The sequence below is a fragment of the Parabacteroides distasonis genome (assembly GCF_004793765.1).
Classification (GTDB): Bacteria; Bacteroidota; Bacteroidia; order Bacteroidales; family Tannerellaceae; genus Parabacteroides; species Parabacteroides distasonis_A.
Genome location: NZ_SRYM01000025.1, coordinates 1 through 52,464 on the forward strand (window position 1 = coordinate 1; position 52,464 = coordinate 52,464).

The following is a 52,464-nucleotide window of genomic DNA, read 5'->3' on the forward strand; positions in this document are numbered from 1 at the left end:
AAGTACCTTAGAAAATAACAGTAAAATCTGTGAAGTAAATTTAGGCATAGTCAACATTTTCAATGCGCCGACATAAAAGTACGACTTATTTCGTGAATGAAGTACATATCCTATGACACATGCAGTATATGTCCTATAGTATTCGAAGTATATCTTCGTAAAGAGGAGTTTCAGGTCAAAAATAAAAAAGGCGAGGATATTAACCCTCGCCTTCTATTTGTAGATATAGAAATCCTATTTTATCCGCCGAAATCGTCGAAATGTAACATCTCACGAGGTACACCCAAGTTATCCAGCATATTTTCCACGGCCTTTGACATCGGGCCCGGACCACACATGTAGTATTCAATATCTTCCGGAGCCTCGTGATCCTTTAAGTAAGTATCATGAATTACTTGATGAACAAAACCAGCCGTATATTTAACACCCGCAGCATCAGCGGCAGGATCAGGACGGTCAAGCGCCAAGTGGAACGTAAAGTTCGGGAACTCTTTCTCGATTTCCAAGAAATCTTCCAAATAGAACACCTCGTTCAAGGCACGTGCACCATAGAAGTAAGACATCTTACGATCCGTTGTCTTCAACGTCTTCGTCATGTGCATGATTTGGGCACGCAACGGAGCCATACCTGCACCACCACCAATCCACATCATTTCTCTCTTAGAATCGAAAATTGGGTGGAAATCACCATAAGGGCCACTCATAGTCACTTTATCACCCGGTTTCAATGTAAAGATATAAGAAGAAGCGATACCCGGCATCACATCCATGAAACCTACTTGTGGTTTCGGTTTGAACGGAGGCGTAGCGATACGTACGGTCAACATGATACGGTCACCCTCAGCAGGATAGTTAGCCATAGAATAAGCGCGGATAGACGGTGAGTCGTTCTTACACTTCAAATCGAATAAACCAAATTTCTCCCAAGCTGGCAAATACTCAGAACCAATCAAACTCTTATCGATATCCTTGTTATAATCCATTGAGTATGTAGGGATCTTGATTTGGGCGTAAGAACCCGGAATAAAGTCCATGTGCTCACCTTTAGGCAACGCAACGATAAACTCCTTGATAAAGGTAGCGACGTTCTTGTTACTGATAACCTCGCACTCCCATTCCTTAACGCCAAATACCTCGTCCGGTACCTGAACGACCATATCCTCTTTCACCTTGCATTGGCAAGCCAAACGCCAATGATCTTTCACTTGTTTACGAGAGAAGAAACCTTTCTCAGTAGGTAGGATCTCGCCACCGCCATCAATAACTTGAGCACGGCACTGACCGCATTTACCACCACCACCACAGGCTGAAGACAAGAAGATGCCACCACTCTGTAACGCACCTAACAAAGTTCCACCAATCGGAGTCTCAATATTTTTCTCTCCATTAACCTTCAAGCTTACATTGCCCGAAGGAACCAATTTTGCTTTGGCGAACAAAAGCAAACCGACCAAGATTAGCGTGATCAGCAAGAACACCACCGCACTGGCACAGATCGTAAGTCCGCTCGACATTAATAAAGTCATCTTTATATTTTGTTTAATGCGTTAATACTTAAATCTTCAGACCTGAGAAACACATGAATGCCATACCCATCAAACCCGTGATGATGAAAGTGATACCCAAACCTTTCAATGGTTTGGGGACATTTGAATATGCCAATTTCTCACGGATAGCCGCCATTCCTACGATAGCTAGCAACCAACCGATACCAGATCCTAAACCATAAACAGTAGCGACACCCACATTAGGGAACGCTTTTTGTTGCATAAACAGAGAACCACCCAAGATAGCACAGTTTACAGCGATCAGCGGCAAAAAGATACCAAGGGAAGCATACAAAGACGGAGAGAATTTCTCGACTACCATCTCGACCAACTGCACGAAAGAAGCGATAACGGCGATAAAGATAATAAACGCCAAGAAACTAAGATTCACCTCAGTATATTCCGGACCTAACCAGCTTAATGCACCTTCTTTCAATACATAATTCTCAAGCATATAGTTAATCGGCAGTGTACAGAAAAGTACGAATGTCACTGCTATACCTAATCCTAAAGCGGTCTTCACGTTCTTTGAGACAGCCACGAAAGAGCACATACCCAAATAGTATGCGAAGATCATGTTGTCAACGAAGATCGAGCGGACGAATGTGCTTAATAATTGTTCCATTCTATTATTCGTTTAATCGTTAACATTAATTTTCTTGAAGTTCCTTGTTCTTAGCACGATGAACCCAAATAATAACAGCGATCACGATCAACGCCATCGGAGGCAAGATCATCAAACCATTGTTCACGTAACCCAGATCATAGAAAGCCTGCGGAATCACTTGGAAACCCAATAAGGTACCAGAACCCAGCAATTCTCGGAAGAAACCTACGATAATAAGAATAATCGCATATCCCAAACCGTTACCTACACCATCCAAGAACGATTCCCATGGGCCATTACCCAAGGCGAACGCTTCTAGACGTCCCATCAAGATACAGTTCGTAATGATCAAACCGACAAATACGGAAAGCTGTTTGTTTACGTCATAAGCAAAAGCTTTCAATACCTCACTAACGATTGTCACCAAAGCGGCAACTACCACTAATTGAACAATAATACGGATACGGTTCGGAATCGTATTACGCATCAATGAAATGATCACGTTAGCGAAAGCTACAACAGCCGTCACCGAAATACCCATCACGATTGCCGGCTCAAGTTTTGATGTTACAGCCAACGCAGAGCAAATACCCAGCATCTGTACGACAACCGGGTTGTTAGCGCTCAACGGGCCTAACAGAACTTCTCTATTCTTTTCAGATAATAATCCCATCTTCTACTTAATTTTGTGAGGTCAAATATTTAACATAACCGCTCAAGCTATCAAAAAGCATAGCACTAACACCTTGACTTGTAATCGTACCACCAGAGATACCATCCACATAGTCTTGTCCGGCAACGCTTTTACCCGGCTTAACAACAGCGACTGACTTGAATTCTCCACTCATGAAAATCTTCTTACCTTTAAATTTGTTGCTGAACGCTGGTTTAGAGATCTCAGCTCCCAAACCCGGGGTTTCACCTTGGTGGCTGAAGTCTGCACCATAAATAGTATTCTTATCACTATCTACAGAGATGTAACCCCATAACGGACCCCAAAGACCTGCTCCATGCAAAGCCATGATATATTTCGGTTGACCATCTACATTTGCGATGAAAACCGGATATTGATGCTCAGCGGCAGCCTTAACTACATCCGTAGCGAAAGCGTCGCCTTCAACCTTCTCACCACTCTCGTTCACCAAGAAAGCATCCTTGATCAACTCGTTGTACTTAGCCTCAGCCTCAGAAGAAGAAACATTTACATTGATAGAACGCAGAATTTGCTGTCTCTTATCGTTGTCCTCGTTCTGTTTCTGGAAACTTCTCAATGACTGTGAAGTAAACGCCAATACGACAGCTACTAGCACAACCATCACAGCCGCATAAACAACCGTATAAACATTGCTATCCCGGTTTATGCCTTTCTTAGCGGTACCCTCCTCCTTGATTTCCTCAAATTCGGAAGCAGGAGCGGAACATACCGGACAAGTGTCAGGAGCCTTATTTCCCTCGTGGACATAGCCACATACCTTACATTTATATTTAGCCATATTCCTTCTTACTTTATTTTATTACACGTTTCAATCTGCGAGAGACGTTAGCTTCCACAACATAATAGTCGATCAGCGGAGCGAACACGTTCATCAACAGGATAGCGAGCATCATACCCTCTGGATAACCCGGGTTCAACGCACGAATAATAATGGCCATAGCACCTACAAGGAAACCATAGATATATTTACCTGTCTCCGTACGAGCGGAAGTCACAGGGTCTGTAGCCATGAACACGGCACCAAAAGCGAAACCACCTAAGAACAAGTGATCCAGAGGAGATACACACATGGCGACCGTAGTACCGATCATATTAAAGATCAATGACATGAAAGCACCACCTACAAACACAGAAACCATTGTCTTCCAACTTGCGATACCTGTAACCAACAAGATTACTGCACCGATCAAGATAGCCAGTACAGAAGTCTCACCAATAGAGCCTGGGATCAAACCAAGAAATGCGTCCCAAGTAGAGATCGGGTTGCCTAATACGTCAACGGCTTGGAAAGAACCGATCATCTCCTTACCAGCGATAGCGACTTGTCCCAACGGAGTAGCTCCGGAAAAGCCGTCAACCACTTGGCCAGCCCCAATACCAAACGTATCAGCCGTACGAACGAACACTTGATCACCAGACATTGCTGCCGGGTAAGCGAAGAATAAAAACGCACGTGTAACCAATGCTACATTAAATATATTATATCCCGTACCACCAAATACCTCTTTTGCGAAAACAACCGCAAAAGCAGTGGCTACAGCGATCATCCATAACGGAGTATCGACCGGTACGATCATCGGAATCAAGATACCGGAAACCAAGAATCCTTCTTGAATCTCTTCCTTCTTCACTTGGGCAACAGCGAACTCTATACCCAAACCTACCACATACGAAACAATGATCTTAGGCAATACCGCCAAAAATCCAAAAATAAAAGTCATCAAAAATCCCGGATCAGCCCCTACAGCTAAATTGTGCTGATAACCGACATTATACATACCAAAAAGCAAAGCAGGCAACAAAGCGATGATAACCACGGTCATGGCACGCTTTGAATCAATACAGTCATGAATATGTACGCCCGTTTTAGAGGTCTCGTTCGGAACAAATAAGAATGTTTCGAAACCGTCAAAAACAGAACGGAACATCGCCAGCTTTCCGCCTTCCTCAAAGTTAGGCTTAATCTTGTCGAGATAATTCCTTAACGCTTTCAATGTATTATAAGTTTTTTATGTTATTAATTCATTTCCTTATACAACAGATTCAATCCATCGCGAACGATCTTTTGCAGCTCGATCTTGGAAGTGTCCACGAACTCGCAAAGAGCGAAATCCTCAGGAGCCACCTCATAGATACCTAAATTCTCCATCTTGTCGATATCGAACGCAATAATCGCTTTCAACAAATATTCCGGATAGATATCCATCGGGAACACTTTATCGTATTCATTAGACATGATCATGGCACGTTTACCACCTTTGATACGGGCATCAATCACATACTCCTTGCTAGTACCTAACCAGCTAAAGTAACTATGGCTAGCGCTGAACTGGTTAAAACGAGGCATAGCGAAACCTAAAAACTCATGCGTCTCATCGCCTTCTGGAATCACGGTGATCTGGTTATCATAAGCACCTAGGTAACCATCTATATTTACCTTGGTACCTGTCAAAACATTACCGCTGATAATACGGATATGTTCCTGTCCTAACACTTTACCGTTAACCAAGCTCTTAATCGTACAACCTGAAATCGTTTTAACGTAGCCTCTCTCGGTAGTCTCGGAACCGGTAATAGCAACCATACGGCTGAAATCAGCCACACCCTTGTTGAACAAGCGTCCGATAACAATCACGTCCGCCGGATTAACCGTCCAAACGACCTCACCCTTGTTAACGGGCTTGATATGATTGATCTGCACACCAACGTTCGCTGCGGGATGCGGACCTTCTACTTCCACGATCTCCACACCTTTCATTCCGCTCACGACAGAACCACTTCTTACACCCACATACACTTTTCCATTCGTTAATTTAGCTAGAGCGTTTAATCCAGTCTGGAAATCAGCCTCCTGACCTTTTACGATAAAATCGAAGTTTGGAGCCAACGGAGCGGAGTAAAAAGCCGAAACGAAGATATCACGCGGAGTATCCAATGGAGCGGCGATGATATCGTATGGGCGTTGCTTGATAAACGGCCACATACCAGCGTTCAGAAGCGCCTCTTTCACCTCTGCTCCCTGTAGGGATGCCACGTTCTTCTTACCAAACTCCTCATACTCGATCTGCGCATCCGGCTTCACAACGATGCTTAGCACCTTACGCTTCTCTCCTCGGTTTACGGCAGTTACCTCGCCACTGACCGGCGAAACAAACTTGATCTCGGGGCGGTTCTTGTCAATCATCAGTACAGAACCGGCTTTGACTTTTTCTCCTACTTTCGCAACAACTTTGGGGAGAATACCGTTATAATAATCGGGGACGATCGCGTAAGACTCGCTCTTGCCGCCGTTTAACAGTACATCCGAAGCTTTGCCCTTCAGATTAATGTCTAAACCCTTTTTAATCTTAATCACATTTGCCATGATACAACTAAAATTGTTTATATGTAATTTTCCTGCAAAAGTAAACATTTTTTCATGCTTTAGAGCAGGGAAAGGCAAATAAATAGAGAAATAATTCCATAATTTTGCGTCGTTAAAGAAAGTAATAAGAAAATGAAAGTTTTTAAAATTCTATTCCTACTGCTTATCACGGTTTTAGTGCCGTTGAACGCTCAAGTGACTTACTTCACCAACGTTAGCGATAAGCAAATAAAGACCCTCCAAGTGAAGGTTGCCGGCGAGATGTTCTCCGATCCTTTCATCGAATTGGGCGGAGAGAATCGTATCGAGGTTAATTTCGATGCATTTAATCCGGGCTTCGAGCGATACGCCTATAATTTGGTCCACTGCAATGCGGATTGGACGCAATCGAATCTTTCCCCAATCGAGTATATGAATGGTTTCCAAGGGAGCACGATCGAGGATTTCGCCAATGCGATGGGTACTACGGTGCAATACACCAACTACCGATTACTTTTCCCAAACAATGACGTTCAACCGAAGGTCTCGGGGAATTATGCCTTGCAAGTATATAACGAGGATGATCCCTCCCAGATAGTATTTACCGCTTGCTTTTCTATTTTCGAGCCGATGGTTAGTGTCGCCGCTACGGTGAGCGGAAATACGGATATCGATACCAATCAGTCACACCAACAAGTCAGCTTTGCGATCAATAACAAGAATTTCCCCATCACCTATCCTCAGACCGACTTGAAAATCTGGGTTTATCAGAATAACCGCAGGGATAATGCCGTAACAGGTCTTCAGCCTATGACTATATTAGAGAACCAGATCTCCTATACGAACAATCAGAACTTAATCTTTCCCGCAGGAAACGAATATCGCCGTATGGAATTTTTGAGCAACAAATACAATGGCATGCACGTAGAAAGTATCTCGTTCCATAATCCATACTACCATGTAGAGTTGATGACGGACTATCGGCGTGACCAATTATCGTATCAATACGATCAAGACCAAGACGGGCGTTTCTTCATCCGTTGCAGCAATTGTAACGACCCGGATACGGAAGCGGACTATTACATTGTTCACTTTACCCTCGCCATGGACTTAATTCCCGATGGAAACGTGTATTTGAACGGCGAATTATCTAATAATGTGTTGGACGAAAAAAGTAAGATGGGCTATAATCCGGAGACGCATCAATACGAGAAATCCGTTTTACTGAAACAAGGCAGTTACAACTATCAGTACCTCTTTGTCCCTAACGGACAGACCGTAGGACAGACCGGCCCTATCGAGGGTAATTTCTTCCAGACGGAGAACGAATATAGCATTTACGTTTATTATTGCCCGATGGGAGCACGGTATGATCGTTTAATCGGTGTAACAAGTATCAGAAATACAATGCCTTTGCTATAATTATTTGCGTAAAAGGCATACTTTTACGCATAAAATAATTGAGCATGAAAACGAGACGTACTGTTATCATTACCGTGTTGTTAGTCGGGGGACTTCTCTCGACCGTTCAAGTCATGCCTAAAAATCCATTGTTAATAGGCGAAAGGTTATTTCCGCACGGAGGATGGATACAGGTGATACTTGCCATGCTGTACGGTGGTTGGCTTTGCTATAAGATGCAAGATCGGCAAGAACGCCCTAAATGGAGAAAACGAGCGTGGTTGTTATTCTCGATCGTTTTTTTCGGGCAACTTGCTCTAGGGATTTTTGCCGATCCTATTTTCCTTATGACCGGAAAACTGCATTTACCGATCCCTGCGGTAATCTTGGCCGGACCGCTTTATCGCTTCGAGGGATTATTCATGCCCATACTTTTTATCAGCACCTTATTACTATCCGGTCCCGCTTGGTGTAGCCAGCTTTGTTACTTCGGGGCATTCGACGCATGGAGTGCCCGGGGAAAATTGGAGCGAAAAAGGTTCCCCTATCACAAGCAAATGCGATACAGCATATTATTTCTGGTTATGTTGGGGGCCATCCTACTCCGAATATTCGGAGCGAGCGGCAGGATAGCCACCGCTTTTGGAATAGCGGTCGGAGTTATCGGCCTACTTGTCATGCTATTGTTTTCCAGAAAGAGACGGAAGATGGTGCATTGCAGTAGTTATTGTCCGATCGGGACTTTAGTGTCTTTCCTCAAATACCTCTCTCCTTTCCGGGTACGACTGACCACGGATTGTTGCCATTGCATGGCTTGCACAAACGCTTGCCGTTATGATGCCCTACATAAAGAAGAGATCGAGAAGGGAAAGATCGGCTATACCTGTACCTATTGCGGAGATTGCCTCTCCGCTTGCAAGCACGGGGCTATAGAATATCATTTCCTGGGATTGCGCCCGACTACTGCCGAGCGCCTATGGATCGTCGTAACGGTCGTATTACATACTTGCTTCTTGATGATCGCACGAATCTGAGCCGTATACTTGCTTGCCCATTATATAAGTACATACCGTATTCCGGTCATCGCCGAGGGTTTGCAGGCCAAACAGCTTATTCTCAATCGTCCATTTATCTCTCGAACGAAGATACTCCATACGCAATTTCTGGACAGAGGTAGCGGCATAATCCACGACTATGAAATCCGCTTCACGGCCAGGGAGGAAACTTCCGATTCGGTCGTCCAACGATAAGGCCCGTGCAGAGCCTAGCGTACATTTATAGATAGCCTCCAAAGCTGTCATCGGATAACCGTTCAACTGTTGTACCTTATAGGCCTCTCCCATCGTACGCCACATAGAGAAAGATGTACCCGCACCGACATCTGTCGCCAAGGTAGTACGTACGCCGTAACGGTTCGCTTCCTTCATATCGAATAATCCGCTTCCTAGGAAAAGGTTTGAGGTCGGACAATGGGCAATAATGCCTCCCGTTTCCCCCAACCGCTTATATTCCCGATCGGTTAGATGGACACAATGCCCGAATATCGAACGATCGGTCAGCAACCCAGCACGCTCATAGACCTCCAGATAGTCCGCATGACCGGGACTGAGCGATAAGACAGATTCAATCTCTCCCAGATTCTCCGAAAGATGTGTCTGTATATAGGTATTGGGATATTCGGTATGTAAATGACCGGCAGACTTTAATTGATCCGGCGTACTGGTTATGGCGAAACGGGGCGTGATCACATAGTGATTCCGTCCTTTTCCGTCCCAATCCTCGATTAAGCTACGGCAGGCCAACTCACCCTGATGCGTGGTATCCATCAGATAATCCGGAGCATTCCGGTTCATCATCACCTTTCCTGCCAAGATACACATATTATACTCCGTAGCCACGGAAAATAATGCGGTTACGGAAGCAGGATGAACCGTGGCATAAGCGGCACAAGTCGTAGTTCCGTTCTTCACCAGTTCCTTCACGAAAAAACGAGCGATATCTTGTGCGTATTCCACGGAAGAAAAAGCGTCCTCGGTGGGAAACGTATATTCATCCAGCCAATCCAGAAGTTGCTTGCCATACATTCCCAGTATCTCCGACTGGGAGAAATGGATATGGGAATCAATAAAGCCGGGTGTAATCAATTTACCGGAATAGTCTGTCACCGGGAAATCCGGATAACGGGAACGCATCTCCTCGAACGGCCCCGCCTCTACAATCTTTCCATCAACAACAGCCAATCCCCCATCCTCAAAATAGCGGTAAGCCTCCACATGATCCAGCGGGGAAGCGATCAAATAGAACACTTCTCCCCTATATAAGTTCTTCATCATGGTCAAATAACAATTCGTTTATTTAATTGGTTCCACGTGCAAAGCGATGTGCGTAGCCTCACCGAACTTATCACGCAGATTCTGTTCGATCTCTTTCGTCAAGTCATGGGCACGAGTCACGGTTATCTGTCCGTCCACCCGTATATGCGCCTCGATAGCAAAATTATTACCGATGCGGCGGGTACGTAGATTATGCGGGCTCTTTACCTCGGGAACCTTACTAATGATCGCCAAGATCTCATCCTCCACCTCCTTCGGCAAAGATTTCTCCAATAAGTCATTGATTGCGGGGATCACCAGCTGCAAGGCTACTTTTACGATAAACAAACTGACAATCACAGCCGCTAACGGATCCAACACACGCCAATTATCCCCCAACAAAATCGCCCCTCCGATACCTAAAGCCGTACCGATCGAGGAAAAGGCATCCGAACGATGATGCCAAGCGTTAGCGATAACGACTTGACTATTCTGCTTCCTTCCTACCCAAACCGTAATATGATACAGTAATTCCTTGATCACAATGGAGATAAGAGCGGCAACTAAAGCGATCATTCCCGGACTTTCCAACGGAATCCCCTTGAAATAAAAGTCATAAATCTTGTTCGCTCCCTCCCAGAAAAGGCCAAAACCTACACAAAGCAAGACGATACCGACAATTGAAGTCGCCAAAGTCTCGTATTTACCATGCCCGTAATCATGGCTCTCGTCCTTCGGCTTGGAAGATATATTGACAAAAAGAAGTACAACTATATCCGTTACGAAATCAGATAACGAATGCACCGCATCAGCGATCATAGCGCTACTATGCCCCCAGATACCCGCCACGAACTTGAATACCAATAAAACAAAATTAGCGAATGACCCTAAAAGTGTCACTCGCATAATCTCTTTTTTCCTCGCCTTTGGTGCCTCCTCCATAAAATCCTATTAACAAGATTTACCGGTCATGATATCTAGCACCAGACGGTCCGTCGCCTCCATTCCTTTAGAACCGATAGCGGTCAAGTTGGCGATCGATTTATCCACATCCTCATCGATGATACCTTCCACGGAAGTCACCACCTTATCCTCCATTGCCATCAAAGCGGAAAGCATCGCCGTAGATACGCCACTAGATACTTTCATCGCACAGCTTGGCTTAGCTCCATCACAGATCATTCCAGTAATATTACCGATCATATTCTTGATCGCATAAGAAATCTGCATCTTATTCCCTCCCATCAAATAGGTGATAGCGCAGCTTGCTCCCGTAGCGGCAACCACACAACCGCAAAGGGCGGACAGACGTCCCAGACTTTGCTTGATATAGATTACCATCAAATGGCTTAACATCAACGCACGGATCAGTTGCTCTTCCGAACATTGGATATCCTCAGCAAAAGAAAGAACCGGAAGTGTAGCGGCGATTCCTTGGTTACCGCTTCCCGAATTACTCATCACCGGGATCATAGCGCCGTCCATACGAGCGTCGCAAGCGGCGGAAGTCATGATCAACATATGTGTATAAGCAGAATCTCCCATGAACTTACGGCCGAAAACACCCGAGACCGTCTTACTTACCGTATGTCCGTAATTGCCTTTCATAGAAGCTTGGGCGGCTTTCTTATTCAACTCGGCCGTCTCTAAAATAAAACGAATCTCATCTAATGGCATTTCCATGGCAAACTCATAGACCATAGAGAAGGAAAGACGTAAATCCTTATTTTCACATACTTCCTCGCCAGAGACGTTTGCTGTACGCAAATCAGTCAACACCTCCCCATTTTTCTCTACATATATTATATGGGTATGCTCATGGCAAATGATCACCCTTGAACGATCCTCCCCTGCGGAACTTATAATCTCGATATAAAGTTTATCCACATTCTCTTTCAGGTCTATACCGATACATTTCTTGCAGACCATTTCCTTACCTTCTTCCAATCCCTCCGGAGTCAGGTCTTTCAGCACCTCTAGCCCATAAGCAGACTTACCGATGATAGTCCCCAAGGCGATAGCGATAGGTAATCCCACCATGCCAGTCCCCGGGATTCCTACTCCCATCGCATTCTTTAAGATATTAGCACTCAGATAAACTTCTATTTTCTCAGGCTTACGTCCCAGCACTTCGGCCGCTTTTGCGGCTGCCAAAGCCACGGCAATAGGTTCCGTACATCCGATAGCGGGGATTACCTCCCTGTGAATCAGATCTATAATTTGAGTTTTTAGGATAGTATCCATACTGATAGACTTTATTTAGAATTAGAATTGTTATTAATACACATTAGATTAAGAGCGAAACTCAACAACGATATCTCGCACGGCATCGTATTGTTTTCCCAATGCATCTTTATACCGCAACGCTTCTTCCAGACTCTCTTCTCTCAACAGCGATAATATATTATTCATCACTATTCATAAAACGATTTAAGATATTCTCTTTATCCCAAGCAGCCACATCTATTAATGTGTTATAATTAGCATCGTTCTCATTCATTGTTTTTATGATATTAGTTTTCGTACAAAATTAGGAATTTTATAGACACTACCAACGTTAAATGAAAATATTCAACCTAGTAAACTTGTCAGCAACTCTTTTATGCGAGCTACCTGATAGAGTACTTACTAATCTAAGTCAGTATATATCCTTTGCCACATGCTATATTCTATGGGCTAGTAAGTACTACTGCCTTTTTCCGGTTATAGTTAACTACCCTACAACTTGTTCCATTTTATCAAGCAAGACACAACATGTAATCATTTCTCCACCCTTATTGTAAGTCACGATCACTGATGCTATGCGATCTAAGATGGAGATAACGTGACAACATACCTCCAACAGGCATTGCCGGGTTCGCTATTTTTCCGTAAGTTTGCGCCCTCATGAACAAAAAAGTCGATCTAGAATGGCAAAGACGATTTTATCCCCAATAACGGATTTGCTCCGACAGCAGGAGCTGCTTAAGAAGGAATATGAATATGAGAAGGAAACATACCGACAGCAATCCGAGCGTACGGGTTTGCGAAAACGAGTGACGCAAGGCCTTTGTTGGTATCCGGTCGCTCCGGGACGCAGTTATTACAATTCCTTAAACCAATTGGTGATCGAGATCGAAAGGACAGGAGACCGGGAGATTGAGCATAATTTCGAATACGGGCGACCGGTTTGCTTCTTCACGGCAGACAGCAGTGGTAAATTTAAGTATCTGGATTTCTCCGCCACGATCAGCTACGTGCAAGACGACCAGATGATGGTAGTTCTCCCCACTCTTTCCGCCTTGATGGATATACAAGGAAAAAGTTATGATCTCGGCGTGCAACTCTACTTCGACGAGACCAGCTATAAAACGATGTTTTCCGCTCTCTCCGACGTGATCCGGGCAAAAAACAACCAACTCTCCCATCTAAGGGACATATTACTGGGACAGGAAAAACCGGAACAGCGGGAATTATTCCCGATCCGCTTCCCTTGGCTGAATCGCTCGCAGGAAGAAGCTGTAAACAAGGTATTAGGAGCGAAACAAGTATCTATCGTACACGGCCCTCCCGGAACCGGGAAAACAACCACCTTGGTGGAAGCCATTTACGAGACCCTTCACCGGGAGAATCAAGTGATCGTTTGCGCTCAAAGCAATACCGCCGTAGACTGCATCTCGGAGAAGCTGGTAGATAGAGGTATTAAAGTACTGCGCATAGGGAACCCCACTCGTATCAACGACAAGATGCTCTCTTTCACTTACGAACGTCGTTTTGAGTCGCATCCGGATTATCCCGAGTTATGGAGTATCCGAAAAGCGATACGGGATATACAATCCAATATGCGAAAGAAAAGCAGGGAGGAACGGGATACGATCCGGAACCGCCTCTCCCGGTTAAAATTCCGAGCGACCGAACTGGAAGTCAAGATCGATATGGAACTGTTCGACGAGGCTCGTGTTGTCGCTTGCACCCTGGTCGGTTCCGCAAACCGGGTTATGATGAACCGGCACTTCACCACCTTGTTTATCGACGAGGCCGCCCAAGCCTTGGAAGCCGCTTGCTGGATAGCGATCGGCAAGGCGGAACGGGTCATACTAGCGGGCGATCATCACCAATTGCCCCCTACTATTAAATGTATAGAAGCAGAACGGAAAGGTCTAGGACGTACCTTAATGCAAAAGATAGCCCATGCAAAACCGGAAACGGTCTCTCTCCTGAAGATCCAATATCGTATGCACGAGGATATCATGCGCTTCTCCTCCCAATGGTTCTATCATAACGAACTCGAATCCACTCCCGAGGTAAGTGGGCGAGGAATCTTGCGATTGGATACTCCCATCGTATGGTTCGATACGTCCGAGTGCGATTTCACGGAAAATACGAGAGAGGAGACCATGAGCCGTGTCAACAAGCAAGAGGCGGAATTGCTCGTAGAACAATTACGCTTCTATATACAGAAAATATCCAAAGAGAGAGTACTGGAGGAGAATATCGACTTCGGATTGATCTCCCCTTATAAGGCGCAGGTACAATACATCCGTAAATTAATCAAACAAGACGCTTTCTTCAAGCCTTTACGCAGACTGATCACCGTACATACCGTTGACGGTTTTCAAGGGCAAGAACGCGATGTCATCTTGATCAGTTTGGTAAGGGCCAACGAGAATGGAAAGATCGGTTTCTTGAACGACTTGCGGCGCATGAACGTAGCGATCACCCGTGCCCGTATGAAACTGATGATCATGGGAGACGCTTCCACCCTTACCCGGCACGCATTTTATAAAGAACTCTATAATTATATCTCCCAAAGAGGTAAAATAATCACGATCAACACAAAACAAAAGCATGAACTATAAATTATTGGTACTGGATTTAGACGGTACACTGACAAACAGTAAAAAAGAGATCACCCCATTTACGAGGGAAACCCTTCTACAAGCGCAGGAAAAAGGATTGCATCTGGTCTTAGCCTCCGGCCGGCCCACCTACGGTATCATGCCTTTAGCCGAGGAACTGAACATGAAGCAGTATGGAGGCTTTATCCTTTCCTTCAACGGCGGTAAGGTGATCGACTTGATGACAAACAAGATACTGTTCGAACAGGCTTTGCCTCCCGATATCGTACCTGTTTTATACAACCGCTCTAAAGAAGCGGGACTGGCTGTCCTTTCCTACAACGGTAAATATATTTTAAGCGAGTACCCGGAAAATAAATATGTACAATACGAATCATTCTTAACAAAGATGAAGATCAAGGCTACCAACGATTTCCTGCGGGATTTACACCAACCTGTCGATAAATGCTTGGTGGTAGGCGAACCGGAGATGTTGGTACCGTTGGAAGAGAAGCTCCGCCAAGAATTAGGGAAACGTATCAACGTATATCGTTCCGAGGCATTCTATCTGGAGCTTGTCCCCAAAGGCATCGACAAAGCTGCCTCATTATCCCGCTTACTAGAGCGAACCCGGATAAAACAAGAGGAAGTGATCGCTATCGGCGACGGCTTCAACGACGTATCCATGATCCGTTTTGCCGGATTGGGAGTCGCTATGGCCAACGCCCAACCCCCTGTCAAGGCCAATGCCGACCGCATCACCCAATACACGAACGATGAGGACGGAGTGGCTCGTTTCATCCAAGAAATACTTTGAAAAAAACACCGGTATAGGCACAGGCCAATGCCTATACCGACATACGCCTACACCAGTAGTGCCGTAGGGCTACGCCAGTATAGGCGTGAGCTTGCGCCGATATACGTAAATTCCTTTCATGGAAATGTCTTCTAACTATTCAACTATTTTGCGTATATTTGTGTCGTAAACCATAAAAATAAGACGCCATGAAGTACAAATTATTAGTCTTAGACGTAGATGGGACGTTGCTTAACGACAAGAAAGAGATAACTTCCCGGACCCATGCCGCCTTGTTAAAGGCTCAGCAGATGGGAATTCATGTTGTATTGGCATCCGGCCGACCCACCAACGGAGTTCAACCCTTGGCGGAGGCCCTTGAATTGAATCATTACGGTGGTTTCATATTATCTTATAACGGAGGTCAGATCATCAATGCCCAGACCGGAGAATTGATGTTTGAGAAACGAATCGATCCGGCCATGATTCCTTATTTAAACCGGAAGGCGAAGGAAAATGGTTTCGCTATCTTCACGTATCACAAGGACTATATCCTGACCGATAGCCCGGAAAACAAACATGTCCAAGAAGAGGCCGAGCTCAATAAAATGCGTATCATCGGCGTAGAGAATTTTCCGGAAGCGGTGGATTTCGCACCCTGTAAATGTATCCTTACCAGCGACGATGAGAACAATCTGGTGGGTTTGGAAAATCATTGGAAGAAACGTCTAGACGGTGTACTGGAAGCTTTCCGCTCCGAGGACTATTTCTTGGAGGTAGCCCCTCATTTCATCAATAAGGGAAATACGTTGGCGGTATTGATGGAGATGTTGAACATCACGACTGAAGAGGTTGTCGCTATCGGTGATGGCGTAGCCGATGTATCCATGCTTCAATTGGCCGGTACCGGCGTGGCGATGGGTAACGCACGCGACTCCGTAAAGGCTTGCGCTGATTTCACGACCTTATCTAATAATATGGAAGGCGTGGCAACGGCAATCGAGAAAGTGATCCTTGCCACGATCAAGCCCACGGAGGTTCCGCTAGATCAGCTAAACGCACGAGCCAAACATGCCTTAATGGGTAATCTAGGCATCCAATATACCTATGCGTCCGAGAATCGTGTGGAAGCGACCATGCCTGTAGACGAACGGACTCGCCAGCCTTTCGGAATCTTGCACGGAGGCGCTACGTTGGCTTTGGCGGAGACCGTGGCCGGGCTAGGTTCCATAATTCTGGCGAAACCAGATGAGATGGTAGTCGGCATGCAAGTTAGTGGCAGCCATGTTTCGTCCGCTCACGAGGGAGACACGGTACGTGCCGTTGGGACGATTATCCACAAGGGGCGTTCATCCCATGTGTGGAACGTAGACATATTCACCTCTACCGACAAACTGGTTTCCTCGGTACGGGTAATCAATAGCATACTAAAGAAGAAATGATTCCAAAAGATTCTTACGAAATAATAGACACGTTAATCAAGCAAGGTCGGAGTTTCGCTATTTGGCGTATTCCTAGTGAGGATAGGCTCCATTTCAGGATGCAAAGCGCCGGCTCTCCTTGCCTATTATACGACATAAAAGACTTAAATGAACGGAGCGGTTTTGTAATCGCTCCGTTTCAGGTGACAGCGGAACGACCTATCGTATTAATCCAACCGGATTGCTTTGAAATCCCCTCCGAATCCGATTGGGATTTCTCTCGAGAGAAAAACGAATTCCCTTCGAATGAAATCGAAATCCCGTCCGAATCCGAGGAGAAGGAACGATACGCTTACCATTTCTCCCTGTTTACCAACCCTTTGCTAAAAGGAAGCCAAGATAAACTAGTCCTATCCCGTAGCAAAACGATCTGGAAAGATCCCTCTTTCTCACCCGGCAAGGCATTCTTCGCCGCGGAAGAACGATATATCCGCTCCTATGTCTACCTTTGCCATACCCCGGAAACCGGAACTTGGATGGGTGGGACACCGGAAATCTTGTTATCCGGCGAGAAAGGTGACTGGCAAACGGTAGCTTTGGCCGGAACCCAATCCTTACGAGACGGGAAATTACCGAAAAGCTGGGACCATAAGAATTGGAGAGAACAGCAATTAGTCGCCTCCTATATACGCCGCCAGCTGTCCACCTTGGGTATTACTCCCGAGGAGAAGGGGCCTTATTCAGCCCGGGCCGGAGAGGTTTCTCATTTGAAAAGCGATTTCTTCTTCTCCTTGCCCAATCCCGAGAAGCTGGGTGATGTCCTTCAACTATTACACCCTACTCCAGCCGTCTGCGGTCTTCCCAAGGAGGAGGCTTATCATTTCATCATCGAAAATGAGGGGTACGATCGTAGCTATTACTCCGGTTTCATCGGTTGGCTGGATCCCAAAGGCAAAACAGATCTGTACGTAAACCTCCGTTGCATGAATATCCTCCCCCAAACCTTTACGCTGTATGCCGGAGGCGGTCTGTTGGCGGCCTCGCAGCTAGAGGATGAGTGGCAGGAGACAGAGGATAAATTAGATACAATGCGGAGAATAGTGGGTAATTTATAATTTTATATCATATAATGTATAGCGATAAAAAGAACATCCTTCAATTGGTAGCCTTGCTGATAGAGCACGGCGTAAGTAATATCGTGCTATGTCCGGGAAGCCGGAACTCTCCGATTGTTCATACATTGGCAAACCATTCATTCTTCAACTGCCATTCCGTGATGGATGAGCGAAGCGCAGGATTCTTTGCCGTAGGGCTAGCGTTGCACGGAGGTAAGCCGGCGGCTGTTTGCTGTACCTCGGGCACGGCCCTACTGAATATACATCCGGCAGTAGCGGAGGCTTTCTATCAGAAAGTTCCGCTTGTCGTGATATCTGCCGACCGTCCCACCGCATGGATCGGGCAAATGGATGGACAGACCTTGCCACAACCCGGGGTGTTCGGCTCGCTGGTAAAGAAGTCGGTGCAGCTACCGGAAATACATACGGATCAAGATGAATGGTATTGCAATCGATTGATCAACGAGGCGTTGTTGGAACTGAACCATCACGGCAAAGGACCGGTGCATATCAACGTTCCGATCTCCGAGCCTTTATTTCAGTTCACGACACCCGAATTGCCGAAGGTACGGGTAATCACCCGTTATCAAGGCTTGAACGTGTACGACCGGAAATATGATGACCTGATCGAGCGCTTGAACAAATATAGCAAGCGGATGATGATAGCGGGACAAATGAGCTTGATCTATCTCTTCGAGAAGAAAATATGCAAGTTACTATACAAGCATTTCACTTGGCTCTCCGAGCACATCGGCAACCGTATCGTACCGGGATTGCCGATCAAGAATTTCGACGCTATCCTGTATGCTACCCCGGAGGAGGAAAAAGAGAAGCTAGTTCCCGAGCTCGTAATCACCTACGGTGGCCATATTGTCTCCAAGCGGCTGAAAGAGTTTTTGCGGAAACACCCGCCTAAGGAGCATTGGCATGTCTCATTGGATGGAGAGGTAGCGGATTTATTCGGTAGCCTGACCACGGTGATCGAGATGGACCCCTTCGAGTTTCTGGAGAAAATCGCTTATATGCTGGAGAATAGGCAGATTGAATATCCGAAGGCTTGGGAATACAAATCCCGGAACCTGCCAGAGCCGGAGTTCGCTTACTCCGAAATGGCGGCGATCGGCGGTTTGATACGCTCGCTTCCGGCTGAATCGGCCTTGCATCTGGGGAATAGCTCCACCGTACGTTACGCACAATTGTACACCGTACCCGAGACGGTTGAGGTTTGTTGTAACCGAGGTACGAGCGGGATCGAAGGCTCCTTGTCTACGGCCATCGGATACGCCTCGGCCTCGCAAAAACTAAACTTTATCGTTATAGGCGATCTTAGTTTCTTCTATGATATGAATGCGTTGTGGAACGGTAACTTGCACAATAACCTTCGCATCCTGCTCTTGAACAACGGAGGTGGCGAGATCTTCCAAGCCTTGCCGGGATTCAAGATGAACGAGCGTACGCACCGTTACGTTACCGCCTCCCACCAGACCTCAGCGGAGGGATGGGCCACGGAAAGGGGATTCTCCTACTCCGCTGTCCATAATGCCGAGGAGTTGGCAGCGGCGATGAGCGCCTTTACCCAAACGGAGCAACCGAGCGAACATCCCCTATTTATGGAGGTTTTCACGGACAAAGCGGAAGACGTACGATTGCTCAAGGAATATTATCATCAACTAAAAAATTCATCCCAAGCACAAAACATATAATATATGGAAACGAAAAGAGAATGGACAACCATCAAGGAATATGAGGAGATCTTATTTGATTTCTACAACGGCATCGCCCGCATTACGATCAACCGGGAACGGTATCGCAACGCTTTTACCCCGACTACGACCACGGAGATGAGCGATGCCTTTTACATCTGCCGGGAACGCCCAGACATTAACGTAGTCGTTCTGACAGGAGCCGGAGATACGGCCTTTTGTGCGGGAGGCGATATGAACGTGAAAGGACGTGGCGGCTACGTGGGTAAAGACGGCGTACCTCGCTTGAACGTATTGGACGTACAAAAGCAGATCCGTTCTCTCCCGAAACCCGTCATCGCAGCCGTGAACGGTTTCGCTATCGGCGGCGGACACGTATTGCACGTGGTTTGTGACCTTACGATCGCTTCCGAGAACGCTATCTTCGGACAGACAGGCCCTCGTGTGGGTAGCTTCGACGCCGGGTTCGGCTCTTCTTACCTCGCCCGTGTGGTCGGACAGAAAAAGGCCCGTGAGATCTGGTTCCTATGCCGCAAGTATAATGCACAGGAGGCTTTGGATATGGGTTTGGTAAATAAGGTAGTCCCCTTGGACAAGCTAGAGGACGAGTACGTTCAATGGGCCGAGGAGATGATGTTGCTCAGTCCATTGGCTTTGCGCATGATCAAGGCGGGCTTGAACGCCGAGTTGGACGGACAGGCCGGTATACAGGAGTTGGCCGGAGACGCTACCATGCTTTACTATATGACGGACGAGGCGCAGGAAGGCGGTAAGGCATTCTTGGAGAAACGCCGTCCCCGCTTCGAGGATTACCCGAAGTTCCCGTAAGAGGATTGAGAATGAATAATTAAGAATGAATGGTAGAGGAGAGGTTATATAGGATTAAGGTGGTTCCCCAGTGCTTGACTTTCAAGCGACCGGCAGGAACTTCACGGGGGGTTTACACAACCCGGAAATTATGGGAGATTCTAATCCATAAGGAGGAAGATTCCTCGGCTTTTGGCATCGGTGAATGTGCCCCCCTGCCGGATCTCAGTTGCGATTATGGAGTGGATTACGAGATCATGTTATCCAAGGCTTGCCTCGATCTGGAACAGAAGGGATATGTTGACACCGAATCTTTGCGCCATTACCCATCCATCCTTTTCGGATTGGAAATGGCCATGCGTCATTATGAACAGGGTGGTTGGCGGCATTACGACACGCCCTTCTCTCAAGGCAAGACGGGTATCCCTATTAACGGACTGATCTGGATGGGCGATTATAAGTATATGCTGGAACAGGTAGAGGAAAAGATGAAGGAGGGCTTTCGCTGCGTCAAGCTGAAGATCGGCGCTATCGATTTCGACTGGGAACTCTCTTTATTGAAACACATCCGTGCGCATTTCTCTGCCAATGAAATAGAGCTTCGGGTAGATGCCAACGGCGCTTTCACACCCTCGAAGGCGATGGACAAACTGAAGCGGCTCGCCGAGATGGACTTGCATTCCATCGAGCAGCCTATCCGTGCCGGGCAGTTGGAAGAGATGGCACGCCTTGCGGCAGAGTCACCCCTTCCCATCGCTCTCGACGAGGAACTGATCGGCTGTAACGCCCCAGACGAGAAACAGCGGTTGTTGGAAACGATCCATCCCCAATACATTATATTAAAGCCTTCCCTCCACGGAGGTATCTCCGGATGTACGGAATGGATTCACTTAGCGGAAACTATCTTAGGAAGTACCCTTGAACAACCTAAATGGTGGGTCACCTCCGCTCTGGAATCGCAAATTGGACTGAACGCTATCGCCCAATGGTGTGCCACGCTAGGTAACCCGTTACCGCAAGGTCTGGGAACCGGCGAGATTTTCAAAGATGATAAACATACGTTAATCCAACGAAAAGGAGACACCATCTGGTTCTCCAACGACCTTTGACCTATGCCAATACAAGAAGATTTACAGGCATTCTTAGCTGAATGGCACGATCCGTCCCCTTTTTTAGAGGTCCAGACTTCTGGCTCCACCGGTACGCCCAAGCGGATACGAGTACGCAAAGACCAGATGCTGAACAGTGCTCGGCTTACCTGCGATTATCTGGGCCTTAAGAAGGGTGACAAGGCCCTCCTATGTATGCCCCTGCGCTATATAGCCGGAAAGATGATGGTAGTCCGCTCCCTATACGCCGGACTGGATCTGGAGGTATGCGAACCCTCCGGACACCCGTTAGCGGATTGGGAAGATACACCCTTACGCTTTGCCGCCATGATCCCCTTGCAGGTTTACAATACGTTGCGAGTACCCGAGGAACGTAAACGGCTGGAGCAAACGGATATCCTGATTATCGGCGGCGGAGCGATCGATGCTGCCTTGGAACAAGAGATACGGCAGATGTCAAATACGGTTTATTCCACCTACGGAATGACGGAGACGCTGTCCCACGTCGCCCTGCGCCGGCTGAACGGACCGGAAGCCTCGCCCTATTACCATCCCTTCCCCTCGGTGACGTTATCCTTGTCTTCGGAGAATACCTTGGTGATAGACGCCCCATTGGTTTGCGACGAGCGGCTGGTGACGAACGATGTCGCCCGCCTGCTGCCGGACGGGAGTTTCGCCATTATCGGAAGGAAAGATAATATCATCAATAGCGGAGGTATCAAAATCCAGATCGAGGAGGTGGAAGAGCGGCTACGGCCCTACCTCAACCGCCCCTACGCCATCACCGCCGCCCCCGACCCTCGATTGGGAGAGGCGGTAGTCTTGCTAATCGCCCCAAGGCCATGTGAAACATTATCACCCCCTCGGGTGACACCACACATGAGAGCTATCACTAACGACTCCGCACAGCTATTATGTGAGGTATCGACAGCGGCTCTCGCCAGCCTGCCCAAGTACCTTCATCCGAGACACATCATAAAGGTAAGCGAGATTCCCCAAACCGGAAGCGGCAAGATCAACCGTGCCGCTTGCCGGGAGCTAGCGAGAAATATCATCACAAAAACACTATAAACATGAAAAGGATTCTAACAATCACCGCAGTCTCCCTATTGGCTTTATCGCCTATGTACGGGCAGGAAGCCTACGCAGGATACGACTGCGTCACCTTGCTGGACAGCACCGCCGTAACGGTACAACCTACCGGCTCGGGGGCTTTCGCCGTATACAAGGCTTTTAAGGTACAGACTCTCAAGGGAGCCGTCGCCAACCGTATCATTAAATACGATTACGACCCGCTGACGGCGCACGCCGAGTTCCGCTACGCCACGATCTACCGTGCGAACGGCGACGTGATCAATCTCGACGTAACCCAAGCTTGCGACTACGCCGCCCCCGCACGTGCCATCTACTGGGGCGCCCGGCAGATCATGCTGGAAGTGGGCCGCCTCCAACCGGGAGATGTCGTGGAGTACGAGATCGCCAAGAAAGGTTTCACCTACGCCTTGCTGACGGCAGGCGACGACGGATACTTCAACCGTGCCCATGGACTTGATTTTTGTTTTAACATCATAGCTATTCGCTTTTTAAGTGAACTGTGATTAAAGCTGTTGGCCATAGAAGTGAAGCGCTGTGCACCAACAGCTTTCTTAATTAATAATAATTGATATTTTTTTGCGTCGACGCCTTGATTTAATACGCTTTCATCGGCCTCGTATTCATGGATATTTTGTAATTCCTGTCTCAACAACCAAGCAGATGGGTTGAACCAATGGAACAGGATACAAACCTCGGAGATCAACAGATCAATGGAATGACGGGCTTTTACATGCGCCATCTCATGTGTCATGATCTCTATCCCACTTTCCTCAAAATCCTTCCGGCTTATTACGATCGTTCGCATCCAACTGAACGGGGCGACTGATTGGTCCGTAAGAATCAGATGGATTCCGTCCACCAGCTTTGGTGTACCTTGTCTCATCAACCAGAACAAGGCATAAAATGAATATGCGAATTGACAAAGCGTTAATATCCCTCCGATTATATAGGCTATCACCATAACTCGTAACCATACAGATTGGCTAGCGGACTCTGTTGACGTTCTCATGGAAACCGCCACTAGCAAATTCTCCAAATCCATGACCGGACGCTGAATGACCGTAGTTTCCTCTAGAGTAATCTCACAAAATGGAATGATAACCGAAAGCATGATCAAGCTTAATAAAGCGATCCAGTTGAAACGATGGAAGGTATCACGGCTCAACAATAGTTTATAAAACAGATAAAACATCGTCAAGCACACGGATGATTTAAGGATATATACAAAGAAGATTCCCATACTCGCACTTATTTACAATTCCCTTGTTCTACATCATCTATTAGTTTTCGCAGATCATCCACAGAGATATCCTCTTCCTTGATCAGCGTAGAGACAACCCCCAGATAAGAATTATTGAAATACTTAGCGATCACATTTTTCAACGTACCATTACTATACTCCTTTTCCGTTAAGACCGCATAATATTGATAGCTATTCCCAAAATTCTTATGGGCAAGGAAACCTTTCTCCTCCAAGCCTCGGACAATCGTAGAAAGGGTATTGAAATGAGGTTTAGGCTCCTCGTAATATTCAAGTAGCTCTTTCACGAACAATGAGCCTTTCTGCCAGAACCAGCCCATGATTTCTTCTTCTTTCGCCGTGAGTCGTTTCATAACTTTATCTTGTTTGTGACAAAGTAACTAAAACTTTTAGTTACCAAACTAATTTGTATAGTTAATAAACTAAAAGAGATAGTTTATTCTTTGATTCCACAAAAAAACCGTCCCGGGAATATCCAGGACGGCCTCTATTATATCCAGATGTTTGAATGATTAGGCGACAGGAATCGTTCCGCCAATCAAGATCACTACCAACAAGGCCAAGATAGCGTACAACTCAGGGAATACGGCCATCACCATTGTAGCACCGAATACGTTGTGTCCGGCACCTACACCAGCGATACCATTTGCGCAAACCTGAGCTTGGCGGATTGAAGAGTAAAAACCAGCGAAACCTAACACTAAACCAGCACCGAAAACAGCTGTAGCGGCCAACATGGAAATATCAGCTACCAAGAACTTCTGCATCATAAAGTAGCCCACAAATCCATACAAACCCTGTGAAGAAGGTAACGCACTTAAAGCGATATACGTACCCAAAGCATCCGGATTTTTCTTCATCGCACCTACCACCGCATTACCTGCGATCGTAACACCATAACTACTGCCGATAAAAGTTAAACCTGTCATCAACGCAATACCTACATAAGCTAATAAAATTGGTTCCATAATAAAATGTGTTTTTAAATTATTCTTTTATTGTTTTATTTTCTCGTTTAATTGTTATGCTTTTCTGAATGGCTCATAAGCCTTACCTCCACCTTCGAACTCTGCGTTCTTGTAATATTCCACGAAGATCAAACGAAGTGGGTGTACCAAGGAGCTGATCGTACAAAGAGCGATATTGATAGAGTGACCCACTAACAAGATCAACAACATACTGATCGCACGTGCCACGATATTCATACCGTCTGTCATCGTAACCGCCAACGTATTAAATACGCCACCCAAGATGGAACCGGTCAGACCGATAGCGAACAAACGAATGTATGATAACGTATCACCCAGCAATCCGGAGGCCATATTATACGTGTTCCAAAGTCCGGTACCAAAGTTCAGGAATACGTTCTTGCCTGGTGTATTGTACAAATAAGCGACAACCAGTCCTAGAATGGCGATTCCGTAACATACCATAACGACAGCGTTTGGCAAGTGAACGTTCAACATCGGAAGACCGAACGCCAATGCCAAGGATATGATCACGAACACCCAAGCGAACGGAGCGATACTGTGTTTCGTTCCTTTCTGTATCTTGATCTTGTAAGCAGCGACACATTTACCGAATATGATCTGTACCAAACCGATGACAATAGAGAATGTCATCAAGTTATCGCTATTCACAAAGTAGTTCTTGATCTTTGACAAGGCCGGGATATCCGCCAAGGCCACTCCGAAGAAAGATCCCGTACAAGTACCCACCAACAAGGCTGCGAAACCTAAATACTGGAACAAGGTCAGATAAGGCTTGAAATCCGGGTTCACCTTCTTCTTCAAGATCGTACAAGCGATCATGACCAGTAAACCGTATCCACCATCACCGAAACAAAGTCCGAAGAACAGCATAAAGAACGGGGCGAACAACGGGGTCGGATCAAGTTCACCGTAATTAGGCAAGGAGAACATCTTCGTGATAGGCTCGTACAGCTTACTGAATTTATTATTCCGTAACTTGATAGGCACCTTATCCCCATCCTCGATCTCTAATTGCTGGAAGAAATAACCTTGCTTATCTAGCTCGTACTCCAAGGCCGGAGTGTTCTCCATCGGCACCCAACCTTCCAACAACATGAGCTTATCACCCGCTTGCCGGTCTGTCTGCACTAACGCATTAAAAAGATTAAACTCGTCCTGCAGGCTCTTATCGAATTCCTCCAACGTTTTATAATCCTCCACGGCACGATGTTTCAGCTCATCCTCCACATGCTGGATATCCTTGATACGCTGATCCAGACGGGCACGCAACTTCGCCAATCCTTGAACTGGCATCTTCGGACGTTCAGCGTCTATATCAATCAAGGTACCTTCCTTGGTGATCGTGATAAAATACGTTACCGATTGGAAGTTATTGATCAGAATGGCGTTATACAACACGCTCCATTCCGGCTCGTACTTAGCGGTAGGACAGGTAAAGAACGTAACATCATATCCCGCTCTTTTCAGACGGTTGATATTCTGATAACTGAACTCACCCCATAATTCCATATAAGCCAGATCCTTCTCGATTGCTTGCTTGGAAGCAATCAATTGCGCTTTCTTATCTTGCAATTCCTCTATCTTACGCACCAACTCCAGGCCTTCCTCTTTCGTCAACTCACGAACCGAGGCGAACTTAACGTCTTTCTTCGCCACATGGAGGTTCTTAAAGTAACGCATCAGCGTATTGATCTGTTTACGCTCAGCCAGAAGCTCTTGCAACCTCTCGTTATCCATCACGGAGTTTGTCTCCTTGATATGTACGACACCTAAGTCACGAAGCGTAGAAAGGAACGTATCATACTCCTTATGGTACACCATAAAAGCATATTTACTCATCTTTACTATCATACCTCGGCCTCCTCTTTTTCTTCTTTTGCCTTACGTTTCTCCTGATTGGCTCTCATGATCTTCTGTGAGGACTTAGAAAGACTCTCCTCGTCTTCCATAAACCGTTTCACCTTACGGATCGCATCCTTATAACCCGGAATCTGTACCTTCTCAAACAGGTTCACCTTCTGAGTGGTCTTTTTCCTAGCATGCTCCAACAACTCCAGCTTCATGCCCGAGAACTCCGCCTCAATACCGGTACGAGCCAGCTTTTTCAGCAACTCGATACCATCCGTATACCATGCGGGAGCATTAAAGAGACTATAGTGTCCGATCTCGAACTCGATCTCGTCCAATAACGGGATGATCACGCCGGCGATCTTCTTCGTGGAAAGCGTAACATCCTTCACGGAGATCAACTCCGGATTGAACTCGTTCCACAAAGCCACCATATTCTCGTAACTCTGAATCTCTCGTTCTAGCTGAAGTTCCAATTTATTCACTTCGTCCTTGGTCCGCTTCACCTCGATACGCAGGGCGCTCTCCTTGCTCTTGATCGTAGGCAGGGAGCGTTCACGCATCTTCAGTTGCTTTTCCAATTGCTGAAGAGAGGTTTTATTATATTGAAACTTTATTGCCATGTTTATTTAATTTACTTCCAGTACTTATCAACCAATCCTTGTTTGATATTTACCTCCTCCGGGCTGAAATATCTAGCGAACAATCCCCAAGCTACGTCCAGCATCTCGGTCGTATCCAAGTTTACGTCGATAGCCAACAACTTAGAAGAATAATCCTTGGCAAAAGACAAGGTACGGTTGTCGTAGTCGGTCAAGTCGAAACCGTTCTCCAGCTTGGTCTTAGCATTGGCGGCATCGGCATACAAACGTACGGCGGCGTTCATTACCTGTGGATGATCCTCACGGGTCTTCTTTCCGGTTACCAGCTGTTTCAAACGAGACAAGCTTCGGAACGGATCGACGATTACCTTACCCACATCGCTATCACGACGCAAATACAACTGACCTTCCGTGATATAACCCGTATTATCGGGTACGGCATGCGTGATATCACCACCTGATAAGGTCGTTACGGCGATAATCGTGATGGAACCTCCCGCTGGGAATTGAACAGCTTTCTCGTAAATCTTCGCCAAATCCGAATACAAGGAACCTGGCATAGAATCCTTAGACGGGATCTGATCCATACGGTTTGATACGATCGCCAAGGCATCGGCGTAATTGGTCATATCGGTAAGCAGTACCAAGACCTTCTCGTTCTTCTCCACAGCAAAATACTCAGCGGCACTCAATGCCATATCCGGGATCAAGATACGCTCTACGGACGGGTCCTCGGTCGTGTTGATAAAACTAACGATACGATCTAGAGCACCGGCATTACTAAATGTATTCTTAAAGAACAGGTAGTCGTCGTTTGTCATACCCATACCTCCCAAGATAATCTTATCGGACTTCGCACGCAAGGCTACCATCGCCATAACTTGGTTGAAAGGCTGGTCGGGGTCGGCGAAGAACGGGATCTTCTGACCGGTTACCAAAGTATTATTCAAGTCGATACCGGCGATACCCGTAGCGATTAATTCAGACGGTTGCTTACGACGTACCGGGTTCACGGACGGACCACCGATCTCGACCTCGCGTCCCTCGGGGATCGGGCCTCCATCAATAGGCTCGCCATAGGCGTTGAAGAAACGTCCGGCTAACTGGTCACCTACTTTCAAAGAAGGGGCCTTCCCCATGAACACCACCTCGGCATTCGTACGGATACCTTCCGTTCCGGAGAATACCTGCAACGTCACCTCGTCGCCGATAATCTTTACCACCTGAGCCAGCTTTCCGTCTACAGAGGCCAACTCATCATACCCAACTCCCGTTGCTTTCAGCGAACAGGTCGCTTTTGTGATCTGGGTAATCTTCGTATATATTTTTTGAAATGCTTTTGTTGCCATAACTCTTTTAATTTTCGATTCTCTCCTTCAAAAGTTCATCCAGTTCCGTATTAAACTTCTTGAATTGGTCACTCTCATATTCCGAATAGTTCATCTGCTTAAAGATGTTGATCATCTTCTTGAAGTAGTCCATAACCTCTAAGAAGGTATCAAACTTAAACTCTGAACGGCAAACGTTCACGACCCTATCCAGCATGAATTCCTGACGTCGCAACGGAGTAACCGCATCGATGGCATCGAAAGCATCCTGTTGCAAGATCACGAAGTCGATCAACTCGGACTTCCAGAATGTAACGTGATACTCGACAGGCACACCATCATCACCCAAGATATTGATTTGCTCGGAGATCTCCTTTCCACGCAACATACGGGTCTTGATCTCGTTTACTTTCTCGATCCATTCCGGGGAAATATGTTTAGCGATGTATTCCTGAAACTCGGGATACTCAAGATATTTGGAATAACTATCAATCGGGTTTACGGCCGGATAACGTTTACGGTCGGCACGCTCTTGCTCCAAGGCATAGAAACAACGGGCCACCTTCTTCGTATTCTCGGTCACCGGCTCCTTCAAGTTACCACCGGCCGGCGATACCGTACCGATGAAAGTGACAGAACCTGTAGCGTTGTTATTCAAATGGACGAATCCCGCACGAGCGTAGAAGTTCGCCACGATAGCAGACAAGTCCATCGGGAAAGCATCTGGTCCGGGCAACTCCTCCAAACGGTTGGACATCTCACGCAAAGCCTGTGCCCAGCGGGAAGTAGAGTCGGCCATCAACAGAACCTTCAAGCCCATGCTGCGATAATACTCGGCGATGGTCATCGCCGTATATACGGACGCTTCACGAGCGGCTACCGGCATGTTGGATGTATTGGCGATAATGATCGTACGTTCCATCAATTTTCGTCCCGTATGTGGATCTACCAATTCCGGGAACTCCGTAAATACCTCCACGACCTCATTCGCACGCTCACCGCAAGCAGCGATAATCACTATATCCGCTTCCGCTTGTTTAGAGATAGCGTGCTGAAGCACCGTCTTGCCCGTACCGAACGGACCGGGGATAAATCCGGTACCACCCTCAACGATCGGGTTCACAGTATCTATCGTACGAACGCCCGTCTCCAGCAATTTGAATGGACGGGGCTTTTCCTTATAACAAGTGATGGCTTTCTTTACCGGCCATTTCTGGATCATCGTCATGTTTACGTCCGTGCCATTTTCGTCCGTAAGGACAGCCATCGTATCATTGATGGTATATTGTCCGGCTGGAGCCACCGATTTCACAATATAAGACCCCTTGAACTTAAAGGGGACCATAATCTTATGAGGTTGGAAATTCTCGTCCACCTCTCCCAGCCAATCACCGGCGCTCACGGTATCGCCCGCTTTAGCCAAAGGCTTGAAATCCCACTTCTTATCATTGTCCAACGCAAACGTATAATCGCCACGTTTCAAGAATACACCTTCCATCTTGTCCAAGTCGTTCTGCAAACCGTCATAGTTGCGGGACAACATACCCGGACCTAGCGTAACTTCCAACATATGCCCTTGGAATTCAGCCTCGTCGCCGACACGCATACCACGTGTGCTCTCAAATACTTGTACAAAGGCATTCTTTCCTATCACCTTGATTACTTCCGACATCAGCTTCACGCCTCCGACAGAAATGTAACAGATCTCATTCTGAGAAACCGGACCATCCACCTCTACAGTTACTAGGTTGGATACGATTCCCTTTACAATTCCTTTCGTAGCCATAATTCATTTTATATTGTTTCTTTTAAATTCTTCCAACGCATTCTCACTACCCATCTTCATGGCACCTACCAATTCACGGAAAGTCTTCTCGCCTCTGGCCTTATCCAAAGTTACCCAGCGTTCTATCATCTCCAATTTCAATAAATAAGCGAATACACTCTCTATGTCGAACGTCTTGAAGAAGGTATTATCGTCCAGCCATTTCCATTTCAAAAGATCGATTTTCTTCTCACGAACGATCAGATCAGTCTCTTCGGCGATGCGTTGTAACTCGGGCAAATATTCTACGGAATCGCCCAAGCCGAAATCACGGGCGTTCGACGTACGGATATTTTCTGCTATCTCATTATGCCCCACGATATAATTGGTCTTATCAAATCCATATTTACGGCAAGTGATCGCAGTAAGAACATTGTTGATATTCAGGTTAAGCTCGAACCAGTCGGCCACGAACTTATTCCCACATTTCATAGCATATTCATAATATAACGCAGCTAAGCGGTCTTCCCATGATATATATTCTTTTTCATTTTTGGTGTCTTTAGCCTCTTCAGCTAGATACAGTTTAAAGAATTCCACGAAATAAGGCGGGAGATTATCATTTTTGGGAATTTTTTCCTCATCCTTCAACGCTTTATATAAAGTATTGAATTCATCATACGTTATTCTTCCTCTTGGATCCGGATCGGAGTCCGGTCTTTTAGCATGAGCCAGCAGATTTATATTATCATATTTCAAATAAAATAAATCAATCAACTTTTTATCCTTAGAAGATAGCATATCCTCTATTTCCGTCCGGAACTCACAGACCGAATAGGCTAGTTTGCTATCATCCAACGCTATGTTAGGAAGTCCGGAGATTAAGTAGTAATACTTACTCATATCAGAACAGCATTTCTACTAATTGCGGGCGCAAGAACTCTTTAAAGAACTCGATGAACTCGTCTTCGCCAAACGTCACTTTATAAGAGCCATCCGCCGGGATAATAGAGAAAGACGCTTTCTTTCCGCTAACCTTCTCGATCTTATACCCTTTCTCTAGCAAGCCTTTGGCATTGGCTTCAAAATATGCCTTCAAGCCATCGGAATCAGAAGTTTGGATAGTCAAGAACTCATTAACTGGCCAGCTTTTCACAAGCTCAAGGATCACTTTCTGCATATAAGCGGGATCCATCAACGCCGCTTTCACATTCGAACTAGCGATATCACCAGTGATAAGGTTTGTCACCTCGCTCTTTAATGCCTCGACAGACTGGGTGGCGAACAATTTCAATTCGGCTTCCGTATTCTTCTTCAACTCGGCAGCTTGTTTCTCGGCAACCGCTACGATACGTTTCGCTTCCGCTTCCGCATCTTTAAGAATCGTATCCTTTTGAGCATTGGCCTCAGCGATTATACGCCCCGCTTCTTCGTTCCCCTTCTCTACACCTTCCTTGTAGATCTTGTCTGTTAGTTCCTGAATCTTTGTATCCATTTCCTATTATGTATTTGAATTGTATTTTTCAATAGTAAACGCCCACAAAGTTATTATTTTTCGCGGATTAACATGAAAATAAGTGTGAAATCAAGCTAAAAAATAACATCAGTCAAGTAAAATTCTATTTACATTCGTCTATATTGTATTTTTGTTCGTCTATTTGTATCTTTGTGACTCAAAATACAAAATTAACATGTTTACGATTAGAAAAGCGACTATTGAGGACCGTTCTCTCATACATGACCTTGCTTCACGCATTTGGGAGAACACGTATGGAAAGATACTTTCTAAAGAGCAATTGGATTATATGTTCGACATGATGTACGCTCCGGATAACATTCTTAAACAAATGGAAGAGTTGCATCATCAATATTTTATTATATTGGCGGACGATATGCCGGCAGGCTATTTATCCATAGAGAAAACAGGTGAAAACACGTACAATTTTCAAAAGATCTATTCCCTACCGGAAATGCATGGCACGGGAATCGGTCGTTTTATCATCGAACAAGGTATTAAATATTTGAAGGAGATACACACCGGACCTTTTACCATAGAACTATACGTAAACCGTTACAATCCCGCCATAGGCTTTTACAAGCATATGGGATTACAGGAAATAGGCACACGGGATCATCATATAGGAAACGGCTATTTCATGAATGATTATATCATGGGCATGGAGGTGGAGAATAAATAGACAGTCATCCCCTATCCATAATTTGTAATGAATAAACTCGAGTTGAACGTGTTCAACGGTCACCGTGTAACGATCATGACTATATAGACTGAATCCGTTTAAACGAAACGTAGTATAGAAAAAGTGTTTCATTACGACGGATTGTTATACCATCAAAATGAAACACTTTATTTCTTGTACTAATTAGGAACCAGATCAATTCTCCGACACGACCCAAGCCGAATCGTATACTTCCGTATTCGGGATCTTATAATACATATCCTTTTCTTGAGGAATACTTAATTTATAGGTCTTCCCACCTGTCACCAATTTTCGATCACGGAGCCAAGGATTAAAACGTTTCAAGTCCGCATAAGTGATTCCATGCTCTTTAGCGAAATCCGACAGATTCTGTATATCTTGGCTTACAGCCACATCTACGGTAGAGATCGGCTTATACAGGTCACGGGCACGAAGCACAAAACCGTACTTCGACGGATTCTCGAAAATTTGCTTGATCGCCATGATTCGATAAATATAACGGGTAGTCTCTTCCACCAACCAGAGATCGAAGGAAGAATCCACATCTTGTTTGACCAGCTCACCGGAAATACGTCCCATGCCACCATTATAAGAAGAGGCTACCGCTGCCCAATCTCCATATTTCTTATAGGCAGCTTTCAAATAACGGCAAGCCGCCTCGGTCGCTTTCTCGACATGACAACGCTCATCGACCGTTGGGGTGATTGTCAAACCATATTCCCTTGCCGTACCCTCCAGTAATTGCCACATCCCGACAGCACGGGCTGGAGAGGATACGCGGGGATCCAAATGGCTTTCTATCACCGCCAGATATTTGAAATCATCGGGAACGCCGTTCGCCTTCAGGATTGGCTCGATTACCGGGAAATAACGGTTCGCCCGTTTGATCAGAAGCATCGTCGTAGAATGGAAATAAGTAAAGCTACTCAATTCACGGTCGTAGGCTTCCCGCATATCATAGCGGGTAATATCGATTAGTTTCCCACAAAAAGAGACCGAGGCCGGAATATCCGGCGATAGGGTCATGGATGAGACGACCGGACGACCCTCTATCACTTTCTCTACGTCATTCGAACCCATCGAAATACATGCGGTCAAGCAAACAACGCCTCCGCATAAAAAACCAGCTAAATTATTCTTGGATATTCTCATTTTCATCTTGAATTGTTTTAGGTCTAAGAATGTTTATATCACCTTTTTTCTTATACTTAATACCATCGGAACCTTCGGCTTCTATCACATAAAAATACACGCCCGGCTGAACGTATTTACCACCTTTCTTTCCGTCCCATCCTTGGGCCGGATCTGTCCAGTAATACATCTGTAGGCCCCAGCGATTAAATATCCATGCCTTAAATTTCACCAACGACTTATAGGCTACCCGGAACTCGTCATTAATTCCGGGCGTGGTACCCGGAGAGAATGTGTTCGGTATCATCAGATAAGATTCAGAGATATCAATTTGAACCTCATCTTCCGTGCTGCAAGTAGTGCTTTGGTCACTTACTTCCAACTTGATGATAAAAGTTCCAGATTGGTTGAACGTATAATCCACCTCCTCACCCGTAAAACGGACCACTGGATTATCTTCCTCCCCTTGCCGATAGATTTTCCAATTAAACAAGGCGGCTGTCGGCGTATTCGCGATAGCCGAGAATTGGACAGTGGCGGGAGCACAATAACCGCTCTTCGTCATATTCATATTCGGAGCCTCTTGCTCAATCAGCAACGTATCAATATGGGCATCCACAGCAGCAGCCTGATATTCATCGATACAAAGCGTGATCTCCTTTCCAAAATGACGGGCGAAATAATCGCCTTTCACACAGATCTCCGTATCACACCAAGGAGCGGGAATGGATTTACCGAACAAATTACCCTCAAGAACCGCCGTCTCTTGTTTAGAGGTATATTCTTTTTTATCCGAATTATATTCCAATGTATTATAAATAACATCAAATTGGCGAAACAGTTCACGTCTTGTGCCTGTATTCGGCCAATAATAATAAATAGGTTGGATCGTGCCTGTTCCTGCCAAGACCAATCCGCTACAAGGGTCACTATTATCGGAGACATGCAGGTTGGATATGTTTAACGTGTATTTGCTATAATCAACGATCCAGACGTAACGAGATACGGCCCCTTCCTCGACAAAATAGCCATATCCTTCCTCGACATTCCGAATGGTGGAAGTAGTTCCATTTTGGGTGGAAGCCACTTTCTCAGCCTCCAATCGCTTGGTATTATAACGGTACCATTGATGCGAAGAAGAAGAGGATGAAGTATAACTAATCGTTACGTTATCCATTCCATACACCAAATAAACCTCAAGTCGCTCGGCCGAATCGCCCGAACTCTGCGTGGCTTTCATCGGGCTACCACTTCCCCCCGTCACCACATATTGGGCACACGAGACAGCCGCTACAAACACAAAACTTAGCGATAACAATATCTTTCTTAATTCCTCCTTTAGCATATATAGTCTAAAAATTACGGTTCCAAAATTAGGGAAATAAAAGGACATACGTAGCATGATAAGCAAAATTCACTATCTTTGTCACAAAATACTCCGAACAACAAATGAATAAGATTAGTATATACGCATTGACGTTCTTTTTAAGTTTATCGAGCGTAACCGTTCATTCCCAAAAGAATAATAAGCAAGTTATTTTTAATAACGAACAAGGGGGAGATATATTTTATCATACCATCGAACGCGGACAAACCGTATATGCCATAGCTACCATGTATGGTGTAAGCGTAGAGGATATTTACCAGTTGAATCCGGAAAGTAAAGAAAAGATCAAGGCCGGTTCTACGTTAAGAATCCCGCAGAAGGATTCCGCTATCGCACCTTCCGGCAAAACAGATAACTATACATACCATACGATCCAGCCGAAAGAGACCTTGTACTCTTTATCCATTAAATATTCAGTGCCTGCCACGGATATTATCGCCGCCAATCCGGGCCTCTCCACATCGACATTTACGGCTGGTAAGAATATCCGGATCCCGCCGACACGACTGGAAACCTTGCCTACCACGGAAAAAAGGACCGTACAAAAGGAAATGGAATATACCATACAGAAAAAAGAGACCATGTATCGTATCTGCCGGAAGTTCGATATTTCCAGCGTGGAGCTTTTAAGACTCAACCCTGAGCTGAAAAATGGAGTGAAAGCAGGCATGGTTATCAAGATTCCGATAGTCAGTGAAGAAGTGATCACCCAAAACAAGAGACAACCGGAAGAGCGTGAGGTGAACGCCCTCCTCTCTACTCCTAAAGATATAAAGAAGGTGAACCGTATCCAAGTCGCCTTATTGTTGCCGTTCATGACGAACGAGACAACGCAATCATCCGCGACCTCCCGTTTCGTGGAATATTACGAGGGATTGCTATTGGCGGTTGACAGCTTGCGAAATATGGGAACCTCTATCGAGCTATCGGTATATGATACTGGAAACGGTACGAAGAAAGTCAAGGAGATATTGAAAGAAGATGCGTTATCAAACGCTAACTTAATCATCGGCGCCGTACAGAACGACCAAATCGGATTGATCGCGGATTTTGCCCAAAAGCATAATATTAAGTACGTGATCCCTTTCACCTCCAAGAATGATGATGTCTTGTCAAACGCGAATGTTTATCAAGTAAACACACCTCATTCTTATTTATACGCCAAAGCGGCACAAGCCGGATGTGATTTGTTCTCGGATTATAATATCATACTTGTTAATATAAAGGATAAAGAAGAGAAACCGGAATTTATCAAAGCCTTCAAAACGGAGATGCAGCAACGCGATATCCCGTTCAAGGAAGTAACTTATAAGGGGGATACTTTCGCCACGGATATAGAGACTGCCATGGTAAGGGACAAGCGGAATGTGGTATTGCCAACCTCCGCTTCCTTAGATGCGGTGAATAAGATCAAGGCACCGCTCCGTATGCTTTCCGAGTTGAGAGAGGAGGAGAAAGAACCTTATATGGTCAACCTATTCGGTTATCCGGAATGGCAGACGTATACAAGAGAATGTCTGGAGGATTTCTACGCATTAAACACCTATATCTATAGTAATTTCTATGCGGACAACTTATCTCCGGAAGTCCATGATTTTTATTCCGATTATAAAAACTGGTACAGCAAAAATTTAATCAACACATTCCCGAAATATGGAATCCTAGGCTTTGACACGGGTATGTATTTCATAGGCGCCATCAATAAATATGGTTCCAACTTCGAGAATAACTTAGACAAGATCCATTATAAGAGCATCCAGGCCGGATTCGATTTCCATAGGGTGAATAACTGGGGAGGCTTTATCAATACGAACTTGTTTATAGTACATTACAAGAACGATTATACGGTAACCCGCAGTGAGGTAAGATGATGACAAAAAAGATATTTGTAGTGATATTTCTGTACATGGCAAGCTTATTGATTTGCCATGCGCAGAAAAGTACTTTTAAGCAAGAGCTTGCGGTTGGCGCATCTTTCGGGTTAAATTTCTCTAGCGTAAGCTTTGCCCCAAAAGTCCCTACGAAGATGAAACTTGGATTTAACGGGGGAGCGACGATACGTTGGAATACGGAACCCAATTTAGGCATACAGACGGAATTGAACTTTACCCAACATGGATGGGAAGAGAAGTTTGAGGAGAAACCTCAATATAAATATAGCCGTACGGTAAACTATATGGAGCTTCCGTTCTTGACCCACATCCATTTCGGAAGCAAGCGAGTGCGTGTATTCGTCAATCTAGGGCCTAAAATTGGTTATGCGCTGAGCGAAAGCACGGAGTCGAACCTGAATGGCGAAAACCCGAACGCGAACCGTCCGGACGAACAACATACATTGGAAGTCCAAAAGAAGTTCGATTGGGGGCTTTGCGGCGGACCAGGTATCGAGTTCCGCACCGGAATAGGCTCTTTCCTGTTGGAAGGTCGTTATTACTATGCGCTGGGCGATATGTTCAATAGCCGCAAAGGAGACACTTTCTCTAAATCTTCCAGCCAAATAATATCCGCGAAACTAACCTATCTTATTCCCATCTTTAGTAAATAAAGGGGATAGACCCGTGATATCGTAACAATCAGTTGAAGATCTGTGCCACAAGTCATCCCACTCAAGAGATAAGAACAGTGGATAGTATAACCAAGTTCCGGACAATCTGATCTTTTCACACCCGTGAAGAGATCTTTTCACGCTCGTGATACGATCTTTTCACAAGGGTGAAACGATCATTTCACATCCGTGAAATGATCGTTGGATACAAGCGTACAAGCTACTTCCGATAATACCTTTATCCAACAGGAAGGTGCTACAGTAACAAATCATGAATACAATGGGGAACGCATCCAACTATCATTATTGTTGAGGTGACCTACTATAAAAGAAAAGGCCATCCGTCACGGACAGCCAATCTCATTGTTAACCTTAAATCTAATACCATGAAAAACACAGTGCAAATATAGGGACTTTATGTTATGCAGCATAATTTTCCAACAAGAAAAGCCATTTTATTAACCTTAATTAAGACAAACATGCTATACAACATAGGATTCAGCTCTTTTTATCTCGTTTTTTCTATTAAAAGCGAAATACTACCATTATAAATATTTATTATCTTTACTTTTATCAACATAAATAATGGATTAATCTAATTGAGCGTCTTATCCGTGTGATCCAACGATATGCCGACCTAATTATACCCGAAGGAGGAAGCAACCAGATCGCCATCAATATCTTGAAAATGTTTATCGAGAACAATCTGGGGCTTCCCCATATAGAGAAAATCAGTAAACCAATCTCATGTATTCTGTTTCTAATATTGCTCCTTCTCGTTCGGGAAGTCTTGAGATTTCACGTCTTCAATATACGCTTGTACGGCATGGGTAATCTCCTCCCCTAAATTAGCGTAGCGACGTAAGAAACGGGGAGAGAAGCCTTGATTGATACCGAGCATGTCGTGCATAACCAACACTTGACCATCTACGCCTCCACCAGCGCCAATGCCGATAACCGGGATCGTAAGCTCCGAAGCGACACGAGCCGCCAGCTCCGCCGGGATCTTTTCCAACACCAAGGCGAAACAACCTATCTCCTCTAGCAAATGGGCATCCTCAATCAACTTCTTAGCCTCGGCCTCTTCACGGGCACGTACCGTATACGTACCGAATTTATTGATCGATTGCGGCGTCAATCCTAAATGCCCCATAATTGGAATACCGGCACACAAGATACGTTCGATAGATTCCCGAACCTCGGCACCGCCTTCCAGCTTGATACAATCGGCATGCGTCTCTTTCATCACCCGGATAGCGGAGGCCAAGGCTTCCTTGGAGTTTCCTTGGTACGTACCGAAAGGCAAGTCTACCACCACCAGCGCACGATTCACCGCTTTCACGACCGATTTGCCATGGTAAATCATCTGGTCGAGCGTAATCGGCAAAGTGGTCACGTTTCCAGCCATTACGTTAGAAGCGGAGTCTCCCACCAAAATCACATCCATTCCTGCTTGATCGATTAATTTCGCCATCGAATAATCATAAGCGGTAAGCATGGATATTTTCTCACCACGCTGTTTCATCTCTACCAGACGATGTGTGGTCACCTTTCTATTATCATCTACTTTTGCGACAGACATATTATATTTTTTTTAATAGTTTCGGCCACAAAGGTAAGTATTATTATTTATTTTCAAGACAAACATTCACGGCACTTAAGCCTCTGTCGCCACGTTCAAGGTCGAACGTCACGATATCGTTCACTGAGATATCATCCACAACATTGTTCACGTGAAAGAAATACTTTTCCGTCCCCGACAAGTCACGGATAAACCCGAACCCTTTTGCCTCGTTAAAATAGTCTACCCTACCCCTTAAGATAACAGGAGCCACATCCTCTCTCTTAGGAGTCGAGATCAGGATATCTTCCTGATTTATCTCTTCTTTTTGACGAAATTCGGGAGGAACAGAGGTGATCATCCCGTTTTCATCCACATAAGCGATCATATCCTCAAAGCAAGTTGCCTTACCAGACGATTTTCTTTCCTCTTTCCTATTCTGTTTCTCTACTCGACGAGCTTGTTTCTTTTTCTCGTTTTCACGTTTACCAAATGATACGCATTTTGCCATACAGTCAATTTTAATTTATACTAGGACCTCACGTTCCGTGAAGCGTGTTTATACTAACTTAGCGTGAGAATTGATGATTAAAGGAGAGATCCACTTAATAAATATAAAAAGAAGAACTATGTCGATAATGATTCTAGACTCAAACTTTCGCAAAGATAGAAAAATAAATGGAGAAAACCTTATAGATCCTCTCATTTAAGAATAAAAAAACCTTACTTTTGTATCCTATACCAAAAAGCATTTATGAAACTACTTTTTTTCGATTTAGAGACTACCGGCATAAAATACTGGAGAAACGGAATTCACCAAATAAGTGGGGAGATCATAATCGATGGGGTTACAAAGGAATCCTTTAATTTTAATGTCTGCCCGCATCCCCAATGCGAGATAGAGGAAGAGGCACTTCGCATTTGCAACGTGTCCAAGGAACAGATACAAGCATATCCGTCCATGCGAGAGGTGTACGTTAAATTCGTAAACATGTTGTCTAAATACGTAGATAAATTTGACAAAAAAGACAAATTCTTCCTTGTAGGGTACAATAATGCCGCTTTCGATAATCACTTCTTGAAAGCCTTCTTCGTACAAAACGGAGATAATTATTTCTACTCATGGTTTTGGGTGAACTCGATTGACGTAATGGTATTGTCTACCCAGCATTTGATGCGCAAACGGCATGAGATGACAGATTTCAAGCAGGAAACGGTGGCAAGGACTTTAGGCATACAAATAGACTCCGCAAAACTGCACGACGCATCTTATGATATTCAATTAACCAAAAAGATTTATAATAAGATATCCTCCCTTTCATTTATGGGTTGATTGATTCTTTTTATAAATTATCGTTTTTGACTATAGGTTGATTTAATTATCTTTACGGCGTAGAATCAATTTTTAAGATATCTGTGAAACATAGTATCCATATTTTCTTCATCTTTATTACCGCTCTCGTATATACAGGTCCCTTGACTGCCCAAGAAAAGGCGTATCCGAAAAACGGAGAGGGCATCACTCTTTTTCTCAAACGTTTCAACCGTACCGGCGAGGCGTACCAGAAAAAGTTTATCGAGCTTAATAAAGGGAAGTTGGGTAAAAATAACAGTTTGCGCATGGGCGTAAAATATACCTTGCCTCCGCTCGCCTCCCCCCCTCAGAAAAAGAATTATCAGCCCCTGTTCGGTAAGTCGCTAGCCAGTTACCAAGTAACCTCTTCCGATTTAAAAGGAGCTTGCTTTTATCTGGTCAGTGGGCATGGCGGTCCGGATCCCGGAGCAATCGGCAAAATGGGTTCCCATGAATTACATGAGGATGAATACGCTTACGACATCATGCTACGTCTGGCACGTAATCTTTTAACACGAGGCGCCAAAGTACATATTATCATCCAAGACGCAAAGGATGGAATACGTAATCAACAATTCCTCAATAACAGCAAACGGGAAACTTGCATGGGTAGCCCGATCCCCCTTAGCCAAGTGAGCCGTCTGGATCAGCGCTGCGCCAAGATAAACAGCTTAAGCCGGAAAGACAAAGAAGTTTATAAAAGAGCTATATTCATCCATGTGGACAGCCGGAGCAAGCATAAAAGAACCGATGTCTTTTTCTATCATAAACCCAAAGATCAAGCGAGTAAGCGCTTGGCTAAGACGATGAAATCCATTTTCTCGCACAAATACAACCGCCACCAACCCGGCCGGGGATTCTCGGGTACAGTAGACGATCGTAACTTATATGTATTACGTCATACAACCCCGACCTCCGTCTTCGTCGAATTGGGCAACATACAAAACCAATACGACCAACAACGGATCATCCTCAGCAACAATCGGCAAGCCTTGGCTAATTGGCTTTGCGAAGGATTTATTACGGATTACAAATATTATAAGAAGAAATAATAGATCCCATGAATACCAGACTTCGTTTCAAGCTAATCGCCCTGTTGATCGTCTTATCGTTGACAGGACTTTTGGTTTTCCAAGGATATTGGCTGAAAGGTTTATACGATACCCTATATAAGCAGATGGAGATTAATATCGAGGAGGCGATGAAAATAGCCGATTACAAGGAACTGTTCCTACGTATCCGTACGATCAAGGAAAAACAGGGAAACCTAGGTCCACAGACCCAAGAAGTCTACTTTGGATCGGACAAAGGCTCGCCCAACGCACACTTGGATATGAGAAGCGAGCTTCCTTACGGACAGCAACCGGAACAGCAGCCAATAGGGCTGGACCGGGAAGAGATATTCCGGATGGTTAACCCTAACTCACGCATGCAACTACATATCGATTATGGTGATGACGAGGATTTCAGTTCCATAGACTCTACCTTAGTAGATTACTTATACGTGATCGGCGAGATAGAGAATATGGTACAACAAGCGATGCATGCCAATGTAGACACCATAGAGCCTATCGATTTCCAAAAATACAACAAGCTGCTCGCTTTAGAGTTGAAAGCTCGCAATATCGATACCCCACATGAGTTAGTAACTATCTACAAACCCCAAAAAGAAAACGTAAAAGGCTGGATGCATATAGATAGCCCACAGCGATTCGCCAATTGGACATCCCCCGTGCATTTCGATTATGCGATCCAGAATGAGAAGACTTTATCATACCGCCTGTACCTAAAATCCCCGTCGAGTGTCATCCTTACTCAAATGAAAGGCATCTTGACATCTTCTTTCCTGCTGCTTTTGCTTATCATCAGTGCTTTCATCTATCTTCTCCGAACAATACTCAAGCAGAAGACGGTAGAAGAACTGAAAACCGATTTCACCAATAATATGACCCATGAGCTGAAAACCCCGATCAGCGTAAGCTACGCCGCCGTGGACGCCTTGTTGAACTTCGGCGATCCCGTCAGCGGAAAGCAGCAGAAGTACCTGACTATCGTGAAAGATCAGCTCGTACATCTGACTGGATTGGTAGAACAGATATTGACACTCGCCGTGGAGAACCGTAGTACGTTCCGGCTACGCCCTGAGACGATTTCACTGAACGGACTATCGCAATCACTAATCGAACAATATAAGCTGAAAGCAAACAAGCCCATAGAATTCATCTGTTCCATTCCCGAGGACATAGAGCTGGTAGCCGATCGTACTCATCTATATAATATGCTGAGCAACCTTATCGATAATGCCATCAAATACGGTGATAAGGAGCCTTGCCGAATTAATCTGGTGGCTCGTCAAAACAGGCAAGAAATAACGATCTCCGTCACGGACAACGGGCCGGGAATCAGCGAAGCCAACCAGCGGCAGATATTCGACAAGTTCTTCCGGGTTCCCAGCGGGAATATCCACAACGTGAAAGGTTACGGATTGGGATTGTATTACGTGAAAGATATGATGAGCAAACATGGAGGAACGGCCAGCGTGGAAAGTTCTATCGGCAAAGGTGCGACCTTCACCCTGCATTTTAAACCATGAACGGAAAAACAAGTATCAGACATGGAAAAGATAAAAGTATTATTAGTAGAAGATGAGCCAACATTGGCCATGATCATCAAGGATACGCTGGATGGGAACGAGTTCAATATCACCCTAGCGGCGAATGGCGAGGAGGGCCTCTCCCGTTATGCGGAGATCAATCCGGACATTATCGTAGCGGACATCATGATGCCCAAGATGGATGGTTTCACTATGGTCAAGTTGATCCGTAAGACGGATACCCATACCCCTGTCCTATTCCTATCGGCCCGTTCTGCAGCCAATGACGTGGTAGAGGGCTTCGAGCTTGGCGGCAACGATTACCTGAAAAAGCCTTTCGGCATGGCGGAATTAATCGTGCGCATCAAGGCGTTACTGCATAAGGTGTCCGTCCAAAGACCGGAAGCCACCTCTTTCCGTATCGGGCTTTATACGTTCGATTCCATCACGCAGACATTGGTCTACCAGGGAGAGAAACAACTCCTCAGCAACCGGGAATCCGAGATATTGAAGCGCCTTTGCGATAATAAAAACCAAGTATTACCGATGAAAGAGATCTTGATAGACCTTTGGGGGGATGATTCTTTCTTCAACGCACGCAGCCTGCATGTCTTTATCACCAAACTGCGTCATAAGTTATCGAAAGACGAGTCTATCAAGATTTTGAATATCCGGGGTATCGGATATAAACTGATCATTGATTGAATTGCTTCAAAGCCTGTGCCATCTGGTCCGGGCATGAAGTTCCTCTTCCATGACAATCGATGCCAGACAAACGGCCGATAGCGTCTTGGACACGCATACCTTTCAATAAGGCGCACATGCCTTGCCCGTTACCGTGGCAACCTCCTACAATCTGTACATTCTCGATCACGCCATCCTTCACGTCGATCACCATCAACTTAGAACAAACGCCTCCTTGAGGCGTATAGGCTATACGTAATGTTTCCATTTTCTTTTCTCTCCTTTTTATAAATGAGTCGCAAAGGTATAAATAAAATTAACTACATTTGTAGCATCTAATTTACAAAAGCATGACATACGAGGAAACACTACACTATCTATATACCAGTATCCCGGTCTTCCAACACAGCGGAGCTGCCGCTTACAAACCCGGTCTTGGTACAAGTATCGCCCTAGATGATTATCTGGGAAATCCGCATAAAGCCTATAAAACCATCCATGTAGCCGGGACAAACGGCAAAGGTTCGGTCAGCCATCTATTGGCGGCCATTCTCCGACAATCCGGTTTCAAGGTCGGACTTTATACCTCTCCCCACTTAGTGGACTTCCGGGAGCGCATCCGGGTAAACGGGAAAAAGATCTCCCAAGATTACGTGGTCGATTTCGTCGAGCGTCATCGCTCTTTCTTCGAACCTCTCCATCCTTCTTTCTTTGAGTTGACATCCAGCATGGCTTTTGAGTATTTCCGTGACCAGCAGGTCGATTACGCGGTTATCGAGGTCGGGCTTGGCGGTCGTTTGGACAGTACGAACATCATCACCCCGATCTTGAGTATCATCACGAATATCAGTCTGGATCATACGCAATTCTTGGGAGATACGGAGGAGAAGATAGCGGCAGAAAAAGCCGGTATTATCAAGAAAGGCGTACCGGCACTCTTTGGGGAAACGGAGAAACACTCGGTTTACGACGTTTTCAAGAACAAGGCAGAAGAAGTTGGCGCACCTTTTTACTGCGCCCTACAAAACTTGTTTAAAGAAGAAAGCCGGTTGACGGTCGGTGGCAAATGGTTCTTCCATTCCATTGAATATGGAGAAATCCAAGGAGAACTTGGCGGTGAGGTGCAAGTAAGAAATGCTGTCACCGTATTATCCGCCATCCATATATTACGAACGGAATTGGGTGTAGATATCATCCCGGAAGCGGTACACGAGGGTTTCGCCCACGTAACGAGGCTGACGGGGTTGATGGGACGTTGGCAAACCTTGCGATCCAAACCGACCGTCATTTGCGACACGGGGCATAATGTAGGAGGCTGGGAGCATATAGCGGAGCATCTGAAAGTCTTGCGTCAATATTGCGGGCAGATCTATATGATCGTCGGCATGGTAAACGATAAGGATATTGACGGCGTATTATCCTTGATGCCACAAGACGCTTTTTATTTCTTTACGCAGGCCTCTGTGGAGAGGGCGATGCCCGTAGAGGATTTCGCAGTGAAAGCTATGTGGCACGGACTGTCTGGTACCCTTTGCAATACCGTGCAAGAGGCTGTTGAAAATGCGTTAGAAAGTGCCCGTGAGAATGACCTGATCTTTATCGGCGGAAGCACCTTTATCGTAGCGGACGCTCTCCCCTTGTTCATGAAAGAAGACGAATACAAATAATATAACTCTATAAAACAAATATCATGATAGAAAAAATTCATCAGAAACTAAGTGACTCGAAAGTCGCACGCTGGAGTGTACTCGCTTTGGCGGCATTCACGATGCTTTGCGGATACTTCCTTACGGATGTAATGGCTCCGCTTAAACCGATGTTGGAAGAACAGTTAAGTTGGACGAGTACGGAATATGGTTGGTTCACCAGCGCTTACGGTTGGTTCAACGTATTTCTTTTCATGTTGATTATTGGTGGTATCGTTCTGGATAAAATGGGTGTCCGTTTCACGGGTGTCGCTTCCTGTATCTTGATGATTATCGGTTGTTCCATTAAATATTACGCCATCTCGGACGCATTTACGATGGAAGGAGAGCTTTTCGGATGGAAAGCACAAGTGATGGTGGCCGCCCTCGGATATGCGATCTTCGGTGTCGGCGCAGAGACCGTCGGTATCACGGTATCTAAGATTATCGTACGGTGGTTCAAGGGAAAAGAGATGGCGTTGGCTATGGGCTTGGAGATGGCTACAGCTCGTTTGGGTACGGCCTTGGCTTTATCTATCACGGTTCCCGCCGCCAAGTACTTCGGTAGTATCTCCGCTCCTATCTTGCTTTGTCTTTGTATGTTGTGTATCGGTTTGATCGCCTTCCTCGTATTTTGCGTGATGGATCGCAAGCTGGACGCTTCGATGGACGCTATCGAGCAAGCCGAGGAGGAAGAGCCTTTCCGTTTGAAAGATATCTTATTGATCGTTACCAATAAGGGTTTTTGGTTGATCGCTCTGCTTTGCGTATTATTCTATTCGGCCGTATTCCCTTTCTTGAAATACGCCACGGACTTGATGGTCAATAAATATAACGTAGATCCGGAGCTGGCGGGAAATATCCCGGCTATCTTACCTTTCGGTACGATTCTTCTGACTCCGTTCTTCGGCAACTTATACGACCGCAAGGGAAAAGGAGCGACGATCATGATCTTTGGAGCCTTGATGTTGATCGGCGTACATTTATTATTCACGCTTCCGATCTTGAATCAATGGTGGTTCGCCACGATCGTGATGATCGTATTGGGTATCGCTTTCTCCTTGGTTCCATCGGCGATGTGGCCGTCTGTTCCGAAAATTATCCCAGAGAAGCAATTAGGTACGGCTTATGCCTTGATTTTCTGGGTACAGAATATCGGTCTGAGTATGGTTCCCTTATTAATCGGCTGGATATTGGATACGTATTGTAAAATAGACAATGGTACGGGCAAACCGGCTTACGACTATACGATACCGATGGCAGTCTTCACCTGCTTCGGTGTACTCGCCCTCTTCATCGCCTTGATGTTGAAACGTGAGGACCGGATCAAAGGCTACGGCCTTGAATTGCCGAACATCCAAAAGGACGCCGATAAAGCCGAGGCCGAGATAATCGCTAAAGAGATGATCGCGGAGCCTTAATAAAGCTCGATGCTAAGCGATGAAAGGTGCGGTAAGCGATATTTCCGCACCTTTTGTATTTACAGCCCCATGATAGACCGGGCACGTATCATTCCAACCGGAAGCGACCCACATCTGCCGGGGAAGCGCGTAACTGGTAGCGTCGCTCGAGGGGGCTGATCCCAAAGTCGCGCTTGTAGGCGAAGAAAAGGTTGACGCGCTTGCCGTGGCCGGAACGACGGGCCACCTCATCGAGTGTCATGGAGGTGTAGCGCAACAGGTCATCAGCCAAGCGCACCATATACCTTAAGCGGAATTCCGCTCCCGGCATCCCGGTGAGCAGGAAGCAAAGCGAGTCCATATCGCCCGTGCGTGCGCCGTAGCATTCGCAGAACCTGCCTAGATTACTGTTTCCCGCCGTGAGCCGGCGCAAGTAAGCGTCCATCACCTCAACGCCGGATGGCGACATCTCTCGCTCCACGGGGATGTACTCCACCACTTCTTCCTCGGTGTCCGCCCCTGCCGCCTCCCATACCAACGATCTTTCACGATATGTTTCTCCTTGTTTTCGTTATCTTAATAATTATCAGGATAACGAAAATCCAACTCATCGTTATCTCATCCACTAATATATAAACAAAAATCCGATTTATTGTTATCCCAATCACAAATAGGATAATATCAAGCCGGAAACGGATGATTGTTTATCCGATAGACGAGCATTTATAAGGATATCTTCTTATCTTCGCGTATCATATAAAACAAACATTAAATACTATGATCTGTTTCCCGAATGCCAAGATAAACCTAGGTCTGAACGTGGTAAGCAAACGTCCGGACGGTTATCATAATATAGAGACCATCTTCTATCCGATCCCCGTGAAGGATGCCCTCGAGATCGTCGCCTCGGATCAGCCCAGTTTCACGCAAACCGGAATCCCGGTAGACGCTCCCCAAGAGAAGAACCTCGTCATAAAAGCGCTGAACGCCCTAAAGACGAGATACGAGATTCCCCCGCTAGAGATCCATTTGTTGAAAGCGATACCTTTTGGCGCCGGGCTTGGAGGAGGTTCCGCCGATGCCGCTTTTATGTTGAAGCTGGTCAATGATTTCTGCGGTTTGGATATTCACCCGGATGAGTTGGAGGCGATAGCGTCCACCATCGGAGCCGATTGCCCGTTCTTTATCCGTAACACGCCGGTATTCGCGACCGGCACGGGAAACCAATTCGAGCCCGTGGACTTGTTCTTGAAGGATTATTATCTATGCTTGGTAAAACCGGATGTAGCCGTCTCCACCCCCGAAGCCTATTCGATGGTATCACCCGCCGCGCCCGAGACCTCCTTGAAAGAGATCATCCGGCTACCGGTATCCGAATGGAAAGAGCGGATGGTGAACGATTTCGAGCGAAGCGTATTCCCGAAACATCCCGTGATCGAGCGGATCAAGGATACCTTATACGAGGGAGGCGCCTTATATGCCACCATGTCCGGCTCCGGATCGTCCGTGTTCGGTTTGTTCGAAAAACCAACCCATTTCAAGGAACAATCCCTGTTCAGCGATTGTTTTCTATGGGAAGGACAATTATCATGAATCAAATAGAGACCTTTTTTGATACGATGGCAGAACGCTGGGACGCTGTCTGCGTACATGATCCGGGAAAGATCCGGACGATATTGGATCGTACCAACCTGCGGCAGAACGCCCGCATCCTCGATGTCGGTTGCGGCACGGGGATATTGGAAAGTTACCTGCTGCCGTACGAACCCCGCCAAATCGTAGCTATCGATATAGCGGGCCAAATGATCGAGAAAGCACGCATGAAATATCCGGATCATCCGCTCATCGAGTTCCTCCAAGAGGACGCTATGAATTACGAGGGGAAAGGATTCGACTATATTATCCTGTATAGCGCTTACCCGCATTTCATGCGGCCGGAACGGTTGATCGAGCATATGAGCGGTTTGCTCGTGCCCGGCGGCAAGCTGGTTATCTGCCACAGCGAGAGCAAGGAAAAGATCAATACGCACCACCATCGGCACGCCGATCAATTATCGCTGCCCTTGCCCCCGGCCCGAGAGGTGGCGGCATTGATGGAGCCTTATCTTCTTCCGCTCGTCATAGAAGATACCGAACAGCTTTACATCGTTTGTGGAAAACGTTTATCCTAAACTAATTATATATGAACAGAAAAACTAACTTAATTCCGGCATTGCTTCTTTCCGCCCTTTCGCTTTACGCCATGGAAGACGTGAAAGTAACGCAATTCCAGCACGCAGGCCCGTTTACGGTCAACAAGCCGATCCTAGCGGACAGCCTCAACGTAAATGGCAAGCCTTTCGAGGCGAAGAACCTATTAAAAGCGACCTTACCGTTCGAGCAAACGCTTGCGAACGCCACGGTACTCGACGCTGACACGGCAGGCGCGATCACCTTCGCCGCCCCGCAAAAGGGATATGCCTTGCATCTATTCTCTTTCTTCTTGAACAGCGACCGGTACGTAAAAGGTACGCTCGATATATCCGGCCCCGGAGCGTTCGAGGTATTCGTCAATGATAAACCGGTAGGAGCCTCTTCCGAGTTGGTGATGGAACCCCGTCGCTATCAAGTAGTCGTCAAATACCTGGCAGCGGAAACAGACACTTGTCCTCCCAGCCTAAAGGCTACCTTCAAAAGCGAGGCGGAAGCGAAAGTCGTAGCTTCCTTGAACCCGGAGAAACGCTACACCCTTCTGAATATCATAGAAGGTAAAGATTTCCAAGGCGTAAGTCTCTCCCCGAACGGGAAGTATGCCTTGGTAAAATATGTCAACCGGTTCCCGGAAGGCAAGAGCGAATCATACGGGCAATTGATGGATGCCGCTACGGGACGGGTCTTGTTGCAAGACGGAAGTTTCTTGACAACCGCCAAATGGATGCCTAAAAGCAACCGATTGTATTACACCCGCACCGGTCTGGACGGTACGGAGTTGGTAACCGTAGATCTGGCGACCTACCAACAAACGGTATTAGTCCCGAATCTTCCGAAAGGGCGGTTCGTATTCACCCCTGATGAGGCCACGCTTCTCTATACCGTAGAAGAGGAAGGTCCAAAGGAAGGGACGGACTTGATCCGTGTATTAGAGCCGGCAGACCGTATCCCGGGTTTCCGCAATCGCTCCTTCATCTGGCGTTATGACTTAAAAACAGGTTTGTACGAGCAACTTACTTTCGGGCATACGGACACTTATATCAATGATATCAGCGCTGATAGCCGCTATCTATTGTTCAGCACCAGCGACCGGGTGTACACCTCCTTGCCACACTCCCGCAATTCCCTTTATAAATTGGATTTACAGACCATGGCGATCGATACGATCTGGGAAAAAGCCCCGTATGTAAACCAAGCCGCCTTCTCGCCCAACGGTAAACAGTTATTGGTAGCCGGGGCAGGCGACGCTTTCGACGGAATCGGACGTAATATCAAGCAAGGACAAATCTCCAACTCGTACGACGGACAGTTATTCCTATACGATCTGGCAAGCCGTAAAGCCTCCCCTCTCACCAAGGACTTCAATCCGAACGTGATCGATGCCGTATGGAATCGCTTCAACGGGCAAATCTATATCCTCTGTGAGGATGAGGATTATCAACGGATCTATACGTGCGACCCAGCAAACGGGAAGATCAAGCAAGTAGCGGCCTCAGAGGATATCATTATGTCCTACGCATTGGCCGACAATGCCCCGGTTCTCTTCTATTACGGACAGAGCGCATCCAATGCTAATCGCCTTTACGCTTACGACCTGAAAGGTGGAAAGAACCGCTTGGTGTATGATCTCTCGCAAGATAAATTAAAAGATATCGCCTTGGGCGAAGCACACGACTGGAACTTCAAGTCGGATGACGGGACAACTATCCAAGGCCGTTATTACCTGCCGCCTCATTTCGATCCGAATAAGAAATATCCGATGATCGTTTATTACTATGGTGGTACTTCCCCGACGAACCGTGCGCTGGAGATGCGTTATTCCATGCATATGTACGCCGCTCTCGGATACGTGGTCTACACCTTGAACCCTAGCGGAACGACAGGTTTCGGACAGGAATTCGCCGCCCGCCACGTAAACGCATGGGGCATAAAGACCGCCGATGAGATCATCCAAGGTACCAAGCTGTTCTGCAAGGAGCATTCTTTCGTGAACGAGAAGAAGATCGGTTGCATCGGTGCCAGCTACGGCGGATTCATGACACAATACCTACAAACCCGTACGGACATTTTCGCCGCCGCTATCAGCCATGCCGGTATCAGCGCGTTGAGTAGCTATTGGGGAGAAGGTTATTGGGGATATGGCTATTGCTCCGTAGCGAACGCCGGCACTTATCCTTGGAACGCCCCGGAGTTCTTTACCAAGCAAAGCCCGTTGTTCAACGCCGATAAGATCAAGACCCCGCTCCTGTTGCTTCACGGCAACGCCGATACGAACGTACCCATCGGGGAAAGTATCCAGATGTTCGCCGCCTTGAAGATCCTAGGGAAAACCGTGGAATTCGTACAAGTGGATGGCGAGAATCATGGTATCGTAGGCTATCAGAAGCGTATAGGTTGGCAAAATACCATCTACGCATGGTTCGCCAAATGGCTGAAAGACGAGCCGGAATGGTGGAAAGCCTTATATCCGGATCGTACTTTATAAGAATATTTATTTGAACGAAAGCGTCTGTGTCTCCCGCAAGGGAATCGCAGGCGCTTTATTCGTTTGCGCATGGCCCCGGCTGTCATCCGGATCAGCTCCGTTTACGAACGGTAATTTTGATACAAAGATCCGTAATATATATACATATACTTGAGATAAATCCGAATACCTTTGTGATGTCAAACAATAACGATATCCTCATGAAAACAAAAGTAATCGCACTCTTCCTGCTAGGCTTCATACCAGCCTTCGCACAAGATATTTCTCAGCCCGCCCCAGAGAAGAACTTAGTCCGCCTATCCAAGATCACGGTCGATCCCGCCCAGTTGGAGCGTTATAACGCCTTCCTGAAAGAAGAGATCGAGGCCTCCATGCGCCTAGAGCCGGGTGTCCTTACGCTGTATGCCGTATCGGAGAAAGAGTATCCGAATAAAATAACCATCCTAGAGATTTACGCAGATCAAGACGCTTATAAAAGCCATATCCAAACGCCCCATTTCCAGAAATACAAACAAGAAACATTACAGATGGTGAAAGAGTTAGAGCTGGTAGATAGCACACCCCTGATCCCCGGATTGAAGATAAAATAATTATTGCTGTCCGATAAACCTTTTTATTGCAAGATAAAATTAGGGTCGATTCCATT

General features: G+C 46.0%; 46 protein-coding genes and 3 pseudogenes. 25 read left to right on the forward strand and 24 right to left on the reverse strand.

Annotated features, from left to right (window positions below):
- Positions 1-239 precede the first annotated feature (239 nt).
- Genes nqrF through E5342_RS10085 form a run of 6 tightly spaced genes read right to left on the reverse strand, consistent with a single transcriptional unit; the run spans position 240 to position 6,233 of the window.
- Positions 240-1,526 (reverse strand): NADH:ubiquinone reductase (Na(+)-transporting) subunit F, encoded by a 1,287-nt coding sequence (nqrF, locus tag E5342_RS10060; protein ID WP_121735982.1) that lies wholly within the window; start codon positions 1,524-1,526, stop codon positions 240-242.
- A gap of 28 nt (positions 1,527-1,554) precedes the next feature.
- Positions 1,555-2,172 (reverse strand): NADH:ubiquinone reductase (Na(+)-transporting) subunit E, encoded by a 618-nt coding sequence (nqrE, locus tag E5342_RS10065; RefSeq protein WP_121735981.1) that lies wholly within the window; start codon positions 2,170-2,172, stop codon positions 1,555-1,557.
- A gap of 25 nt (positions 2,173-2,197) precedes the next feature.
- Positions 2,198-2,827 carry an NADH:ubiquinone reductase (Na(+)-transporting) subunit D gene (locus tag E5342_RS10070; RefSeq protein WP_121735980.1) on the reverse strand — a complete coding sequence of 210 codons (630 nt, stop codon included), beginning with the start codon at positions 2,825-2,827 and terminating at the stop codon, positions 2,198-2,200.
- A gap of 7 nt (positions 2,828-2,834) precedes the next feature.
- Positions 2,835-3,647 (reverse strand): NADH:ubiquinone reductase (Na(+)-transporting) subunit C, encoded by an 813-nt coding sequence (gene nqrC / locus E5342_RS10075; protein ID WP_121735979.1) that lies wholly within the window; start codon positions 3,645-3,647, stop codon positions 2,835-2,837.
- A 13-nt stretch (positions 3,648-3,660) separates the two neighbouring features.
- Positions 3,661-4,863, reverse strand: a complete 1,203-nt coding sequence (locus tag E5342_RS10080; RefSeq protein WP_121735978.1) for an NADH:ubiquinone reductase (Na(+)-transporting) subunit B — start codon at positions 4,861-4,863, stop codon at positions 3,661-3,663.
- A gap of 23 nt (positions 4,864-4,886) precedes the next feature.
- The gene (locus E5342_RS10085; protein ID WP_121735977.1) at positions 4,887-6,233 is read right to left on the reverse strand and encodes a Na(+)-translocating NADH-quinone reductase subunit A; all 1,347 of its coding nucleotides are present in this window, start codon (positions 6,231-6,233) and stop codon (positions 4,887-4,889) included.
- 132 nt (positions 6,234-6,365) lie between these two features.
- Between E5342_RS10085 and E5342_RS10090 the strand changes: the two genes are divergently transcribed.
- Together E5342_RS10090 and E5342_RS10095 are read left to right on the forward strand one after the other, a co-directional pair.
- Complete coding sequence (locus tag E5342_RS10090; protein ID WP_121735976.1) at positions 6,366-7,634, forward strand: DUF5103 domain-containing protein; 1,269 nt, start codon at positions 6,366-6,368, stop codon at positions 7,632-7,634.
- 44 nt (positions 7,635-7,678) lie between these two features.
- Positions 7,679-8,647 (forward strand): 4Fe-4S binding protein, encoded by a 969-nt coding sequence (locus tag E5342_RS10095; protein ID WP_135959317.1) that lies wholly within the window; start codon positions 7,679-7,681, stop codon positions 8,645-8,647.
- On the opposite strand, the gene guaD is transcribed toward E5342_RS10095, so the two are convergent.
- Genes guaD through E5342_RS10110 form a run of 3 tightly spaced genes read right to left on the reverse strand, consistent with a single transcriptional unit; the run spans position 8,612 to position 12,169 of the window.
- On the reverse strand, positions 8,612-9,952 hold the full coding sequence (guaD, locus tag E5342_RS10100) for a guanine deaminase (RefSeq protein ID WP_135959318.1): 1,341 nt from the start codon (positions 9,950-9,952) through the stop codon (positions 8,612-8,614). The two genes, E5342_RS10095 and guaD, sit on opposite strands and share 36 nt — an antisense overlap.
- A 12-nt stretch (positions 9,953-9,964) precedes the next feature.
- Positions 9,965-10,867, reverse strand: a complete 903-nt coding sequence (locus tag E5342_RS10105; protein WP_121735973.1) for a cation diffusion facilitator family transporter — start codon at positions 10,865-10,867, stop codon at positions 9,965-9,967.
- A 9-nt stretch (positions 10,868-10,876) separates the two neighbouring features.
- Entirely contained in the window at positions 10,877-12,169 is a 1,293-nt protein-coding gene (locus tag E5342_RS10110; protein WP_121735972.1) for a serine dehydratase subunit alpha family protein, read from the reverse strand.
- Positions 12,170-12,834: 665 nt separating this feature from the next.
- Here E5342_RS10110 and E5342_RS10120 point away from each other — a divergent pair.
- The 9 genes and pseudogenes from E5342_RS10120 to E5342_RS10160 form a co-directional block, all read left to right on the forward strand.
- The gene (locus E5342_RS10120) at positions 12,835-14,763 is read left to right on the forward strand and encodes an AAA domain-containing protein (protein WP_121735971.1); all 1,929 of its coding nucleotides are present in this window, start codon (positions 12,835-12,837) and stop codon (positions 14,761-14,763) included.
- On the forward strand, positions 14,753-15,559 hold the full coding sequence (locus E5342_RS10125) for a Cof-type HAD-IIB family hydrolase (protein WP_121735970.1): 807 nt from the start codon (positions 14,753-14,755) through the stop codon (positions 15,557-15,559). The genes E5342_RS10120 and E5342_RS10125 overlap by 11 nt, the downstream gene beginning before the upstream one ends.
- A gap of 188 nt (positions 15,560-15,747) precedes the next feature.
- Entirely contained in the window at positions 15,748-16,980 is a 1,233-nt protein-coding gene (locus E5342_RS10130; RefSeq protein ID WP_121735969.1) for a Cof-type HAD-IIB family hydrolase, read from the forward strand.
- Complete coding sequence (locus tag E5342_RS10135) at positions 16,977-18,074, forward strand: isochorismate synthase (RefSeq protein WP_121735968.1); 1,098 nt, start codon at positions 16,977-16,979, stop codon at positions 18,072-18,074. The genes E5342_RS10130 and E5342_RS10135 overlap by 4 nt, the downstream gene beginning before the upstream one ends.
- Before the next feature lie 14 nt (positions 18,075-18,088).
- Positions 18,089-19,777, forward strand: a complete 1,689-nt coding sequence (menD, locus tag E5342_RS10140) for a 2-succinyl-5-enolpyruvyl-6-hydroxy-3-cyclohexene-1-carboxylic-acid synthase (RefSeq protein ID WP_135959319.1) — start codon at positions 18,089-18,091, stop codon at positions 19,775-19,777.
- Between the two features lie 3 nt (positions 19,778-19,780).
- Positions 19,781-20,605, forward strand: a complete 825-nt coding sequence (gene menB / locus E5342_RS10145; RefSeq protein ID WP_005856861.1) for a 1,4-dihydroxy-2-naphthoyl-CoA synthase — start codon at positions 19,781-19,783, stop codon at positions 20,603-20,605.
- Between the two features lie 29 nt (positions 20,606-20,634).
- The gene (locus E5342_RS10150; RefSeq protein WP_121735966.1) at positions 20,635-21,693 is read left to right on the forward strand and encodes an o-succinylbenzoate synthase; all 1,059 of its coding nucleotides are present in this window, start codon (positions 20,635-20,637) and stop codon (positions 21,691-21,693) included.
- 3 nt (positions 21,694-21,696) lie between these two features.
- Complete coding sequence (locus E5342_RS10155) at positions 21,697-22,764, forward strand: AMP-binding protein (protein ID WP_121735965.1); 1,068 nt, start codon at positions 21,697-21,699, stop codon at positions 22,762-22,764.
- A gap of 2 nt (positions 22,765-22,766) precedes the next feature.
- Positions 22,767-23,216, forward strand: a pseudogene (locus tag E5342_RS10160) (DUF3857 domain-containing protein); the annotation flags it as partial.
- A 2-nt stretch (positions 23,217-23,218) separates the two neighbouring features.
- On the opposite strand, the pseudogene E5342_RS20170 reads toward E5342_RS10160, so the two are convergent.
- The 9 genes and pseudogenes from E5342_RS20170 to E5342_RS10205 all read right to left on the reverse strand — a co-directional run.
- Positions 23,219-24,028 (reverse strand): annotated as a pseudogene (locus E5342_RS20170) (M56 family metallopeptidase); the annotation flags it as partial.
- Between the two features lie 8 nt (positions 24,029-24,036).
- Entirely contained in the window at positions 24,037-24,402 is a 366-nt protein-coding gene (locus tag E5342_RS10170) for a BlaI/MecI/CopY family transcriptional regulator (RefSeq protein WP_121735962.1), read from the reverse strand.
- 159 nt (positions 24,403-24,561) lie between these two features.
- Complete coding sequence (locus tag E5342_RS10175; RefSeq protein ID WP_005857362.1) at positions 24,562-25,017, reverse strand: hypothetical protein; 456 nt, start codon at positions 25,015-25,017, stop codon at positions 24,562-24,564.
- 54 nt (positions 25,018-25,071) lie between these two features.
- Positions 25,072-26,892 carry a V-type ATP synthase subunit I gene (locus E5342_RS10180; protein WP_135959320.1) on the reverse strand — a complete coding sequence of 607 codons (1,821 nt, stop codon included), beginning with the start codon at positions 26,890-26,892 and terminating at the stop codon, positions 25,072-25,074.
- Positions 26,889-27,512, reverse strand: coding sequence for a V-type ATP synthase subunit D (locus tag E5342_RS10185; protein ID WP_121735960.1), 624 nt, complete (start codon positions 27,510-27,512; stop codon positions 26,889-26,891). The genes E5342_RS10180 and E5342_RS10185 overlap by 4 nt, the downstream gene beginning before the upstream one ends.
- Before the next feature lie 11 nt (positions 27,513-27,523).
- Positions 27,524-28,840: a V-type ATP synthase subunit B gene (locus E5342_RS10190; protein WP_005857368.1), complete on the reverse strand. Its 1,317-nt coding sequence runs from the start codon at positions 28,838-28,840 to the stop codon at positions 27,524-27,526.
- A 7-nt stretch (positions 28,841-28,847) separates the two neighbouring features.
- A complete protein-coding gene (locus E5342_RS10195; RefSeq protein WP_121735959.1) occupies positions 28,848-30,605 on the reverse strand; it encodes a V-type ATP synthase subunit A in 1,758 nt (585 codons plus the stop codon).
- Positions 30,606-30,608: 3 nt separating this feature from the next.
- Positions 30,609-31,487: a DUF2764 domain-containing protein gene (locus tag E5342_RS10200; protein WP_121735958.1), complete on the reverse strand. Its 879-nt coding sequence runs from the start codon at positions 31,485-31,487 to the stop codon at positions 30,609-30,611.
- Position 31,488: 1 nt separating this feature from the next.
- Positions 31,489-32,079: a hypothetical protein gene (locus tag E5342_RS10205; protein WP_121735957.1), complete on the reverse strand. Its 591-nt coding sequence runs from the start codon at positions 32,077-32,079 to the stop codon at positions 31,489-31,491.
- A 196-nt stretch (positions 32,080-32,275) separates the two neighbouring features.
- On the opposite strand from E5342_RS10205, the gene E5342_RS10210 reads away from it, so the two are divergent.
- Positions 32,276-32,782 (forward strand): GNAT family N-acetyltransferase, encoded by a 507-nt coding sequence (locus E5342_RS10210; RefSeq protein ID WP_121735956.1) that lies wholly within the window; start codon positions 32,276-32,278, stop codon positions 32,780-32,782.
- A gap of 195 nt (positions 32,783-32,977) precedes the next feature.
- Here E5342_RS10210 and E5342_RS10215 read toward each other — a convergent pair whose 3' ends face one another.
- Positions 32,978-33,961, reverse strand: a complete 984-nt coding sequence (locus E5342_RS10215; RefSeq protein WP_121735955.1) for a lytic transglycosylase domain-containing protein — start codon at positions 33,959-33,961, stop codon at positions 32,978-32,980.
- On the reverse strand, positions 33,936-35,279 hold the full coding sequence (locus E5342_RS10220; RefSeq protein ID WP_121735954.1) for a gliding motility-associated C-terminal domain-containing protein: 1,344 nt from the start codon (positions 35,277-35,279) through the stop codon (positions 33,936-33,938). The genes E5342_RS10215 and E5342_RS10220 overlap by 26 nt, the downstream gene beginning before the upstream one ends.
- A 104-nt stretch (positions 35,280-35,383) precedes the next feature.
- Between E5342_RS10220 and E5342_RS10225 the strand changes: the two genes are divergently transcribed.
- The 3 genes and pseudogenes from E5342_RS10225 to E5342_RS19705 form a co-directional block, all read left to right on the forward strand.
- Positions 35,384-37,192: a PBP1 and LysM peptidoglycan-binding domain-containing protein gene (locus E5342_RS10225; RefSeq protein ID WP_121735953.1), complete on the forward strand. Its 1,809-nt coding sequence runs from the start codon at positions 35,384-35,386 to the stop codon at positions 37,190-37,192.
- A complete protein-coding gene (locus E5342_RS10230) occupies positions 37,189-37,866 on the forward strand; it encodes a porin family protein (protein ID WP_432707219.1) in 678 nt (225 codons plus the stop codon). Before E5342_RS10225 ends, E5342_RS10230 begins: the two co-directional genes overlap by 4 nt.
- A 619-nt stretch (positions 37,867-38,485) precedes the next feature.
- Positions 38,486-38,593: pseudogene (locus E5342_RS19705) on the forward strand (uridine kinase); the annotation flags it as partial.
- Between the two features lie 33 nt (positions 38,594-38,626).
- On the opposite strand, the gene panB reads toward E5342_RS19705, so the two are convergent.
- Positions 38,627-39,448, reverse strand: coding sequence for a 3-methyl-2-oxobutanoate hydroxymethyltransferase (panB, locus tag E5342_RS10240; protein WP_121735951.1), 822 nt, complete (start codon positions 39,446-39,448; stop codon positions 38,627-38,629).
- Between the two features lie 43 nt (positions 39,449-39,491).
- Positions 39,492-39,938, reverse strand: coding sequence for a cold-shock protein (locus E5342_RS10245; protein WP_135959321.1), 447 nt, complete (start codon positions 39,936-39,938; stop codon positions 39,492-39,494).
- 243 nt (positions 39,939-40,181) lie between these two features.
- On the opposite strand from E5342_RS10245, the gene E5342_RS10250 reads away from it, so the two are divergent.
- The 4 genes from E5342_RS10250 to E5342_RS10265 all read left to right on the forward strand — a co-directional run bounded on the left by E5342_RS10250 (position 40,182) and on the right by E5342_RS10265 (position 44,079).
- Positions 40,182-40,760 (forward strand): 3'-5' exonuclease, encoded by a 579-nt coding sequence (locus E5342_RS10250; protein ID WP_121735949.1) that lies wholly within the window; start codon positions 40,182-40,184, stop codon positions 40,758-40,760.
- A 77-nt stretch (positions 40,761-40,837) separates the two neighbouring features.
- Positions 40,838-41,833 (forward strand): N-acetylmuramoyl-L-alanine amidase family protein, encoded by a 996-nt coding sequence (locus tag E5342_RS10255; protein WP_121735948.1) that lies wholly within the window; start codon positions 40,838-40,840, stop codon positions 41,831-41,833.
- A gap of 8 nt (positions 41,834-41,841) precedes the next feature.
- Entirely contained in the window at positions 41,842-43,374 is a 1,533-nt protein-coding gene (locus E5342_RS10260) for a sensor histidine kinase (protein WP_135959322.1), read from the forward strand.
- 21 nt (positions 43,375-43,395) lie between these two features.
- Positions 43,396-44,079, forward strand: a complete 684-nt coding sequence (locus tag E5342_RS10265) for a response regulator transcription factor (RefSeq protein ID WP_135959323.1) — start codon at positions 43,396-43,398, stop codon at positions 44,077-44,079.
- Here E5342_RS10265 and E5342_RS10270 read toward each other — a convergent pair.
- The gene (locus E5342_RS10270) at positions 44,069-44,326 is read right to left on the reverse strand and encodes a TIGR03905 family TSCPD domain-containing protein (protein ID WP_135959324.1); all 258 of its coding nucleotides are present in this window, start codon (positions 44,324-44,326) and stop codon (positions 44,069-44,071) included. The two genes, E5342_RS10265 and E5342_RS10270, sit on opposite strands and share 11 nt — an antisense overlap.
- 82 nt (positions 44,327-44,408) lie before the next feature.
- Between E5342_RS10270 and E5342_RS10275 the strand changes: the two genes are divergently transcribed.
- Both E5342_RS10275 and E5342_RS10280 read left to right on the forward strand, forming a co-directional pair.
- Positions 44,409-45,725, forward strand: coding sequence for a bifunctional folylpolyglutamate synthase/dihydrofolate synthase (locus E5342_RS10275; RefSeq protein ID WP_135959325.1), 1,317 nt, complete (start codon positions 44,409-44,411; stop codon positions 45,723-45,725).
- A 23-nt stretch (positions 45,726-45,748) separates the two neighbouring features.
- Positions 45,749-47,164: an MFS transporter gene (locus E5342_RS10280; RefSeq protein ID WP_135959326.1), complete on the forward strand. Its 1,416-nt coding sequence runs from the start codon at positions 45,749-45,751 to the stop codon at positions 47,162-47,164.
- A gap of 88 nt (positions 47,165-47,252) precedes the next feature.
- Here E5342_RS10280 and E5342_RS10285 read toward each other — a convergent pair whose 3' ends face one another.
- Entirely contained in the window at positions 47,253-47,681 is a 429-nt protein-coding gene (locus E5342_RS10285; RefSeq protein ID WP_135959327.1) for a hypothetical protein, read from the reverse strand.
- A gap of 239 nt (positions 47,682-47,920) precedes the next feature.
- Here E5342_RS10285 and ispE point away from each other — a divergent pair, with 239 nt between their 5' ends.
- From ispE to E5342_RS10305, 4 genes are all read left to right on the forward strand, one after another.
- Positions 47,921-48,736, forward strand: coding sequence for a 4-(cytidine 5'-diphospho)-2-C-methyl-D-erythritol kinase (ispE, locus tag E5342_RS10290; RefSeq protein ID WP_135959328.1), 816 nt, complete (start codon positions 47,921-47,923; stop codon positions 48,734-48,736).
- Positions 48,733-49,314, forward strand: coding sequence for a class I SAM-dependent methyltransferase (locus E5342_RS10295; protein ID WP_121736011.1), 582 nt, complete (start codon positions 48,733-48,735; stop codon positions 49,312-49,314). Before ispE ends, E5342_RS10295 begins: the two co-directional genes overlap by 4 nt.
- Before the next feature lie 11 nt (positions 49,315-49,325).
- Positions 49,326-51,818: a S9 family peptidase gene (locus E5342_RS10300; RefSeq protein WP_135959329.1), complete on the forward strand. Its 2,493-nt coding sequence runs from the start codon at positions 49,326-49,328 to the stop codon at positions 51,816-51,818.
- A gap of 200 nt (positions 51,819-52,018) precedes the next feature.
- Positions 52,019-52,408: a putative quinol monooxygenase gene (locus E5342_RS10305; RefSeq protein WP_135959330.1), complete on the forward strand. Its 390-nt coding sequence runs from the start codon at positions 52,019-52,021 to the stop codon at positions 52,406-52,408.
- Positions 52,409-52,464: the final 56 nt, after the last annotated feature.

What these genes read in the sequence shown, in the direction of transcription:
- nqrF (WP_121735982.1), bottom strand. Translation starts at nt 1,526, where the DNA reads ATGACTTTATTAATGTCGAGCGGACTTACGATCTGTGCCAGTGCGGTG.
- nqrE (WP_121735981.1), bottom strand. Translation starts at nt 2,172, where the DNA reads ATGGAACAATTATTAAGCACATTCGTCCGCTCGATCTTCGTTGACAAC.
- E5342_RS10070 (WP_121735980.1), bottom strand. Translation starts at nt 2,827, where the DNA reads ATGGGATTATTATCTGAAAAGAATAGAGAAGTTCTGTTAGGCCCGTTG.
- nqrC (WP_121735979.1), bottom strand. Translation starts at nt 3,647, where the DNA reads ATGGCTAAATATAAATGTAAGGTATGTGGCTATGTCCACGAGGGAAAT.
- E5342_RS10085 (WP_121735977.1), bottom strand. Translation starts at nt 6,233, where the DNA reads ATGGCAAATGTGATTAAGATTAAAAAGGGTTTAGACATTAATCTGAAG.
- E5342_RS10090 (WP_121735976.1), top strand. Translation starts at nt 6,366, where the DNA reads ATGAAAGTTTTTAAAATTCTATTCCTACTGCTTATCACGGTTTTAGTG.
- E5342_RS10095 (WP_135959317.1), top strand. Translation starts at nt 7,679, where the DNA reads ATGAAAACGAGACGTACTGTTATCATTACCGTGTTGTTAGTCGGGGGA.
- E5342_RS10105 (WP_121735973.1), bottom strand. Translation starts at nt 10,867, where the DNA reads ATGGAGGAGGCACCAAAGGCGAGGAAAAAAGAGATTATGCGAGTGACA.
- E5342_RS10110 (WP_121735972.1), bottom strand. Translation starts at nt 12,169, where the DNA reads ATGGATACTATCCTAAAAACTCAAATTATAGATCTGATTCACAGGGAG.
- E5342_RS10120 (WP_121735971.1), top strand. Translation starts at nt 12,835, where the DNA reads ATGGCAAAGACGATTTTATCCCCAATAACGGATTTGCTCCGACAGCAG.
- E5342_RS10125 (WP_121735970.1), top strand. Translation starts at nt 14,753, where the DNA reads ATGAACTATAAATTATTGGTACTGGATTTAGACGGTACACTGACAAAC.
- E5342_RS10130 (WP_121735969.1), top strand. Translation starts at nt 15,748, where the DNA reads ATGAAGTACAAATTATTAGTCTTAGACGTAGATGGGACGTTGCTTAAC.
- E5342_RS10135 (WP_121735968.1), top strand. Translation starts at nt 16,977, where the DNA reads ATGATTCCAAAAGATTCTTACGAAATAATAGACACGTTAATCAAGCAA.
- menD (WP_135959319.1), top strand. Translation starts at nt 18,089, where the DNA reads ATGTATAGCGATAAAAAGAACATCCTTCAATTGGTAGCCTTGCTGATA.
- menB (WP_005856861.1), top strand. Translation starts at nt 19,781, where the DNA reads ATGGAAACGAAAAGAGAATGGACAACCATCAAGGAATATGAGGAGATC.
- E5342_RS10150 (WP_121735966.1), top strand. Translation starts at nt 20,635, where the DNA reads ATGGTAGAGGAGAGGTTATATAGGATTAAGGTGGTTCCCCAGTGCTTG.
- E5342_RS10155 (WP_121735965.1), top strand. Translation starts at nt 21,697, where the DNA reads ATGCCAATACAAGAAGATTTACAGGCATTCTTAGCTGAATGGCACGAT.
- E5342_RS10170 (WP_121735962.1), bottom strand. Translation starts at nt 24,402, where the DNA reads ATGAAACGACTCACGGCGAAAGAAGAAGAAATCATGGGCTGGTTCTGG.
- E5342_RS10175 (WP_005857362.1), bottom strand. Translation starts at nt 25,017, where the DNA reads ATGGAACCAATTTTATTAGCTTATGTAGGTATTGCGTTGATGACAGGT.
- E5342_RS10180 (WP_135959320.1), bottom strand. Translation starts at nt 26,892, where the DNA reads ATGATAGTAAAGATGAGTAAATATGCTTTTATGGTGTACCATAAGGAG.
- E5342_RS10185 (WP_121735960.1), bottom strand. Translation starts at nt 27,512, where the DNA reads ATGGCAATAAAGTTTCAATATAATAAAACCTCTCTTCAGCAATTGGAA.
- E5342_RS10190 (WP_005857368.1), bottom strand. Translation starts at nt 28,840, where the DNA reads ATGGCAACAAAAGCATTTCAAAAAATATATACGAAGATTACCCAGATC.
- E5342_RS10195 (WP_121735959.1), bottom strand. Translation starts at nt 30,605, where the DNA reads ATGGCTACGAAAGGAATTGTAAAGGGAATCGTATCCAACCTAGTAACT.
- E5342_RS10200 (WP_121735958.1), bottom strand. Translation starts at nt 31,487, where the DNA reads ATGAGTAAGTATTACTACTTAATCTCCGGACTTCCTAACATAGCGTTG.
- E5342_RS10205 (WP_121735957.1), bottom strand. Translation starts at nt 32,079, where the DNA reads ATGGATACAAAGATTCAGGAACTAACAGACAAGATCTACAAGGAAGGT.
- E5342_RS10210 (WP_121735956.1), top strand. Translation starts at nt 32,276, where the DNA reads ATGTTTACGATTAGAAAAGCGACTATTGAGGACCGTTCTCTCATACAT.
- E5342_RS10215 (WP_121735955.1), bottom strand. Translation starts at nt 33,961, where the DNA reads ATGAAAATGAGAATATCCAAGAATAATTTAGCTGGTTTTTTATGCGGA.
- E5342_RS10220 (WP_121735954.1), bottom strand. Translation starts at nt 35,279, where the DNA reads ATGCTAAAGGAGGAATTAAGAAAGATATTGTTATCGCTAAGTTTTGTG.
- E5342_RS10225 (WP_121735953.1), top strand. Translation starts at nt 35,384, where the DNA reads ATGAATAAGATTAGTATATACGCATTGACGTTCTTTTTAAGTTTATCG.
- E5342_RS10230 (WP_432707219.1), top strand. Translation starts at nt 37,189, where the DNA reads ATGATGACAAAAAAGATATTTGTAGTGATATTTCTGTACATGGCAAGC.
- panB (WP_121735951.1), bottom strand. Translation starts at nt 39,448, where the DNA reads ATGTCTGTCGCAAAAGTAGATGATAATAGAAAGGTGACCACACATCGT.
- E5342_RS10245 (WP_135959321.1), bottom strand. Translation starts at nt 39,938, where the DNA reads ATGGCAAAATGCGTATCATTTGGTAAACGTGAAAACGAGAAAAAGAAA.
- E5342_RS10250 (WP_121735949.1), top strand. Translation starts at nt 40,182, where the DNA reads ATGAAACTACTTTTTTTCGATTTAGAGACTACCGGCATAAAATACTGG.
- E5342_RS10260 (WP_135959322.1), top strand. Translation starts at nt 41,842, where the DNA reads ATGAATACCAGACTTCGTTTCAAGCTAATCGCCCTGTTGATCGTCTTA.
- E5342_RS10265 (WP_135959323.1), top strand. Translation starts at nt 43,396, where the DNA reads ATGGAAAAGATAAAAGTATTATTAGTAGAAGATGAGCCAACATTGGCC.
- E5342_RS10270 (WP_135959324.1), bottom strand. Translation starts at nt 44,326, where the DNA reads ATGGAAACATTACGTATAGCCTATACGCCTCAAGGAGGCGTTTGTTCT.
- E5342_RS10275 (WP_135959325.1), top strand. Translation starts at nt 44,409, where the DNA reads ATGACATACGAGGAAACACTACACTATCTATATACCAGTATCCCGGTC.
- E5342_RS10280 (WP_135959326.1), top strand. Translation starts at nt 45,749, where the DNA reads ATGATAGAAAAAATTCATCAGAAACTAAGTGACTCGAAAGTCGCACGC.
- ispE (WP_135959328.1), top strand. Translation starts at nt 47,921, where the DNA reads ATGATCTGTTTCCCGAATGCCAAGATAAACCTAGGTCTGAACGTGGTA.
- E5342_RS10295 (WP_121736011.1), top strand. Translation starts at nt 48,733, where the DNA reads ATGAATCAAATAGAGACCTTTTTTGATACGATGGCAGAACGCTGGGAC.
- E5342_RS10300 (WP_135959329.1), top strand. Translation starts at nt 49,326, where the DNA reads ATGAACAGAAAAACTAACTTAATTCCGGCATTGCTTCTTTCCGCCCTT.
- E5342_RS10305 (WP_135959330.1), top strand. Translation starts at nt 52,019, where the DNA reads ATGAAAACAAAAGTAATCGCACTCTTCCTGCTAGGCTTCATACCAGCC.